Here is a 55,399-nt window from a genome sequence, read left to right as displayed (position 1 = left end):
ACCAGGACCACGACCAGCGAGCAGATGACGGCGATCGTGGTGGCCGATCTGCCGCCGTGGCCTTCGAAGGTGGCCAGCCGGGTGACGAAGGTGAGCGCGACCTGGTGGGTGGCCAGCGGGACCAGGGCCACGAACACCACCATGGTGGAGATGCCGGTCGCCGGGCGCACGGTGGGCAGCTTGAGCCCGGTCGCGAGGAGCGCCCCTCCGTCGTTCATCCCGGACACGATCGCGAACAGGCAGGCGACCCCGACCAGTAGCACGGCGTCCAAGGGCATGCGCTCCTTCCCGGGTTGCTGTCGCGTAATGCCTGGTACATACCCAAGACCGGCCCTATGAGGCGGTCCGCGCCCGGTATTGTCGACGGTGCAGCCGTCCTGCGCCCCGCCGCGAGAGTGAAGAATGAGCACCGAATACGTCCTCACCCTGTCCTGTCCAGACCGGCCCGGAGTGGTGGCCGCCGTCGCCGGCCTGCTGGCCGCGCGTGGTTGCAACATCACCGAGAGTCAGCAGTTCGGCGACCGGGAGGCGCAGCGCTTCTTCATGCGGGTGCAGTTCGCCGCGCCGCAGGCGGAGGACGAGATCCGCGCCGCCTTCGCCGCCCTGGCGCCGGAGTTCGGCATGGTGTTCCAGGTCCGTGACGTGGCGCGCAGGCCGCGTGTGCTGATCATGGTCAGCAGGTTCGGCCACTGCCTCAACGACCTGCTCTACCGGGTCCGCTCGGGCGCGCTCGACATCGAGGTCGTCGCGGTCGTGTCCAACCATCCGGACCTGCGCCCGCTGACCCAGACCCACGGCATCGACTACCACCACCTGCCGGTCACGCCCGACACCAAGGCCAGGCAGGAGGCCGAGGTGCTGGCCCTGGTCGAGCACTACCAGGTGGACCTGGTGGTGCTGGCCCGCTACATGCAGGTCCTGTCGGAGGAGCTGTGCCAGAAGCTGGCGGGCCGGGCGATCAACATCCACCACTCGTTCCTGCCGTCGTTCAAGGGCGCCAGGCCCTACCACCAGGCGCACGACCGGGGGGTCAAGCTGATCGGCGCGACGGCCCACTACGTCACGTCCGACCTGGACGAGGGCCCGATCATCGAGCAGGAGGTGGCCCGCGTCAACCACAGCCACTCACCTGAGGACCTGGTGGCCATCGGCCGCGACGTCGAGTGCGTGGCCCTGGCCAGGGCGGTCAAATGGCATGCTGAGCAGCGCGTTCTCCTCGACGGCCACAAGACCGTCGTCTTCCCCCGCTGACCAGGCGTTAACCGGGCCCCGGCCGGGGCACGCGCTGGACATGTCAGAAGATGCGAACTCCACACCACCACCGCAGAGCCAGCCGTACCCGGGAGACACCGGGCGGATGGCGCCCGAGCCGCGCGACGAGATGCGCGGCTACGAAGGCAGAGGGCTGCTGAGCGGCAAGCGCGCGCTCGTCACCGGGGGCGACTCGGGCATCGGCAGGGCCGTCTCGGTCGCCTTCGCCAAGGAGGGGGCCGACGTCGCGATCGCGTACCTCGAAGAGCACGAGGACGCCAACCACACCAGGAAGCTGGTCGAGGCCGAAGGGCGGCGCTGCGTGCTGCTCCCCGGCGACCTGAGCGACCGCGACCACTGCGCGCAGGTGGTGGAGCGGACGGTGACCGAGCTCGGTGGCCTGGAGATCGTCGTCAACAACGTCGCCTACCAGGCGCCGGTGGACTCGCTGGAGGAGCTGACCGACGAGCAGTGGGAGCACACGTTCGCGGTCAACATCCACAGCTACTACCGGGTGACCAAGGCGGCGCTGCCGCACCTGCGCGAGGGCGCCGCGATCATCAACACCTCGTCGATCAACGGGCTGCGCGGCAACAAGACCCTCATCGACTACGCCGCGACCAAGGGGGCGATCAACGCCTTCACCTACTCGATGGCACAGAACCTCGTCGAGCGGGGCATCCGGATCAACGCGGTCGCGCCCGGCCCGGTCTGGACGCCGCTGATCCCGGCCACCTTCCCGCCGGAGAAGGTCGAGCAGTTCGGCAAGCAGGTGCCGATGAAGAGGGCCGCCGACCCCGACGAGATCGCGCCGTCGTACGTCTTCTTCGCCGCCGACCGGTTGTCGTCGTACTACACCGGAGAGGTCCTAGCCCCGATCGGCGGGGAGACGCTGCCCGGCTGAGCACGGCAGATGAGAGCATTCTCATCTGAGCCTCAGCATCTTCTCCTCCACCACCGTCATGCTCGACGTCATGAGACGCCGAGCACCCCTGGCCGTGCTCCTGACCGGAGTGTCCGTCGCCGGGTTCCTGGCGATCGGGCTCGTCCAGGCCGCCGGCAGCGGCCCAGATCTGGGCGAGCCCGTCGTCGTGTCGCCGGCACCGGTGGACAGCACGCGGACGCGGCAGGACCGCACCCCCACCGGCGAGCCGCCCTCCTCCACCTCCATCCCCACCTCCATCCCCACCTCCATCCCCACCTCCATCCCCATCCCCACTTCCACCTCCACCTCCGCTCCCGCTGCCAGCGCGACCCCCGAGCCGACCTCCACCAAGCGCCCCGCCATCACGCCGAGCGAGCGCACGGCCAAGGTCGAGCCGGTCCGCCCGCCGTCGCCGAGGCCGGGCGGCGACGATGACGACGATGACGACGGCGGCGGCGACGATGACTGACCCGGTGACCGACCCCCGGACCGCCCCAGTGACCGACCCGGCGCGCCGATGCGCGTGACCGCCCGTGCCCGGATCGTGGGCTGGATGCTCGCGGTCGCGGCCCTGGCCCTGGCCGTCTCCATCTTCGCGACCTGGACCGTCCTGCTCGCCCGGCTCGACGGCCGGATGCACGACGAATTCATCAACGAGGTGGAGAAGCTGCGCTGGTACGCCGCCACCGCGTTCAACCCGTCGACCGGGCGGCCGATCGACGACGTGGACGAGCTGCTCACCGGCTACCTCGCCTATAACCCGCCTGACCGATGGGAGACCTTCTTCAGCATCGTCGACGGCAAGGCGGACAGACGCACCGCCATCCCGCCACCAGCCAGGCTCGACACCGAGGACGCGCTGGTCGCCAACATGTCCAAGGAGGTCAGGCCGCGCATTGACGCCTTCGAGAGCACCGCGGGGACCGTCTGGTACGCCACCATCCCGATCAGCGTGGCCGGCGACCCCCGGCCCGGCCACTTCGTCGTGGCCATCTTCTATGACCGGCACAGGGACGACATCGTGGATGCCGTCCGCGTGGTCGCCCTCACCTCGCTGGCGGCGCTGGCCCTGGCCGGCGCGGCCGGCTGGTTCATCGCCGGGCGGGTGCTCGCCCCGATCAGGCTGGTGCGCCAGACCGCCGCCCAGATCAGCGACTCCTCCGACCTCACCCGCCGGCTCGACGTGCCGGGCGAGGACGACGTGGCCGCGCTCGCCGCGACCTTCAACCACATGCTCGACCGGCTGGAGCAGGCTTTCGCGGTGCAGCGCCACTTCGTCGACGACGCCGGCCACGAGCTGCGCACCCCCATCACCGTCATCCGCGGCCACCTGGAGCTGATGGGCGACGACCCCGCAGACCGGGCCGAAACCCTCGCCCTGGTCACCGACGAGCTCGACCGGATGAACCGGATGGTCGACGACCTGCTCACGCTGGCCAAGGCCGAGCAGCCCGGCTTCCTCGCCATCGAGGAGGTCGAGCTGGCCGACCTCACCGTCAGCGTCGTGGCCAAGGCCCGAGCGCTCGGCGAGCGGCGCTGGCGGGTGGACGAGGTGGCCGAGGCCCGCATGCCCGCCGACCGGCAGCGGCTCACGCAGGCGCTGATGCAGCTCGCGGCCAACGCCGTGCGGCACACCGAGGAGGGCGGCCTGATCGCCGTCGGCTCCGCCGTACGAGATCGGTCGGTCGAGCTGTGGGTGCGGGACAGCGGCCCCGGGGTGGCGCCTGCGGACCGTGAGCGGATCTTCCGGCGCTTCATGCGCGGCGCCGGCCGCACCGGCGCGCACGACGGCGCCGGGCTGGGCCTGGCCATCGTCACGACCATCGCCGAAGCGCACGGCGGGACCGTCACCGTCGTGGACGCCCCCGGCGGCGGCGCCTGTTTTGTCATGACCGTTCCACTCAGGGAGGTACGGTGAACCGCATTCTGATCGCCGAGGACGAAGCGAGGATCGCGTCCTTCCTGGAGAAGGGACTGCGTGGCAACGGCTTCGTCACCGCCGTCGTCGAAGACGGCGTCGCGGCCTACGACGTGGCCGCCAGCGGCGCGTTCGACCTGCTCATCCTCGACATCGGGCTGCCGCTGAGCGACGGGTTCACCGTGCTGCGGCGGCTGCGCGAGGCCAAGGTGGGCATCCCCGTCATCATCCTGACCGCCCGCGACAGCGTCACCGACACCGTGGCCGGGCTGGAAGGCGGCGCCGACGACTACATCGCCAAGCCCTTCGCCTTCGAGGAGCTCCTGGCGAGGGTACGGCTCCGCCTGCGGGCCGACCGGCAGCCCGAGGTGACCGTGCTGCGGGTCTCCGACCTGGCCCTCGACCTGCGCACTCGGCGGGCGTACGTGGGGGAGCGGTCGGTGGACCTGTCCACCCGCGAGTTCGCGCTGGCGGAGGTCTTCTGCCGGCACCCCGACCAGGTGCTCACCCGTGAGCAGCTGCTCAGTCACGTGTGGGGGTTCGACTTCGACCCCGGCTCCAACGTGGTGGACGTGTACGTGCGCTACCTGCGCCGCAAGATCGGCGCAGACCGGATCGAGACGGTGCGCGGCACCGGATACCGGCTCCGCGCCGGGTGAAAGGCCTCTCATCTCGCGCTCACGGTGCCCCAACGGCGTCCCATGAGCCTGGAGTCATCCGCACAGGGAGTGCGGATGACTCCAGGAGGCACAGGATGCTCCAGGCACTACGGCGGCTGGCGGTCGCCATCGCGATCGCGTCCGGGCTCTGCATCGCGGCCATGGCCCTCACCGCCCCGGGCGCGTACGCGGCAGCGCTCGTCCACCTCGCCGACGATGACGACGACCGCCCCAAGGGCGGTGTGGACACCGGGTCGGGTGGGACGTCCCGGGACGATGACGACGACGATGACCGTCCGAGGGGCGGTGTGGACACCGGGGCCGGTGGGGCGTCCCAGGACGACGACGATGACGATGACCGTCCGAAGGGCGGGGTCGACACCGGGATGGGCGGCGCGGCCGGTGGGGCCGAGATGCGGCTCGGCTCGGCTGCCGAGGGCGCTCTTCCGGTGGTGCCGCTCGCGGTGGCCGGCGGCGGCGTGCTGCTCGTCGGGGCCTACGCGGCCTCGCGCAAGCTCGGCGGGCGGTGACCATGGCGGCCTCGGCTCCGGTTCTCATCACCGCGCTGGCCCTGGTCACGGCATGCGCTCCGGCGGCGGCCGGGACCGGTGGCGTCAGCGGACAGGGTGCACAGGTCATGGCGGCGACCGTGTCCGCTGACGTGGCGGACCCCGTCCGCTTACGCATCCCGTCGATCGGCGTCTCCACCAGGGTGACCGGGCTCCGGCTTGACGCCGGCGGCCGGTTGATCGCGCCCAAGAGGTTCGATCAGGTCGGCTGGCATCGGGGCGGACCCGAGCCAGGGGAGAGGGGCGTGGCCGTCATCGCCGGCCACGTCGACTCGACCACCGGCCCGGCGGTGTTCTACCGGCTGCGCCAGCTGCGCCCGGGCGCCCGCGTCCACGTCGACAGGGCGGACGGCAGCACGGTGACGTTCACGGTCCAGCGTCTGGCCCGCTACCCCAAGAACCGGGTGCCCGACAGGGAGGTCTACGGCTCCGGCGGTGGCGCGCAGCTCCGCCTGATCACCTGCGGCGGCGACTTCGACCGCAAGCGTCGCAGCTACCGCGACAACGTGGTCGTCTACGCCGGCTGACCCCACAGGACGCCTGTGCCGCCGAGGATCCCCCTCGGCGGCACAGGCGTTCCGGCGCCCGTCGGATGTGGATGAGAACGCCCTCATCATCGCCTCACCAGGGCTTCACCGCTGGTCGGCAGGCTGTTCACCAACGGCACCGATCCATGGAGGCGCACCTTGCGAGCGACCACGATTCTCGGGTTCGCGATGGACCTGGCGGCGATCATCACGCTCGCCTACGGCCTGTACTTCCGCCGCCATCACCGCCGGGACCTGTTGTTCGCGTACGTGGCCCTGAACGTGGGCATCTTCGCGGTCGTGTCCCTGCTGCTCGTCCAGCGGGTGGACCTGGCGGTCGGGTTCGGCCTGTTCGGCGTGCTGGCGATCATCCGGCTCCGATCCGACGAGATCACCCAGGAGGAGATCGCCTACTACTTCGTCGCGATCGCGCTCGGCCTGGTGAACGCCATCGCGGCCACCTGGCCGCTGACCGCGCTCTTCCTCGACGTGGTGCTGCTGGCGGTGATGTACGCGGCCGACCATCCCCGCCTGCTCGGCCGTACCCGCCACCAGGTGGTGACCCTCGACGTGGTCCACACCGACCAGGCCCTGCTCCGCGCCGACCTGGAGAGCCGGTTGGGCGGCCGGGTGCTGCAGTGCTCCGTCACCCAGGCCGACTACGTCAGGGACATCTCCGTGGTCGACGTCCGCTTCGAGCTGCCCGAGCACATGGACACGAGGGCCTGGCGATGACCGTCCGTGAGCACGATGCGACGGCGACGCGCGGACACGAGAGCCCGGCGGCGTGCCGCACAGAGTGGCCCGACGCCGGGGTCCTGCTTGCGGGGGTGGCCTCGACGCTGCCGCCGATCACCCTGGAGGAGGTCACGGCCGTCTCCGGGCTGATGACCCGCGTGGACCGCAAGTACCTGGTGACCGCCTCCACCATGGCCGGCCTCGCGGCCGAGCTCGGCGACAGGTTCGCGGTGCTGCGGATCGGCGGGCGGCGGCAGTTCCGCTACACCTCCACCTACTTCGACACCCCCGACCTGCTCACCTTCCGCCAGCACCGCCAGGACAGGCGGCGCAGATTCAAGATCCGTACGCGCACGTACCTGGACGGCGGCGGCCGCTGGCTGGAGGTCAAGCTCAGCGGCGCGGGCGGCTGCACCGACAAACACCGCATTCCGTACGACGCGTCCCCGTCCGACGCGCTCACCCGGGAGGCGCTGGACTACGTCGCCGACACCCTGGCGGGCAACCTGCGGCTGGCCCGTCCCCAGTCGCTCGGCCCGGTGCTGTCCACCGACTACAGCCGCGTCACCCTGGTGGACACATCCGGCTCGGCCCGGCTCACCTGCGACACCGGCCTGGTCTGCGGCGACGGGCGGCGCACGCTGGCGGCCCGCCGCGACCGCGTCCTGCTGGAGTCCAAGTCCGCCGACGGGCGCGCTGCGGCGGACCGGATCCTGCGCGAGATGGGCGTGCGGCCCGTCAGCGTCAGCAAGTACTGCCTTGGGGTGGCGACGCTGCACGGCGTGGCCGCCAACCGCTGGCACCCGGTCCTGCGCGGCTACTTCCCCACGAGATCGACCCGCGCACCGAGGTGACGGAGCGCGCTGCTCATGGGCGATAGGTGCCGAAGTACCAGGTGTTGCCCTCGGGGTCCTCGCAGGCGTACTCCCGCGAGCCGTAGGACTGGTCGACCAGGGCCATGGTGATCTGGGCGCCGGCCGCACGGGCCCGGTCGTGGTGGGCGTCGGCGTCGTCGACGGCGATGTAGACGCCGGGCCCGCCGGGGCGGCCGGGCCCGATCATGATCAGGTCGTCGTCGACGAACAGCTCGGCGTGCTTGATCGCGCCGTCGTCGTTCTTGGACACCTCGTGCACCCGGAACCCGAAGGCGCTGGTCAGGAAGTCGATGGCGGCCTGGCAGTCCTGATAGCGAGCCATGGCGTAAACAGTGCGTCTCATGCTGTCAGTGTGCGCCGGAGGCAGGCGCGGGTCTTGGACATATCTGACCGGGTGTCGTGTCGCCCAGCGTCCTGAACTCGCGGTTCATGTGCGCCTGGTCGTAGAAGCCGCACTCGGCGGCCACCTGGGCGATCGTCGCCCCGGCGCGCAGCCGGTGGGTCGCCCGGCCGAACCTGATCACCCGGGCCGCCGCCTTGGGCGTGAGCCCCACCTGGTCGTGGAAGCGGGCCACCAGGTGGCGATGGCTCCAGCCGAGGGAGTCGGCCAGCGACGACACGCCCAGGTCACCGCCGGCGCGCAGCAGGCGCGCCCACGCCCATCGCACCCGAGGGTCCGGCTCGGGACCGGCCAGGATGCGCTCGGTCAGCAGCCGGTCGGCCAGGGCCAGCCGGTCCGGCCACGAAGGCGTCTCGGCCAGCCTGGCCACCGCCGTGCGCGCCCAAGCCCCCAGCGTGGCCTCCACCGGCGGGGTCGCGTTCGTCAGATGCCGCATCGGCACGCCGTACAGCCGCCTGGCCCCGAACGGGGTCAGGTAGACCTCCACGCCCTCGGTCGGCTCGGCCGTGCGGGTGATGGTGAAGCGGTCGGCGAGGCCGCTGCCGAACGAGGTCAGCCGCTCGCCCCCCACCTCCAGGGCCGAGCCGAAGCCCAGGATGAGCACCGCGCCGGGCATCGCCGCCTGCACACGGGTCACCGGTGCGGCGTAACACTCGCGGTAGGCCATCAGCCGCGTCACGTAGGGCCGCAGGGCAGGGCTGGGGTCCGCCTCGACGAAGGCGAACCCCGGCTCGCTCATGCTTCCACCATAGGCCCGGCTAGAGACCCAGGTGCTTGGCCAGGAAGGTCAGCGTGTCCGCCGACAGGTCGACCGTGCGGCTGATCGAACGGGCGCCGTGGCCTACCTCTGTCTCGTTGCGCAGCAGGATCGGCCGGTCGCCCGTGGAGGCGTGCTGCAACGCCGCGCACATCTTCCACGCGTGCAGCGGGTGCACCCGCGTGTCGGACCCGAAGACGGTGAACAGCGTCGCGGGATAGCTGACCGACTCCCTGACGTGGTGGTAGGGCGAGTAGGAGTGCAGCCAGCCGAACTGCTCGGGGTCCTCGGCGGTGCCGTACTCGACGTTCCAGGTGGCGCCGAGCCCGAACTTCTCGAAACGCACCATGTCGAGCAGCGGCGCCGAGCAGACCACCGCGGAGTAGAGCTCCGGGCGCTGGGTCAGCGCCGCACCCACCAGCAGGCCGCCGTTGGAGCCGCCGGAGATGCCGAGCTGCGCGGTCGTGGTCACCCCCGTCTCGACGAGGTGAGTCGCGGCGGCGTGGAAGTCGTCGAAGACGTTCTGCTTGTTGGCGAGCATGCCGGCGCGATGCCAGTCCTCGCCCTCCTCGCCGCCGCCCCGCAGGTTGGCGATCGCGTAGACGCCGCCCGCCTCCACCCAGGCCAGGATCGACGCGGAGTAGCCGGGCGTCATGGACAGGCCGAAGCCGCCGTAGCCGTACAGGATGGTCGGCCGCGGGCCCTCGCCGTCGACCGGCGAGATGATCAGCATGCGGACGTCGGTGCCGTCCTTCGACCGGTAGACGACCTGCTCGGTGCGCACCGGCGGCACCTCCACCGCGCCGGGCGAGGCCGCCCAGAGGGTGGTCTCGCCGGTCCTGGCGTCGTAGCGCTGGATCGACGGCGGGTTGGTGTTGTCGGTGTAGCCGAACCAGGCCTCGTGGCCGCCCTCGGGCCGCTCGGAGATGCCGCCGATCGTGCCCAGGCCGGGCGTCGGCACCTCGCCCAGGCGCTCGCCGGTCTCCAGGTCGTGCACGGTGATCTCGCTGATCGCATGGCGGGTCCAGCCCACCAGCATGACCGGGCGCTCCAGGTCGTCGAGGATGGCGAAGTCCGACAGGACCGCCTCCTCGTCCTGCGGGATCAGGTCACGCCAGGAGTCGTGGCCGGGCTCCGCCGGGTCGGTGACGCAGAGCCGGGCGCGCGGCGCGTCGCGGTCGGTGTGCACGTAGAGCCTGCCGTCGCGGCCGAACACCAGGCCGGTCTGGGCGTCCACGCCTTCCTGCACGACGCTCAGCTCCGGCCGCTCGGGCGGGGAGGCGTCCAGGTCGGCGACCCACAGGTCGTTACGCGGGGCGGTGCCCTCGCTGGCGGAGATCTGCAGCCAGCGCCCGTCACGCGAGACCGAGACGCCGTAGTAGTTGGTCATCTTCATGCCGTCACCGAAGATCATCACGTCGTCCTCGGTGGAGGTGCCGACGCGGTGCAGGTAGACGCGGCGGTGGAACTGCCGCTCGTTCTCCGGCACCTCGGTGCCCGGCAGCCGGCGCACATAGTAGAAAGCCTCGCCGCCCGGCAGCCAGGCGATGGGGGAGTAGCGGCAGCGGTCGATCGGGCCCTCCAAGCGGGCGCCCGTCGCCACGTCGATGACGTAGAGGACCGACTCCTCGTCGCCGCCCACCGAGATCTGGTACGCCAGCAGGCGCCCCTCCTTGTCGGGCTGGACCGCGTCGAGCGTGGTCAGCCCGGTGGGGTCGAGCGCCATCGGGTCGACCAGCACCCGCTCGGTGCCGTCCGCGTCGACCGCGTAGAAGACGGCGTGCTCCTGCTCCGGCGTGCGCCGGCTGAAGAAGTGCCTGCCGCCGCGCCAGGCGGGGGTGCCGATCGAGCCCGACATCAGGAGCTCCGCGATCCGCGACTTGAAGCGCTGCGGTCCGCTCTCCCGCTTGAACAACTCGGCCTGCGCGAGCAGCCACTTCTCCGTCTCCGCGCCGGCCGGATCCTCCAGCCAGCGGTACGGGTCGGGAACGGGCGTGCCGTGCAGGATCTCGACGGTCTCCTCGCGCGGTGCGGCAGGGTAGGGCTCTCGCGTCATGCTTCGAACCCTACGGCAAGCGCGATGCCGCGCGGATGGCGTAAAGGCCTGGTGATGCGGGAATAAAACGTACCGTGCGTCCCTCTGGTCATTCCGGCTGGAGGTTAAGGGGTGGCGGGGACCACGCGGTAAACGCCAGACTTGCAGACAGGACGGTGCCGTGGTGACCATCCGCTGGGCCGTCCGGCGGAGGTCCACGTGACGCAAGCGTCGATGCCCCAGGAGGGGCGAATAGCCGGGACATGCCGCGGCATGTCCCCTCTGATACGCGCGCAGCGGGAAGAGGCCCGATGATGCGCCAAGTCCTGCTGCTGAATGCCACCTACGAGCCACTCACCACGCTCTCGCTGCACCGAGCCATCGTGCTGGTGCTGCGGGAGAAGGCCGACGTCGTGCACCGCGACGGCCGGGGCGCCGTGCTGCGCTCCGCCTCCTGCACGCTCGACGTCCCGTCGGTGATCCGGCTCCGCCGATACGTCCGCATCCCCTACCGTTCGCGCATCCCCCTGACCAGGGCCGCCCTCATGCGGCGCGACGACTACCGCTGCGCCTACTGCGGCCAGCGGGCCGAGACCATCGACCATGTCATCCCCCGCTCCAGGGGTGGCACCCACACGTGGGAGAACTGCGTCGCCTCGTGCACGCCGTGCAACCACCGCAAGGCTGACAAATACCTCGAGGAGCTGGGGTGGTCGCTTCGCGTCGCCCCGGCGGTGCCACGGGGCGCTCACTGGCGGCTCATCGGCGCGTCCCTCGTCGGTGACCCGCAATGGGCGCCCTACCTCGAACCGGCGGCCTGATCCTGACCTGAGGCCCGGTCCCCGCTACGGGGGCCGGGCCTTATTTCGCTTTCCCCCGAGTGTGACCGCCTGGCAGGATCTGCGGCATGTGGACCTTCACCACGGATGTCGAGGAGTTCGCCAGGGCCGCCGAGCCCTTCCTGCTGACCGATCCGGTGAGCAACACGGTGCCGCTGACCGTCCTGGCCGGCCTGCGCGCGGGCATGACCGCCCGGGACGCCTACTTCGGCTGGTGGACGGACGGCGGGCAGGTGCGCGGCGCCGCCTTCCGCACCCCTCCCCGCCCTGTAGGGCTCGCCCGCATGCCGGTCCACGCCGCCGCCGAGCTCGTCCGGGCGTTACAGGGCGACATTCCCGAGGTCGTGGGCCCGCGCGAGCTCACCGAAGAGGTGGCGCGGGCGCTCGGCCGCTCCGGCCACGTGCTGCCCGAGCGCCTCTACCGCCTCGGCACGCTGACCGTCCCCGACGTGCCCGGCCGCGGCCGGCCCGCCGTCGAGGGCGACCTGCCCCTGCTGGTCAGCTGGATGTACGCCTTCTACGACGAGGTCAGGCTGGGCGCGGGCGAGGACGTGCCAGGACGGACCGGGCAGCGGCTGTCCCACGGAGAGCTGTTCGTATGGGAGTCCGAGGGCGAGCCGGTGTCGTTCGCCGCGCTGTCGCCCGCGGCCGGCGGGGTCTGCCGCATCGGCCCGGTCTACACGCCGCCGGCGCGGCGCAGGAGAGGCTACGGCGCCGCCGTGACCGCCTACACCAGCCAGGTGGGGCTCGACCAGCGCTGCGACCAGCTCGTGCTCTTCACCGACCTGGCCAACCCGACGAGCAACGCCATCTACCGGTCGATCGGCTACGAGCCGGTGTCCGACTACGCCCAGGTGACCTTCCAGCGCTGACGGCCGTACTCTTGGCGTATGCCGCGTTACGACTACCGCTGCCGCGCCTGCGGCTCCACGTTCGAGCTGTCCCGCCCCATGTCGGCGTCGAGCGACCCGGCCCCCTGCCCGGAGGGCCACGACGACACCGTCAAGCTCCTGTCCACCGTCTCCATGACCGGCTCCGCCGCCGCGCCCCGCGCGACCGGCGGCGGTGGCGGCTGCTGCGGCGGTGGCTGCTGCGGCTAGCCGCCCTTGTACGGCCTCGTATGGCTGGGCGACCGCCCTGCCCGGCAGGCTTCCTGTACGGAGGCCGTCCATCGCGTCAGGGGCATGCCCGACGCCCATCCGGGCGCCGTTCGTCGTCATGCGTCCTGCCGGGCGAAGGCCTGAACGGCCAGCCGGGCGACGCCCTCGACCGTGGCGACGCCGGTGCTCATGGTCGGGCTGCGCTCTGACAGCACGGCCATGAGCAGCTCGTGCCCGTCGGCGGTGAGCCGTCCCACGCTGTTGACGGTCCACAGGCCGTCGTGCTCCTCGGCGGGCAGCCAGCCGTTCTTCACCGCCACCCGCTCGCCCGCCGCGCCGACGCCCCACGCCTGCGAGGGGGCGACCGTGGTCATCAGGCCGAGCGCGTAGCGGCGGTTGGCCGCCGACACCGGCCCGTCGCGGGCGGTGAGCCGCTCCAGGACCATGACCTGGTCCGACGGGCGGCTGCGCGTCGCCCCCCAGTACAGGCCGGGCCTCGGCCACGTGTGCCGCACGCCCAGCCTCCGCAGCAGCTCGGTGAGCCCGCGTCGGCCGCCGACCGTCAGGTAGAGCTCGTGGGCGCAGTCGTTGTCGCTGTAGCGCATCATCCGTGCGGCCAGCGTGCGCTCGTAGCGGTCCAGGCGGCGTCCCTCCTGCTGGGTGCGGAGCAGCAGGGCCAGCAGAATGTCCACCTTCGCCACGCTGGCCAGCATGAACGGTTTCCGCTCGTCGCCGAAGGCGTACCCGGTGCCGGTGGTCCTGTCGTACACGGCCACCGCCACCCGCCCCGGCCGCGTGGCCAGATAGCCCTCCAACGCGCGATCGAGCCGCCGCCGCTCAACGGGCAGCCCCCGCCTCTCCGCCCTCGCGGTAACCTCCACCCCGTGCAGCCCTTGCTCCCCCCACCGTGCGGCGCTCCCTGACCAAGATCCGGGCAGCCCTTGCTCCTCCCACCGTGTGGTGCTGCCTGGCCAAGATCCGGGCAGCTCGTGCCTCTCCCACCACGCGGGGTCCCCGGGGCTGGATCCAGGCACCCGCTCCTCCGGCCTTGAGGCGGCCACCGGCCGTGGGCCGGGCAGTTCCGGAGCGACCAGGTCATGCCCGGACGGCGGCCTGTCCGGCGACCCCGCCACAGGCGCACAGCCCGATGCGGCGACCAGCACGAGGCCCATGAGCCAGATCCCCCGAACACGCATGCCCGCGAGCCTGGCAGCCCCCATCCCAAAGACCGGGGGCTCGAATGGTCAAGCGCCGGCCACTTTCTCGCGCCGGTACACCCCGCCCCCGCGCGTCCACCCGCCTTCGCGAGTCGACCTGCCCCCGCGAGTCGACCTGCCCCCGCGAGTCGACCTGCCCCCGCGAGTCCACCCACTCGATCAGAACGGTGGTGTCCCGTCGAGTGGTGGAGCGGCGGTCGCGTCGCGTGATGCCTGCCTCGGCGAAGATCGCTGCGCGGGCGAGAGACCACACCGCTCGGCGGGACGTCCCCGCGGGTCTCCCGCCGGTTCCGCCCCGCGCCTGCGCGGGCCGCCCCGCGCAGGCCCGGGACCCGTGACCCCTCCCAGGAAGAGGGGCACGGGTGGCCTCGAGGTCAGGCGACGGCGCGGGTGCGCTTGCGGCGTTGGAAGGGCAGGAAGCGGTCGGCCAGGTGGGGGCGGGACGGGGTCAGGGTGGGCTCGACCGCCAGGATCCGGTCGAACCGGAAGGCCCTGATGGCGCGGCGTGTCCGGCACATGCCGACCAGGTACCAGTATTCGCGGTGAACCAGGCAGGTGACCGGCTCCACCTCGCGGCTGCTGACGTTTCCGGCGGCGTCGCGGTAGTGGAGGCGGATCATCATGCGGCTGGTGATGGCGTCGGCGATGAGCCGCGCCCGGGAGGCCACGTCGACCGGCAGCGGCTCGGTGAGCGTGTGCAGCGTGGCGGCGATGACGTCGTCGTCGAGGTCCAGATGGTCGAAGGCGTGCTGCAGGCCGCGCCTTGCGGTGACGGCCTGGGGGCCCGACCCCAGGTGTGCGAGGGACAGGGCGAGGGCGGCGATCTCGGCGGTCGTCAGCGGGCGGGTCTGGGGCTTCACGACTGTAGCCATACCCCAAGAATAGGTAAGACCACCGACATTTTTCGAATACCTGTACGGCAGGCGACAGGGTCATCGCCTGCCGGACAGGGTCGTACAGCTGGTCAGTGAGACAGCTGCGACAGGTCGCGCGACGCGCCCGTGGAGGCCGACGTCGTCATGGCCGCGTAGGCCTGCAGCGCGGCGCTCACCGGCCGGTCGCGGTCGCGCGGCCGGTAGCGGCCCAGGTCGGCCAGCAGGCGCTCGCGCCGGGCGGCCAGCTCGGCCTCCGGGACGCGCAGCTCCAGCTTGCGGCCGGGGATGTCGATCTCGATGAGGTCGCCGTCCTCGACCAGCGCGATCGCCCCGCCCTCGGCGGCCTCGGGAGAGGCGTGGCCGATCGACAGGCCGGACGTGCCGCCTGAGAAGCGGCCGTCGGTGACCAGGGCGCACGCCTTGCCGAGACCCCGGCCCTTGAGGAACGAGGTCGGGTAGAGCATCTCCTGCATGCCGGGGCCGCCCTTGGGGCCTTCGTAGCGGATGACCACCACGTCGCCCTCCTTGACCTTGCCGCCGAGGATGCCCTCGACCGCCTGCTCCTGCGACTCGAACACCACCGCGGGCCCGGTGAACTTCCAGATCGACTCGTCGACGCCGGCGGTCTTCACCACGGCGCCGTCGCGCGCGATGTTGCCGTAGAGGACGGCCAGGCCGCCGTCGGCGGAGTAGGCGTGCTTCAGGTCGCGCACGCATCCCTCGGCCCGGTCGAGATCGAGGTCGTCCCAGCGGTTGTCCTGGGAGTAGGGCTTGACCGTGCGGACGTTGCCCGGCGCCGCGTGCCACAGCTCGACCGCCTCCGGCGTCACGGTGGGCGACTGCGGGTCCCAGGCGGCGATCATGTCACCGAGGCTGCCGCCGTTCACGGTCGGCACGTCTCTGTTCAGCAGCCCGGCGCGGTCGAGCTCGCCCAGGATGGCGGGGATGCCGCCGGCCCGGTGGACGTCCTCGACGTGGTACTTGCTGGTGGCCGGGGCCACCTTGCACAGGCACGGCACCCGCAGCGAGATCTCGTTGATCTCCTTCAGCCCGAAGTCGACCTCCGCCTCGCGGGCGGCGGCCAGGATGTGCAGGATCGTGTTGGTGGAGCCGCCCATCGCCACGTCGAGCGTCATGGCGTTCTCGAACGCCTCGCTGGTGGCGATCGAGCGCGGCAGCACCGACTCGTCGTCCTCTTCGTAATAGCGGCGGGTGATCTCCACGAGCTGACGTCCGGCGTCCTCGAAGAGCTTCTTGCGCGACTTGTGCGTGGCCAGGATCGTGCCGTTGCCCGGCAGCGCCAGGCCCATGGCCTCGGCCAGGCAGTTCATGGAGTTGGCGGTGAACATGCCCGAGCACGAGCCGCAGGTGGGGCAGGCGTTCTCCTCCATCTCCAGCAGGTCGGCGTCGGACACGGACTCGTCAGCCGCGGCGACCATCGGGTCGACCAGGTCGAGCTTGCGGGTCGGGGTCTTGCCGGCCTCCATCGGGCCGCCGGAGACGAAGACCGTGGGGATGTTGAGCCTGAAGGCGGCCAGCAGCATGCCCGGCGTGATCTTGTCGCAGTTGGAGACGCAGATCATCGCGTCGGCGCAGTGGGCGTTGACCATGTACTCGACCGCGTCGGCGATCAGCTCGCGCGACGGCAGGGAGTAGAGCATGCCACCGTGGCCCATCGCGATGCCGTCGTCCACGGCGATCGTGTTGAACTCCCGGGGGATGGCCCCCGCCTCGCGGATCGCCCCCGCCACCACGTCGCCCACCTCGCGCAGATGCACGTGGCCCGGGACGAACTGGGTGAAGCTGTTGGCCACCGCGATGATGGGCTTGCCGAAGTCGCCGCCGGCTACGCCGGTCGCCCGGAGCAGGGCCCGGGCACCGACCATATTCCTGCCGTGGGTGACCGTACGTGACCTGAGGGCGGGCATGATTTCTCCCATCGCTAGCGTCTACACATGGTACGACCCTTCGCCCGGTAGCTGAGACGCTTGTCCACAGCCCGGACACCGGGGCCGGGGTCCGTCCACAGGGACGGACCCGACGCGAGCGCCGGCTTCCTCAGCCGGTCCCTCAGCCGTCGCCGTAGCGGGCGGGGAGCACCTGGGCGGCGATCTCGTAGATCCGGTCGATCTCGGCGTCGGTCAGCGCACGCTCCCGCTTGGTGATCCACCTGCGCGCGCGGGCGCCCTCGTAGACGTCCACACCGCGGATCGTCATGATCTTCCAGGGCACCGGCGGGCCGTAGATGGCCAGCGAGGGCACGACCGAGATCTCACGCCCGAAGGACTTGGTGATCAGCTCGCTGGCCTGGGAGGCCTCCCACTTGGCCTCGGTGATGCGGGGCTTCATGTCGAACGGCCCGTGGAAGAGCTTCTTGCCCATCTGCACCCGGACCGCCAGCCGCTTGTCCCACTTCTCGGAGTCGACGGCGTAGACGCCCGTCGGCCCCACCACGAGGTGGTCGATCTGGGCCTCGCTGCCGGGGATCGCCCTGGCGTGCAGCGTGCGGTAGCCGTTGCGCTCCAGTCTGCGCAGCTGCGCCTCGGTCCGGCGCTCGGCGACGGAGGCACGCCGCCAGGCGGGCACCGTGGAGCTGGAGCGGGCACGGTAGACGGTGTCCAGGATCGCGGCCACGATCGCCGCGGTCACGCCCAGACGCCAGTCGGAGACCAGGAAGCCCACGACCACGCCGACGGCCAGCGCCACCAGCGCCCGGTTGCGCAGGCGGCGGAAGCGCGGCTGTTGCAGCAGGCCACGTACGGACGCGCGCTCGATCGGCGCGTACGTCGTGGTGGGCGCCGATGGTTTGGCGGAGGCGGAGGCGGCGGCGGCCTGCTCGCCTTCGGGTCGGTCGCTCACCCAGATGGGAGAGGTGTTGTGACCGTCTTCGCGCTGAGGGTCGGAGTCCACGCAACTCACCGTAGCTCGCTGGTTCGATCGATTCCTAGTGCTGCCTTGTCCATAGTTTTATGGCCCAGCTCACTGTGTTCCACGCCCGTTTTCCGGGTACTTATTACTATCTTCTCTAGAGATGTCTAGGGTGCGGAAGCGTGCCAGAACTTCACGACCTTTCGGCTCTAGAGCAAGCGCGTGCCATCCGCGACCAGGAGATCTCGCCGGTCGAGCTCACTCAGCACTATCTGGACCGGATCGAGCGCATCGACCCGGACGTGGGCGCCTTCGTGACCGTGACCGCGGAGAGCGCGCTCCGGCAGGCCCGCCGTCTGGAGCGTGAGCTGCCGGACGGACCGCTCGCCGGAGTGCCGATCCCCGTCAAGGATCTTAACCTGGTCAGGGACGTGCCGATCATGTTCGGGTCGGCGACGTACCGCGGCTTCGTCTCGCCGGTGGACGACACGGTGGTCGAGCGGCTGCGCGCGGCAGGCACCGTCATGCACGGCAAGACGGCCACGCCGGAGTTCGGGCTCTCCTGCTACACCGAGACCACCCTGTCGTCGCCCTCCCGCTCACCCTGGGATTTCGGCACGTCCGCCGGTGGGTCCAGCGGGGGCGCCGCGGCGGCGGTCGCCGCCGGCCTCGCGCCCGCCGCGCAGGGCAGCGACGGCGCGGGCTCCATCCGCATCCCCGCCTCGGTCTGCGGTCTGTACGGCATCAAGCCCACCCGGGGGCGCATCAGCTTCGCCCCGGTCATCCCGGACCTGATGGGCATGTCCACGAACGGCCCCATCGCCCGGACGGTGGCGGACGCGGCGGCGCTGCTCGACGTGATGACGCACAACCGCCCGGGGGACCTGTACCTGGCGCCGGCCCACGACGGCACGTTCCTCCAGCACGCCCACCGCGAGCCCGGACGGCTGCGCGTCGCCCGTTACGCCGACCCCACGGTGCCGGGCGCCGAGGTCCACCCCGAGGTGCTGGCCGCCTACGACGACGCCGCCGCCACCCTGGAGGCGCTCGGCCACGAGGTCGTCGAGATCGAGCGGCCGTTCGGCCCCGACGTCGTGCCGCACTTCATCACCATGTGGCACGTCCTGGCGTGCGTGCATCCCGTGGCCGACGACCGGCGGGAGCTGCTGCGGCCGATCACCGCCTGGCTGCGCGAACGCGGCCTGGCCACTCCCGCCCCGGACTTCGTCCAGGCCCAGGCGGAGCTCCAGCTGGCCACCAGGCAGGCCCTGGCGGTGACCGACGCCTACGACGCCGTGCTCACGCCCACCGTGACGCAGCCGCCGCGCCCGGTGGGCTGGTTCGAGGACGTGCCCGATCCGGAGGAGACGTTCGAGCGGATGAAGCGCTTCGCCGCCTTTCCGGCCGTCTACAACGTGACCGGTCAGCCCGCGGTCAACCTGCCGCTGCACTGGAGCCCCGCCGGGCAGCCGATCGGCGTCATGCTCGCGGGCCGGGTCGGCGGCGAGGGCACGCTGATCTCGCTGTCGGCGCAGGTGGAGGCCGCCAGGGGCGGTTTCTGGGGAGAGCGCAGGCCGTCGGTCTGGTGACCTTGACCTCGGCTTTGGGGATCTTGGGGCAAGATCTCCCGGCAGGTGCTGGCCGGACGGATCGGCCGGGATTACGGTCGAGGTGTGGACAGCGCGCTGGAGATCCTGCTCGTTCTCGTCGGGGTGTCGCTGGGACTGTTCGTGCTGATCACCTTGCTGGTCATGCTGCCGGGCCGCGGCGCGGCGCGCAGGGCGGCGGCCGGCCCGATGTGGTTCGGCGGCCCTGCCGGCAGCGAACACGGCACGAGCGCGTCCGGCCCGGTGCTGACCGCACCGCCGCCACGCTGGGCCGGCTCACCACAGGTGGACTGGGTGACCGCCGCGGAGACGGCCGAGCCCGGCAGGCGGGTCGGCGGCGCGTCGGCGCGGTGGTGACCGGGATGCGCGCGCTCACCGGCGAGCAGGCCGACGACGTCAGGCAGGCGCTGATGAGCGCCGAGCGGCGCAGCGGACTGCGCTTCGGCCTCTTCCTCGGCGAGCCGGTCGGCGGCGGGAGGCACTTCGCGGAGAAGCTGCACGCCGCGCTCGGGGCCGAGGCGGCCGACGCCGTCGTGCTCCTCGTGGACGTCAAGGGACACGCCCTGGAGATCGTCACGGGCGAGAACGCCGGGCGCAGGCTGCCTGACGCCGCGTGCGGGCTGACGGCGATGTCGATGGCCACCTCCTTCAGCGTCGGCGACCTGGCCGGCGGGCTGGTGTACGGCATCGGCGCGCTGGCGGAGCAGGCCACCGCCCGCCGCTAGCGGCCTACTGCTCGATCAGCGACACGACGTGCCGGCTGACGCCCTCCAGCAGCGTCGAGGGGGCGAGAGGAACGCCGGCCACGGCCCCGAACAGCGACGGCAGGCCGGGCAGCGGGAAGCCGTCGTCCCGCGTCGCGGCCGCGCCCACCGGGTTCTTGTCCAGGGCCGTCCTGCTGCGCTCCCAGGCTTCGAGCACCTCCTCCGGCGAGGGCACGCCGAAGCCGTGGCCGACAGGAGCCGCGTGGCGCAGTCGTACCAGCGGGGTGTCGGCGAAGGCCAGCGCGGTGCGGGCGCGCACCTGAAGGTCGGCGCGCGGCCCCGGCTCGATCCAGTCCATGGCCGTGCAGGGGTTGCGGCAGGTGGCCACGCAGACCGCCAGAGCGCCCGCGACCTGGCTGTGCTGGCGGTCGAAGTAGGCGCGCCAGCCCTGCGGCGGCTCGCCCGCCACCCGCAGCGTCCTGTTGGCCGCCGACTGCTCGGACTTGGTGTGGTCGCACTCGCGGTCGCCGATCACCCCGAACCGGCTCTCGGGCGCGTTCAGCCCCTCCGGCCAGCGCGCGGGGTCGCCCGCGTGGCCGAGCTGCGGCTCGAAGCCGAGCAGCGGCAGATACTCGCCGGCGATGTGCACCGCGGCGATCATCGGGCTCAGCTCGCGGCGGTGCCAGCGGATCGCGATGACCTCCAGCAGCAGCTCGTAGGCCGGGCGCAGCGACTCAAGGGCGCCACGCGGCTGCTCACGCGGCGTCTGCGGCATGTGACAGGCCCGCGCCTGCCGCTTCAGGTCGGCGGGCACCGCCTTGGTGTCCACCGCGAAGTCCTCGGCGTCGAGCGAGAGCAGCCGCTGCCCGAACTCGCACGCCTCGGCGATCTGCGGACTCGGGGTCAGCGCACCGAGATCGGCGAACGCGTAGCGCCGGGCCAGGGCGACGAACAGATCTCGGGTCGTTTCCACCCGATCAGCCTCTCATGACCGCATAGGGTGGCCGGGTGTCCGTTACACGCCGTGGTGTCCTGCTCGGCGTGGCGGCCTACGTGCTGTGGGGCCTGTCCGCCCTCTACTGGCCGCTGGTGGAGCCCACCGGGCCGGTGGAGATCCTGGCCCTGCGCGTGCTCTGGTCGCCGGTGGCGATCGGGCTGCTGGTGCTCGCGCTCGGCCGCCGGCGGCAGGTGGCCGCGATCCTCCGCCGGCCGCGTGACCTGGCCCTGCTCACCCTGGCCAGCGTGCTGACCTCGATCAACTGGGCGCTGTTCATCTGGGCGACGATGAGCGGGCACGTGGTCGACGCCTCACTCGGCTACTTCATCACGCCGCTGGTCAGCATCGCCTTCGGCGTCGGCATCTTCAGGGAGCGGCTGCGCGGCGCCCAGTGGGCCGCGATCGCGCTGGCCGCCGTCGCGGTGCTCGTCCTCACGGTGGCGTACGGCGGGCCGCCGTGGATCGCCCTGGCCCTGGCCGTCACGTTCGGCGGTTACGGGCTGATCAAGAAGAGGGTGGACGTCGGGGCCGTCGAGGGGCTGATGGTGGAGACGGCGGTGCTGTTCCCGTTCGCCCTGGTCTACACCGTGGTGCTGCAGGCGGGCGGCCAGGCGACGTTCGGGCACGTGTCGGCGGTCAACACCTTGCTCGGCGTGGGCTCCGGGTTCGTGATGATGGTGCCGATGCTGCTGTTCAGCGCCGCCGCGACGAAGATCCCGCTCAGCGTGACCGGCATGCTGCAGTACATCGAGCCGATCGTGCAGTTCCTTCTCGGTCTGCTCGTCTTCCGCGAGTCCATGCCGGTGACCCGGTGGCTGGCGTTCGGACTGCTGTGGGTGGCGCTCGTGATGCTGACGGCCGACGGCCTCAGAGCACGGGATCGGGGGCGCGCGGCTCGTCGAGATCCACCGCGCTCCGCTCGATCATCTCGAACTGCCTCATCAGACGTTCGAGATCCGGAGGAGACACGGTGAAGGTGTCGTGCACGGCCTCGCCCGCCGCCGTGTAGTTGAGCTCGTGCCCGCAGCTGCCGTCCCACAGCCCGGTGATCACCCGCATGCCGACGGGCAGCCGCTCGGCCTGCACGCGGCGTACGCGTACGCCCGCCTCCAGCTGCTCGCGGGCCAGCGCGTCGAGATCGTCGGTCCACTCGTGGTAGATGAACACGCGGCGGATCACCACGCCCCGGGCCAGCGCGTCCACCTGGGCCTGCCAGTACTGCCGGCCGACGGGCTCACGCCACCACGTCAGGTCGACGGTGGGCACGCTGGTGACGCAGATCTGCTCCCGCGCCCGCTCGATCAGCCCCAGGAACACCTCGTTGTCGCCGTACGGTGAGCGGAAGTGGCCGCGTTCGAGATCGGCCAGGGTGCGCAGGCACTCCTCGAAGGCGCGCCGGCAGGCGTCCTGCGCGGGAGTCCGGTCGTACTCGCGCTCCACGTGCTTGGCGGCGCGCAGCATGGGCTCCATCAGGTCGGGCAGCCACGGGATCTTCTCGATGGTGGAGACCATCTGGCCGACCCGGGTCTCGTGGTCGATCCGGCGGCGCTCCTTCAGCAGCGTCTGGACCTGAAGTGTGATGACGCCGCCGATGAGCCCGGCCACGGTGCCGAGAGCCTGGGCGGTGTCCTCGCGCACGTAGAAGATCACTGCCAGCAGGACCGACAGGCCGGTGCCGACGATCAGCACGGGATCGACGATGATGGAAGGCTTCTTGGCGGGCCTGTTCAATCGAACTCCCAGGCGCAGTCGGGGGGTGACAGTACGCAAGAATAGTCGATCTTGCCCGGAGTTACCTGCCGGTCAGGGGCAAGGCGCCCGAATGCACTGGATCTCGCCGGGCGGCTCGACGACCGTGGGCTCCACGGTCGGCTCCGGCGGCTGGGGCGTGCTGGGCTCTTCCGACGGCTCCGGCTCGGGCTCCGTCGTGGGCTCGGAGGTGGGCGTGACGGTGGGCGTCACGGTCGGGGTGACGGTGACCGTCACGCTGGGCGTCGGCACCGTGGGCGTGCCGGTGCCCGTGCTCGGCCGGGTGGTCGGCGTGGTCTTCGTCGGCAAGGCGGGCCTGTCGCCGGTGCTGGTCACGGGGGAGCTGGTGGCGGTGCGCGACTCCTGCTGCGTCACCGGCGGGACGACGGTGCCCTGGTCGGAGGTCTCGGCCGGGCGCATCCAGACGATCCCGGCGACCGCCGCGGTGGCCGCGACGGCGGCGGCCATGGCCAGCACCGCCGACAGTGCGCGGCGGCGCGGGGCGGTGGTGGGGACGGTGGTGCCGGCGGCGGTGGAGGCGGTGTGGGCGCCTGCGCCGGCAGTGACGGAGGCGGTGGCGGGAACCGGGGAGGCCACCGGAACGGGGGCGGCGGCGGTGTCCGGGGAGTCCAGGGCCTGGCCGGCCGCCTGCGCCATCAGGGCGGCCGACGGCCAGCGCCGCTCCGGCGCCTTCTCCATCGCCCGGGCCACCACCTGGCGCGGCCCCGCCGGCACCTCGGCGGGCAGCTCGGGGACGGGCGCGTGCAGGTGCTTGAAGATGATCTGGACGGGGGTGTCGCCCTCGAACGGCAGCCGGCCGGTCATGCACTCGTAGGCGACCACGCCGAGCGCGTAGACGTCGACGGCGGGCGTCACCTCGCTGGCCGTGGCCATCTCGGGCGCGCAGTAGCCGGCCGAGCAGAGCATCGCCCCGGTGGCGGTGAGCTGACCGGCGGAGGCGGAGTGCGCGATGCCGAAGTCGGTGAGCACCACCGAGCCGCCGGGCCGCACCATGAGGTTGGCCGGCTTGACGTCGCGGTGCACGATGCCCTGCTCGTGGGCGGCGGCGAGCGCGCCGGCCACCTCGACGACCAGTCGCATGGTGTCGGCCGGGCCGAGCGCGCCGCGGCGCAGCACGCGGTCGAGCGACTCGCCCTCGACGAACTCCATCACCAGGTAGCTCACCTGGCGCTCGGCGACCTCGCTGGTGCCGTAGTCGTAGACGTCGACCACGCCGGGGTGGCGGAGCGTGGCCATGGCCCTGGCCTCGTTCTGGAAGCGCCGCAGGAAGGTGGGGTCCTCCGACAGCGCCGGCTGGAGCACCTTGACGGCCACGGTGCGCCCGAGGACGGTGTCGTCGGCCCGCCAGACCTCGCCCATGCCGCCGCCGCCGACCCGGCGGGTCAGAAGGTAGCGGCCGTTGAGCGTGATCCCGGATTCGAGCACGTCATCGAGGCTAACACCGTGGCAGGTGTGGGCGGGGTCAGAACGTGCCGCTGGTGATCCAGGCGGCTCTGGAGGAGGCGGGGCGAGGATCGCCGTGATCCTCGCCCCGCCCGCTCAGGAAGCGTCCTTGGCGCGGTTGCGCAGGGCCCGGCTGACGCCGTCGGCGCCCTCCAGGATCAGCCGGCGCAGCGCCTGGGGCCGGTCCTCGGCCGCCAGGTAGTCCTGCGCCGCCCGCACGGTCTCCTCCTCGATGAGCAGCGAGGGGAAGCACCCGACCGCGAACGTCGAGGCCTGGTCGAACGTCCACTCCTGGTAGATCCGCCCCACCTGCTCGAAGTACTTCGCGCGGTACGGCTCCAGCAGCTCGGGGTGGTGCGGGTCCTGGAAGCCGTTGATCGTGGTGCGGGCGATGTGGTTGGCGAGCTCGCCGCCCACGATCCGCTCCCATGCCGCGGCCTTGGCCTCGGCCGTCGGGACCGCCGCCCGGCACAGCGCCGCGGACCTCTCGCCGGTGGCGGTGCGGTCGCGCTCCAGCTCGGCCTCGATGTCGGCCGGGCCCAGCCTGCCGCCGACGACCAGCGCGTGCACCAGCGTCCAGCGCAGGTCGGTGTCCACCGACAGCCCGGCGGGGACCTCGCGGCCGTCCAGGATCGCCGCCAGCAGCGCCAGGTCGTCGTCGGAGGTGGCCACCGGCGCGAACGCCTGAAGGTAGGCGAGCTGGTGGTCCGAGCCGGGCGAGGCGGCGGCGAGCAGCGAGCGCAGCTCGCCGCCCAGCAGCGCCATGCCCTCGGCCCGCCACGCCGGGTCGGCGTACTGCTGTACGGCCTGTCGCGCCTGCCGCAGCACCGTCTGCAGGACGGTGAGGTCCTTGACCGTGGCGATGCCCGAGACGACCAGCTTGACGTAGTCGCGGGTGGACATCTCGCCGTCACGGGTCATGTCCCAGGCGGCGGACCAGCACAGCGCGCGGGGCAGCGACTCGGTGAAGGCGGCGATGCCGCCCTCGACCAGCGTGCGCAGCGACCGCTCGTCCAGCCGGATCTTGGCGTAGGTCAGGTCGTCGTCGTTGACCAGCACCAGGTCGGGCTGCTCCTCGCCGATCAGCTCGGCGACGGCCGTGCGGGCGCCCACCACGTCGAGCTCGACCCGCCTGGTGCGGGTCAGCGCGCCGTCGGCGAGGGAGTACAGGCCGATCGCGACGCGGTGCGAGCGCAGCGTCGGGTAGTCGGCGGGAGCCTCCTGCAGCACCTCGAACGAGGTGAACCTGCCGTCGCTCACCTCGAACGACGGGCGCAGCGTGTTGACCCAGGAGGTCTCCAGCCATTCCTTCGACCACGACGACAGGTCGCGGCCGGAAGTGCGCTCCAGCGCGCCCAGCAGGTCCTTCAGCTCGGTGTTGCCCCAGGCGTGCTCGTTGAAGTAGTCGCGCACGCCGGCCAGGAAGTTGTCCAGCCCGACGTAGGCGACGAGCTGCTTGAGCACCGAGGCGCCCTTGGCGTAGGTGATGCCGTCGAAGTTGACCTCGACCGCCTGCATGTCCGGGATGTCGGCGGCGATCGGGTGGGTGGAGGGCAGCTGGTCCTGCCGGTAGGCCCAGGCCTTCTCCACGTTGGCGAAGGTCGTCCAGGCGCCCCCGCCCCAGCGGGTGGCCTCGGCCTGGGCGAGCACCGACATGTAGGTGGCGAACGACTCGTTCAGCCACAGGTCGTCCCACCAGCGCATGGTGACGAGGTCGCCGAACCACATGTGCGCCATCTCGTGCAGGATCGTCTCCGCGCGCCGCTCGACCACGGCGTCGGTGACCCGGGAGCGGAAGACGTAGTCCTCGAGGAAGGTCACGCAGCCCGCGTTCTCCATCGCGCCGGCGTTGAACTCCGGCACGAAGAGCTGGTCGTACTTGCCGAAGGGGTAGCGGACGCCGAACACCTTGTGGAAGAAGTCGAAGCCCTGCCGGGTGACCTCGAGGATGTTGTCGGCGTCGAGGTGCTCGGCGAGCGAGTCGCGGCAGTAGATGCCCAGCGGGATGCCGTCGTGCTCGGAGGTCACCTTGTGGTACGGCCCGGCCACGAGCGCGGTGATGTAGGTGGACATGACCGGGGTGGCGGCGAAGGTCCAGCGCTTGGCGGCGGGCACGGTGCCGTGCTTGCCCGGCTGCTCGGGCAGCTCCACCACGGAGTCGGCCGTGGCGTTGGAGATGACCTCCCAGTCCTCCGGCGCGAGCGCGGTGAGCTGGAAGGTGGCCTTGAGGTCGGGCTGGTCGAAGCAGGCGTACATGCGGTGCGCGTCGGCCGTCTCGAACTGGCTGTGCAGGTAGACCTTCTGATCCACCGGGTCGACGAAGCGGTGCAGGCCCTCGCCGGAGCGCATGTAGGCGCAGTCGGCGTCGACGAGCAGCTCGTTGGAGCCGGCGAGCGAGGGGAGCGGGAAACGCCCCTTGTCCTCGTCGTAGGTGGCCGGGTCGAGCTCCTGGCCGTTGAGCACGACCTTGCGCACGCGGGCGCCGTGCAGGTCGATGAAGGTGGCGGCGCCGGGCTGGGCGCTGGAGAAGCGGACGGTGGTCACGCTCTCGAAGCGCTCCTCGCCCTCCGTGAGGTCGAGTGCCACCTCGTACGACTCGACCTTCAACAGCCGGGCACGCTCACGAGCCTCGTCCCGGGTCAGGTTGCCTGCCAAGTTGCGCTCCTTTTCACCACTTCGCTGAAGATTGTCCGTATCCTGCCATGCCAGGAATAGGCGACGGACCTCACAAGGTTATGGCCCCACATGACGCAGAAGACTCCTGTCAGCCTCTGGTTCGATCCTTTCTGCCCGTACGCCTGGGTGACGTCACGATGGCTTCTCGAAGTCGAGAAGGTCCGGCCCATCGAGATCACCTGGCGGATCATGAGCCTGGAAGTCCTCAACAAGGACAAGGACGTCTCGGACGAGTACCGCGCGCGCATCGCCAGGGCGGTCGGCCCGGGCAGGGTGGTGGCCGCGGTCGCCGCCGAGCACGGCGACGAGGCCGTCGGGCGGCTCTACACCGAGCTCGGCACCCTCATGCACAACCAGGGGCACACGAAGCGCGAAGGCAGCCTGCGCGCCACCGTCGAGGAGGCCCTGGTGGCCGCCGGCCTCGACAAGGCGACGGCGGACGCGATGGAGTCCGACGCGTTCGACGAGGCCGTCAAGCGCTCCCACGACGAGGGCATGGCCCTGGTCGGCCAGGAGGTCGGCACGCCCGTCATCCGCGTCGGCGACAACGCGTTCTTCGGGCCCGTGATCACCTCCATCCTCAGGGGCGAGGACGCGGGCAGGCTGTGGGACGGCGTCCTGCTGGTCACCGAGTTCGATGACTTCTTCGAGCTGAAGCGGACGCGCACGCGCTCGCCGCGTTTCGACTGACTTTTTCCCTCGTGGCGGTAGAAGAAGTCGTGTTCGCGGGGGACACCGCTCATCCCGTAAAGAGCGAGTCCCTCGCGAAGTGACCACCGGCACGCCAGGATGAGGGGTATGCGTCAGCTTTACATCGGCGGTGCCTGGACCGCCTCAGCCTCGGGCGAGGCGATCGAGGTCGTCAATCCGGCCACGGAGGAGATCATCGACCGGGTGCCCGCGGGCACTCCGGTGGACGTCCAGGAGGCGGTGAGCGCGGCCAGGAAAGCCTTTGCCACCTGGTCGGTCACCGCTCCCGCGGAACGCGCCAAGATGCTCGCCGCCGCGGCCGAGCTGCTGATGGGGCGTGCCGACGAGGTCGCCAGGATCATCGCCGCCGACATGGGCTCGCCGCTGGGATTCGCGCTCAAGGTGCAGACGCTGATGCCCGCCCGCGTGCTCATCTCCTACGCCGGGCTCGCCGAGAGCCACCCGCGTGAGTCACGCGTCGGCAACTCGCTCGTCGTCAAGGAGCCGGTCGGAGTCGTCGCCGCCATCACGCCCTGGAACTACCCGCTGCACCAGATCATCGCCAAGGTCGCCCCGGCGCTGGCCGCCGGCTGCACGGTCGTGCTCAAACCGAGCGAGGTGGCGCCGCTGGCCGCCTACGCGCTGGCCGAGATCTTCCACGAGGTGGGCCTGCCTCCCGGCGTCTTCAACCTGGTCAGCGGGCGCGGGCCGGTCGTCGGCGAGGCCATGGCCGCGCACCCCGAGGTGGACATGATCTCGTTCACGGGCTCCATCAGGGCCGGCCGTAGGGTCGCCGCGCTGGCCGTGGAGGACGTCAAGCGGGTCGCCCTGGAGCTCGGCGGCAAGTCCGCGAACATCATCTTGCCCGACGCCGACCTCGGCGTGGCCGTCAAGGTGGGCGTCGCCAACTGCTTCGTCAACGCCGGCCAGACCTGCTCCGCCTGGACCCGCATGCTGGTCCACCGCGACCACTACGACGACGCCGTCCGCCTGGCCGTCGAGGCCGCGCGCAAGTACACCGTGGGCGACCCGTTCGACGAGGGCACCAGGATGGGCCCGCTGGTCTCCGCGGCGCAGCGCGACCGCGTCGTCCGCTACATCAACCGGGGCCAGGAGGAAGGCGCCAGGCTGGTGGCCGGCGGCACCGACCGGCCGCTGCCGCGCGGCTTCTACGTGGAGCCGACGGTCTTCGCGGGGGTCGAGTCCGGCATGACGATCGAGCAGGAGGAGATCTTCGGCCCGGTCCTGTCGATCATCCCCTACACCTCCGAGGACCAGGCGGTACAGATCGCCAACGGCACCCCGTACGGCCTGGCGGGCGCGGTCTGGGCCGGCACCGAGGAGCGGGCCGTCGCGCTGGCGCGCAGGCTGCGCACCGGTCAGGTGGCCATCAACGGCGGCGGATTCAACCCGCTGGCCCCCTTCGGCGGCTACAAGCAGTCGGGCATCGGCCGCGAGCTCGGCGAGCACGGGCTGGAGGAGTTCCTCGAGGTCAAGGCCCTGCAGCTCTGACCTGGACGCAGGAGGCCGGATGGGGCGCACACCCAGCGCCCTGCCCGGCAGCACCGTCTACGCCTGCGAGATGATCTTCCTGGCCTGGTTCTTCGGCAGGCGGTCCACGTACAGCCTGCCGTCGAGATGATCGTTCTCGTGCTGGAAACAGCGGGCCAGCGAGCCGCGAGCCTGGACGCGGACCGGACGCTCCAGCCGGTCGAAGCCCTCGACCGTCACGCCCGCCGCGCGCCCCAGCGGGGCGAAGGCCGGCCGGCCCGTGGCGCGCTCGGGCACCGACAGGCAGCCCTCCTCGTCAACGATCTCCTCGGCGTCGTCGACGGTCAGCGTGGGGTTGATCAGATGGCCCTTGCGGCCGCTGATGTCGTAGACGAACAGGCGGCGCGACACGCCGATCTGCGGACCCGCCAGGCCCACCCCGTCCACCGCGTACATCGCCTCGAACATCTCGTCGATCAGGCGGCGCAGCTCACGGTCGAAGTCCTTGACCGGCTCGGCGGGGGTGCGCAGGACCGGGTCGCCGATCACGCGGATCTCACGCTTGGAATCACGCACGGACGCTCCCATCTCTCGTAAGGGCTGCATGGCGTTGGCATCCCTTACTCTAGCCAGGGCCGCCGGCACTGGAACCTGGCGCGCGGGGCTGTGGAAGACTGGGCGGGTGCGTGTCTACATCGGTGCCGACCATGCCGGCTATGAGCTGAAGAACCACCTGGTGTCCTGGCTGAAGGAGCACGGTCACGAGGTGACCGACTGCGGTCCCTCCGTCTATGACGCCGAGGACGACTATCCCGCCTTCTGCCTGCGCGCCGCCGAGGGCGTGGCGAGCGACCCGGGCAGCCTGGGCGTCGTCATCGGCGGGTCCGGCAACGGTGAGCAGATCTCCGCCAACAAGGTGCGCGGCATCCGCGCCGCCCTCGCGTGGAGCGAGGAGACGGCTCAGCTCGCGCGCGAGCACAACAACGCCAACGTGGTCGCCGTCGGCGCACGCATGCACACCACCGAAGAGGCCACCGGCTTCGTCGAGGTCTTCCTCGCCACCGCGTTCTCCGGCAGCGAGCGGCACAGCAGGCGCATCGCCCAGGTGCAGGCCTACGAGACCATCGGCCAGCTGCCCTCGCTGCCCTAGCTCTTGCGCTTGACGTCGCGTTTGGGTATCTCGTCACGCAGGGGCCGCCTGTCGGCGGCCTCCTGCTGCTCCTTCGACGGCCGCGAGACGTCTCGCGCGCGCATCGCGGTGATCGCGGTGATCTGCAAGCTCTGCAGTGCCATGCCCCGGACTCTACGTCAGAAGACGAGGGCGCCCCACGGCTTGGGACTCCACGACATGGCCGTGCTCAGCGCGCGGACGGCGCCCGGCGTGTGCTCGCCGAGCAGTCCGGCCCCGAAATCCTCGATCAGCGTCCCGTCGCCCAGATAGGCGGAGCCCAGCGAGGCGGCCTTCAGCGTGATGTCCGGCTCGTCGTCGACCGGCTTGCACTCCGCGCCCGTGGTGTCGGCGCTGAGCCGCCAGCGGCGGGAGTTCCAGGGGCAGGTCTCGTCCGTCACCTCCAGCACCACGTCCACGGGCGCCGCGTAGGAGCGCGCGGTCAGCGCCGTGTCCACCTCGACCAGTCGCACCCACAGGTCGTCGCACCAGCGGGCGCGCAGGTGCCGCGGGTTGGCGACCAGCGCGAACAGCGGGTCGTCCACCGGCCGGGCCGGGCTGACGATCTTGGTCACCAGGTCCCGGTCGAGCACGCCGCGCCAGAGCAGCGCGTAGGCGGCCGGATCGGCGGCGAACAACTCGTTCAGCCTGAGCTCACCGGCGGGCAGCCCGTTGGCGTCCCACTCCGACTTGACCCTGAACAGCGCGTAACCCCGTACGCCCTGGTCGTCCTCGGCGATCAACGACCGGAGCACGCCCGCGCCGTGCTGGTCGAACTCCTCGTCGGCCAGCACGTTGTCCCAGAACGCCGAGTTGCGCTCGTACAGGCCGGGACGCTGGGTGACGACGGCGGCGAACAGCCGCTCGAAGTCGGCGCGCGCCTCGGCCGGCTTGGCGACCCTGAGTCTCAGCGCCGGATCCACCGGCGCGTCCCTGACGAAGTCGGCGCCGTGCTTGTCGACGGACAACGCCAGCTGTCCGGCCGCTCTGCCGTACCCGAACCTGCCGTAGATCGGCGTCTCGGACGCGTACAGCGCCGCGACCGCCTCGCCTCGCTCGCGCACGTCGGTGAGCTGCCGCCGCATCAGCGCCGACAGCACGCCCCGGCGGCGGTGGGAGGGGAGCACGCTGACGGCCGTCACGCCCGCGACCGGGATCGGCCCGCCCGGGACCGTCATCCGGAAGCTGTAGACGGCCGTGCAGCCGACGATGGTGTCACCGTCGAACGCGGCCAGGGTGCGGTCGAACTCGATCTCCCGCTTGAAGCGCTCGGACTGAACGGGATGAGGGGTCCAGTTGAACCCTTCGGCCAGTACGTCGCCGAAGGCGGACCAGTCGGCCTCGGCGATGGGACGGATCGGGTAGGTCATCCGTCCACGGTACGCACGGACCAAGAAGGACGGCATCTGATTATCGGTGCTTAACGATCAAGGTCTTGGTCAAGTGGGCTGCCCAAAGATGGTTCAGACCGATACAGTCAGGCGCATCATGAGTTCCCGTCCGGCCCCGCTGATCCCGCCACGGCTCCGCGCGCTGCTCGTGCGGGTGCCCTTTCTGGTGCAGGCCGTACGATTCCTCCGACGCGGGCCCCTTGCCCGTGAGCGCAACCTGCTGCTCACGCTCACCGTGCTGGCGCTGGTCATCGGCCTGCTGGCCGCGCGGGTGTCGACGGAGTGGTTCTCGCCCTCGCTGCTCGTCCTGGTCACCCTGGTGGGCGGGTTGCAGCTGCGGGTGCGCAACCTGATCAAGCTGCTGGGGGCGGTCGTCGTCGCGCTCGGCTACGTCGCCTTCACCCTCGGCGCGGCCAGCATCGGGGTCGGGCTGATGGTGACGATCGGGTTCACCACGGTGCTGGCCGTGCTCATGGCGCGCACCCGCGGCAAGCTCGGCGTGCAGGGGCTGCGCGGCGACGCGATGCTGCTGGAGCTGCGCGACCGGCTGCGAAGCCAGGGCGAGCTGCCCGAGCTGCCCAAGGACTGGGGCGGCCGGGTGGTGCTCAAGCAGGCGGGCGGCTCCTCCTTCGGCGGCGACTTCCTGGTGTCCATGCGCGACGGCGACCAGGTGGACATCGCGCTGGTCGACGTCTCCGGCAAGGGCGTCGACGCCGGCACCAGGGCGCTGCTGCTGTCGGGCACCTTCGGCGGGCTGCTCGGCTCGGTCGACGACTTCCTGCCCGCCTGCAACTCCTACCTGCACCGCCAGCGCGGCGACGAAGGTTTCGTGACCGCCGTGCACGTCCGCCTCGACCTGGCCACGGGCGACTACACCATCACCTCGGCCGGCCATCCTCCGGTGGTCAAGTTCGACGCCGGCACCGGCAACTGGGAGGTCGCCTCGGCCAAGGGCGTGGTCCTCGGCGTGGTGCCCGACCTCCACTGCGAGCCCGAGAGCGGCACCCTGCACAAGGGCGACGCGCTGCTGCTCTACACCGACGGGCTGATCGAGCAGCCGGGGCGTGACATCGACGCCGGGCTCGACAAGCTGCTGGGCGAGGCCGAGCGGCTGCTGCCCTCCGGATTCCGCGACGGCGCCCGCGCCCTGGTCAACGCCATGGCCTCGGGCCACAACGACGACTGCGCACTGGTGCTCATCTGGCGTCCGTAGGCACGGATCGTCCGCAAGCCGTCCAGGTACGGAGAGTTCGACTACCCTGGGGCTGTCAAGACCTTCCGGCTGCCTGGAGCGCACGTAGATGAACTGGCTCTTCCTCGCGGGGATCGTCGTCTTCCTCATCGGTCTGATGGCGTCCATCGCGTTGCACGAGATCGGGCATCTCGTGCCTGCCAAGATCTTCGGCGTCCGGGTGACGCAGTACATGGTCGGCTTCGGCTCGACCGCCTGGTCCCGGCGCAAGGGCGAGACGGAGTACGGCATCAAGTGGCTGCCGCTGGGCGGCTACATCCGCATGATCGGCATGCTGCCGCCCCGGCCGGGTGACGACCCCACCAAGCTCAGGGGCAGCTCGACCGGCCCCTTCCAGAGCCTCATCGACACCGCCCGCGAGGCGGCGCAGGAAGAGGTGCGGCCGGGCGACGAGGACCGGGTCTTCTACCGCAAGAAGTGGTGGCAGAAGGTCATCATCATGTCCGGCGGCCCGGCGATGAACTTCGTGCTGGCGTTCATCCTCTACACGATCCTGCTCGTCGGCATCGGACTGCCGACGTACGCGCCGATCGTGTCGCCCGACACCAACACCTGCGTGATCCCGATCAGCGAGCAGCGCACCGAGTGCCGGTCCACCGACCAGCCGACCCCCGCCTCCAAGGCCGGCCTCAAGGCTGGGGACGAGCTCGTCTCCCTCGACGGCAAGAAGATCGAGACGTGGGAGGACGCCACCCAGCTGATCCGCTCCCACGGCGCGGGCGACATCGCGCTCGGCATCGTCCGCGACGGCAAGCCGATGACGCTGACCGTCTCGCTCATCGCCCAGGACCGGCCCAAGCCCGACGACCCCGACACCATCGAGCGCAACGTCGGCTTCCTCGGCGTGCTGCCCACCCAGGTCATGCAGACGCAGAGCGTCGGCGCGGTCTTCGGGCACATGGCGGAGCTGACCGGCCGGGTGGCGCAGTCGCTGGTCAACCTGCCGGAGAAGATGGTCGGCGTCTGGCACGCCGCCTTCTCCGGCGAGGAGCGTGACCCCGAGGGTCCGGTGGGCGTCGTCGGCGCCGGGCGCATGGGCGGGGAGATCCTCGCCTCCGACCTGACCGGTCTGCAGAAGTTCGCCATATTCGTCAACCTGCTGGCCGGGTTCAACCTGGCGATCGGCATGTTCAACCTGATCCCGCTGCTGCCGCTCGACGGCGGCCACATCGCCGGCGGGCTGTGGGAGGGCGTCAAGCGCGGCTACGCCCGGGTCATGCGCCGCCCCGAGCCCAACTACGTCGACATCGCCAAGGTCCTGCCGCTCACGTACGCGCTGGCGCTCGTCATGATCATCATGGCCGGGTTGCTCGTCTACGCCGACCTGATCAATCCGCTCCGGCTCACGGGCTGACGTCCCCGTCGCCGGTCATCCCGTCGATCCGCTCGCGCAGCAGGTCGGCGTGGCCGTTGTGGCGCGCGTACTCCTCGATCATGTGCATCATGATCCACCGCAGTGAGACGGCCTGGTCGTCCCGTCCCCGCTTGGCGAGCGCGTCCAGGGACACGCACCGTGCCGCCTTGCGGGCCAGCGCCACCTCCTCGCGCCACTGCGCGGACGTCTCCGCCCAGGTGGCCGTCCCCGCCTCGGTGAACTCGGCCAGCTCGGGGTACAGGTGCGGAATGTCCTCACCCGCCAGGCGGCGCCGGAACCAGGAGCGCTCCACCTTGGCCAGGTGCCGCACCAGCGCCATCAGCGACAGCGTCGACGGCGGCGCCGACGCCAGGCGCAGCTGCTCGTCGCTGAGGCCCCGGCACTTGAGCAGCAACGTCTCGCGATGCCAGTCGAGCCACTCGTCCAGCATCTCGCGCTCGCCGGCGATGTAGGCCGGATAGGGATACTCCCGCATACTCTCCGATTATGGACCCTCTTGCAGCATTGAGAGAGATCTGCCGCGCCCTGCCCGAAACGACCGAGCGACTCAGCCACGGTGAGCCCACCTGGTTCATCCGGGGCAAGAAGACGTTCGTCATGTACGCCGACCACCACCATGACGACCGGCTGGCCTTCTGGTGTGCCGCTCCCGCGGGTGTCCAGGAGGAGCTGGTGGCCGCGGATCCGGGGCGGTTCTTCCGCCCGCCGTACGTGGGCCACCGGGGCTGGCTCGGCGTCTACCTGGACGTCGAGGACGTCGACTGGGAGGAGATCGCGGAGATCGTGGTGGACGCCTATCGCCAGATAGCGCCCAAGTCCCTTGTCGAGCTGATTCAGGTCAGCCCTCACTGAAATCCGTACCCGGCGATCGACGGCGCGCGCTCGGCCGGCTCCTGGCTCAGCTGTACGCGGGTCATCGCAGGGTCGATCGATGATCGTTCCGTCCCTGGTCGAGTCCCGAGATCGCCTGACGGCCACGGCGGTGCTTCGCGCGGCACCGGTGAGTCCTCAGCCCCCGCGTGAACGGTGCCAAGGTGGGACCGAAGGCCGCGCCGAGGACGAGCCATCCGAGGACGACGATGAGCCAGAGCACGGCGCGTCTGCTCGGCGGGGGGCCGCCGCGTAGCAGGGAGACGCCCAGGGGGACGAACGCGGCGCAGAGTCTGCCTGCGGCCATGACGGACTGCGGGATCTGGGTGCCTTTGAGCGTCCCGAGCGCGAGGGCCGACATCAGGCCGAGCGCGACCGAGCGGCCCAGCCCCAGGGCGCCGGAGCGGTAGGCGCCGATGTCCAGCACGACCCAGCCGAGGAAGGCCGCCCTGGACAGCATCCTGAACGGATGCCAGCGCACGTTCCGCCATGCTGAGTAGTTGTCGCCGATGCCGTTGATCATCGATGACAACCCGAGGCTGTCGGTCAGGTGGAAGGCCAGGTGATCGGTGCCGAACTGGAAGGTTCGCGGTTTAGTGGCGGAGAGTCAGGGGCCGAAGCTCCAGACGTTGCCGATCGGACGCCCGCCGCGTCGCAAGACGCTAGGACCTGCGTCATCGCCTCCAAGAACTCGGCGTGAGGGGCTTCGTCGGCCAGTATCGAGAGGGCGTCATCGAGATCGCCGGTCTTGATGATCTCTTCGCGCATGAGGGGTGTCTTCTCGAGTGGTGTGGGCTTGAATCCTGGAGGAACAACGGCACGGGTCTCTACGAGCTGGCATAGTTCAGATCCGTTCCGCCGGTGTCTCAAAGATCACTCACGCCGCCAGCACCTCCGACACCTGGCCATGCCAGGGGTCAGCCGAGGTAACAGGAATTCCGGCCATGAGCGAATCGCGAACTCTCTGACCTGCGAAAATATCGAGGGACCGAGCTCCGTCGTGGGACTCGCGCGCCAGCCGTACTTCCGAGTCACCCGTTCCCGCCGGCGGCCGCGAGTGACCGGAGCTTTCCACCGTTGGCGTCGAGCCAGCGGGTCGTGTCCTCCAGCTTGCGGATTCGGTCGGCGACCTCGCCGAGCTGTGCCTTCCCGTTCAGCCAGAGGCCCGCCCGCCACAGAACGCTGCCGACCGCCCGGGCGAGGAGCAGCCGGGGCAGCGCGTCGGCCTCGGCGGCGTCCAGCCGGCGGATTGAGGCGTACCCCCGGAGGAAGGCCGCCGTGCGGGGCTGCCAGTCGCGCGTCTCCAGGGCCCCGCTGTAGAACAGCGCGGCCATAACCTCCTGGACCAGGAAGCCGACCCCGGCGAACTCGAAGTCAAGCAGCCCGCTCACCTCCGCAGTGTCCTCGTCGACCAGCACGTTCCAGGCTGCCAGGTCACCGTGGATGACCTGGGTCGGCAGCCCGCCGCCGGCCGCGGACCACTCCTGCCCGACACGGCGTGCCACGGCGTCGAGGCGGGCGGCCCGCTCCGCGCTGATCCCGGCGGCGCGCAGCTGACGGCAAAGGACGCCGACGTGTGGCACGGCGGGGTGCGCCAGGAGAGGGTCACCTCGCCAGTCCCCCAGCCCGTCTTCTGGCGGCACGCCCAGCATCGCCTCGCCGAGCAGCCCGGCCGCCCGGCCGAAGCGCTTGAGTGCCGTCTGGCCCGTGAGGTCGGGCCGCACGCCGGGGATCCACCGGCAGACGGTGGCGGGCCCGGCCGCGGTCTCGATCACCATGTCCCCGCTGGGCGCGGCGACCGGCTCAGGCACCTGGAAGGGAAGTCCGGCCTGCCGTAGCCGCTGCAGGATCCGGTGCTCGGCGCCGACCTGCGCGGCGGACAGGGTCTGGCTGACCCGGAGCACGAATCGGAGGCCTCCCTGGCGGAGCAGGAACGTCTGGTTGTTGGTCCCCTGCTCGGCTCTGCTGATCGTCGTGTCCAGGGGAAAACCCCACGCTGCTAGCAGCCCGGCCATGAACTCCAGGTCGGCGGGCGCGGTCATGCGCCCCATTCTGGCGGCATGCCCAGGCCGGCGCGCAACCGGTTATAGGCCCTCTCATATCAAGAGTCAGCAAGGGGTTCCAATTCTGGCCGACCAGCCGGGGCCGCGCTTTTCTGACTCGGGTAGAGCTGAGGTACGACCAGAAGCGGCCATCAGTCGATCGTGAGCCGAGGACTGGCAATGCAGGCGTTCAGGTCGATCTGTCGACAGGTGGCCAGGGTGCGCCCTCGGCGGCGCAGGTGAGTGAGGAAGAGACTGCTGGCGGCGAGTTCGGCGCGTGCCCGGTAGGCCGCTCCAGGCTGGAGTGCGGAGCCGTTGAGGTGTCTGCGGAGGCGTCGCAGCAGGTGGGTGCGCGCGAACAGAGCAATGATGGGGCCGTGCTGGTCCAGGGTGGCGTGGGTGAGCGGGGCACGTCCGGCGGCGATCTCGGCCAGGACGTCGTGGGCTCGGCTACGGCCTAAGTGGGAGAGGGCGGCCTGGGCGTTGTTCGTCGCGAGAATGGCCTCTCGCAGCGGAAGTAGTGCCGCTGCGATGCTTCCGTCAGTTCCGGTGAGCAAGGCGTCCACGCGATCGGCGAGCATGCAACTGAAGCACGCGGGGGCCTGGTGCCGGTGCGGCCGCCCGCAACCACGACGGGTGGCGCTAGCTCGCCGCAGTTGGAGCAGGTTACCTTGGCCTGGGTTCGCGGGTAGCAGGTGACGCAGAGTGCGGGCTCACCGTGATCCGGCCTTGCCGGAGTTGATGATGCGGAGCCGGCACGGCGTGCCCGTGAATGCCGCGAACCGCCGGACCAGATCCACCCGGGTCTTGATCGTCGAGGCGGCCGGCAGCCGCTCCCACCCCGTCAGCATCGCGGCGAACACCGCATCCTGCGGGTGCAACGGCACCACGCCGTCCGCGAGCACCAGATGTGCGGCACCCTCCACCGAGACCCGTTGCACCCGAACACCACCTCGCGCCAGATGCGATCCCGTCCGGCGAACCCGGAAAGTGGCAGGCAGTTGGCCACGCACCAACGCACAGGACGACCTCGGCGGACGCCACCCTCACAGACCGACGACCCGCTGAAACGCCTTCTTCAAGAGTGCGAATAGCTCATCAGATGCTACTCGTCCCCTTATCAGTGCATGGAGACGTGCACGTGGTCGTAGTGGTTCTCGGTGACGCTGCCGCGGTCGGACATCGTGCTCCAGCCGGAGCCGTGGTTGATCCGCTGCTTCCAGATGACGTACTTGACGCCGAGCTTGTCGCGGTTGTCGACGGTCCACTCCGCGATGCTGTCGCCGAGCGCGTTGTGGACGGCGCTGGGGAGGCTGCCGCCGGTGCTCATCATGAAGTCGCACGCCCGGCCCAGCGGGTGCTCGCCGCCGCCACCCGAGCGGAAGCAGCCGACCGCGAACGGCAGCTTGAAGTTCTTCTGCAACTGCTCGCGCATCAGCCGGGTGCGGGCGGTGATGTTGTCGGGGCCCGACGGCAGCTGGGGCGCCCAGCTGCCGTCGGAGCGGCGGCCGGTGCTGAACGGGACGAGGTCCTTGAGCTTCTTCTGAATGTCGCCGATGACGTCCTCGGCCTCGTCGCGCTGCTCGGCCACCTCGGCGGTGTCGGCGCTGATGTCGCGGGCCAGCGCCGCAGCCTCGTCCGCGGCGTTCTTCTTCTCGTCGCGCGCGTCGAACACGTCCTGAACCAGGGCCGTCTGATCGGCGGTGACCTGCTCCAGCAGGGCCGCGGCGGCGCCGTCGGGCGGCACCACCAACGCCGGAAGCGGCATGCCGCCGTTCTGATAACGCAGATTGGCGAGCTCGGCGACGCGCCCACGAGCGGCGGTGAGCGCCTCCTCGGCGGCGGCGAGCCGTTTCTCGGCCGCCTCGGCGGCCTGCTTGGCCTTGGCCAGCTCGACCCGCTTGAGGTTGTAACGCTCGATGAGCTTGTCGACCTTCTGGTTCAGCCCTTTGAGCTCGTTACGGAGCTTGGCCTCGGTCGGTTTGGGCTCAGCGGTGGTGGTGGTGACGGTGGTCGCGGACGACACCGTCGCTGGAATGAAGATCACCGCCGCCACGCTGATGACGCCAATGGCAAGGTGCGCGGGGGACGCTGCCGCCACGAACGGGTTCCTCTCCCTCAGCCGACCGGGTTAGCTGACGGGTTCGGGTCAGAGAGCTCCCTACCACCGAAGTGGATTCACCCCAGATGCGGTGGGTCCCCGGCTCCAGGCGACTCGCCCGGATTAGGCGTGGCACAGCGTTACGGCCGTGCCTCAAGGGATATTAGTGGTAGATCCCGGGTAACGCGACTCCAATCGGAAATCAATCAGTGATCTACCTGTGATCGAAGCATGTTCGCGGCCTCTTCCGGGGGCACGTCGTTGACGAAGGCGCCCATGGCCGACTCCGATCCTGCCAGGAACTTCAGCTTGCCGGGCGCCCGCCGGATGCTGAACAGCTCCAGGTGCAGATAGCCCAGCTCACGGTCCTGCCGCACCGGCGCCTGGTGCCAGGCGGAGATGTACGGCATCGCGACGTCGAACAGGCCGTCCAGGGCCCTCAGGACCGAGGTGTAGAGCGGCGCGAAGGCGGACCGCTCGGCCTCCGACAGCGCGGCCAGGTCCGGCACCTGCCGGTGCGGGTAGAGGTGCACCTCGAACGGCCAGCGGGCGGCGGCGGGCACGAAGGCCGTCCACAGCTCGTTCGCCGCCACCACCCGAGGCCCGGCCCGCTCGGCGTCGAGCACGTCGGCGTACAGGTTGCGGCCCTGATGCCGCTCGGCGTACCGGCGGGCGGCGGCGAGCTGCAGCTTGGTCCTGGGAGTCACGTACGGGTAGGCGTAGATCTGGCCGTGCGGGTGGAAGAGCGTGATGCCGATCTCCTCGCCGCGGTTCTCGAAGCAGAAGACCTGCTCCACGCCCTCGATCGCGGACAGCTCCGCCGTGCGGTCCGCCCAGGCCTCCATGACCAGCTCGACCTGCTCGTCGGAGAGCCGGGAGAAGGAGGAGGAGTGCTCGGCGGTGAAGCACACCACCTCACACCGTCCCAACCCCGGCCGGACTTCACTCAGCCCGCCCGCTTCCTCATAAGAGCCGATATTTCCGGAAAAGGACGGGAAGCGGTTCTCGAACACCACCACGTCGTAGTCGTGCGCCGGGATCTCCGACGACCGGGTGTCGGACGACGGGCAGAGCGGGCATTCGTCGGCCGGAGGCAGGAACGTACGCGTCTGCCGGTGCCCCGCCATCGCGATCCACTCTTCGGTCAGCGGGTCGTAGCGCAGCTCGGAGGCCACCGGCCGCGGCCCGAGGGGCCGCCGGTCGATCGCGCTCCGGTCGGCGTCGTCGCGCCGGTCGAAGTAGATCAGCTCCCGGCCGTCGGCCAGATGGGTGATGGTGCGCTTCACTGCGAGCCCTCCGCGATGATCAGTTCGCCGGCCCGTTCGGCCAGCTCCATACGTGCGTCCTCGGGCAGCCCCGCGTCGCTGATGACCACGTCGGCCTCGGTCAGCTCGGCGATGGTGCTGATGCCGATCGTGTTCCACTTGGTGTGGTCGGCCGGTACGACCAGCCGGTGCGCGGCGGTCACCAGCTCCCGGTCCGTCTCGGACTCGAGCAGGTTGGGCGTGGTGAACCCGGCCCGCGCGCTCATTCCGTGCACGCCCAGGAAGAGGGTGTCCACGTGCAGCCGGCGGATCGCCGCCACGGCCACCGGGCCGACCAGCGCGTCGGAGGGCGTGCGGACGCCGCCGGTGAGCACCACGGTCCGGTCGGCGCGGGGGTTGCGATGGAAGACGTCGGCGACCGGGACCGAGTTGGTGATCACCGTGAGCTCGGGCACTCCGATCAGGTGGTGGGCCAGCGCCCACGTCGTGGTGCCCGCCGAGAGCGCGACCGCGGTGCCCGGCCGCACGAGCCGGGCCGCGCGGCGGGCGATCAGCTCCTTCTCCTGCTGCTGGCGGGCGGACTTGGCGGTGAAGCCGGGCTCCTCGGTGGAGCCGGGGCCGAGCGCCGTCGCACCGCCGTGCACCTTCTCCAGCAGCCCGCGCTCGGCGAGCACCTCGAGGTCGCGGCGGATGGTCATGTCGGAGACGCCGAGCTCGCGTACGAGATCGGCCACCCGGACGCCGCCGGCACCGCGGACGCGTTCGAGAATCGCCTGCTGCCGCTGCTGTGCGAGCACGCCCCCGCTCCTTCCAACAGATTCCACCAAATTATGACACGCATATGTTGGGGAATGTTAGGTCATCGGATGGGCTTGTGCTTGACCGGCCCAGGAGAGACGTTGGAGGACGGCAAGCCGCACCCCGAATCCGGGAGGGATGAGCCCATGGCCAGGCGCGCCCGTAAGGGCAAGGCACGCAGGAAGAAGAAGGCCAACCACGGCAAGCGCCCCACCGCGCGCTGACGGTTCACCCGCCCGCGGTGAGCTCCCTCACCACGGGCGGAGCCTACCCCGGCAGCTCGCTGAGGGCCTCGTCGATGCGCTCCTGCGACAGTGTCAGATCCTCCATCCGGCCGGACAGGTAGCGGTCGTAGGCGCCCAGGTCGAAGTGGCCGTGGCCACACAGCGCGGTGAGGATCACCTTGTCCTCGCCGCTCTCCTTGCAGCGCAACGCCTCGGCGATGGTCTCGGCCAGCGCGTGCGTGGGCTCCGGCGCGGGGACGATGCCCTCGGTGCGGGCGAACCGCACGCCCGCCTCGAAACACTCCGACTGCGACTTGGTGACCGCCTCGAACAGGCCCAGTTCGTACAGGTGCGACAGCAGCGGCGACATGCCGTGATAGCGCAGCCCGCCCGCGTGGATGGGGTCGGGCACGAAGTCGTGGCCCAGCGTGTGCATCTTCAGCAGTGGCGTGAGCCCCGCCGTGTCGCCGAAGTCGTAGGCGTAACGGCCCCGCGTGAACGAGGGGCAGGCGGCGGGCTCGACGGCGCGCAGCGTCGGATCGATCTTCCCGGCCAGTTTCTCGCGCAGGAACGGGAAGACCAGCCCGGCGAAGTTCGAGCCGCCGCCGGTGCAGCCTATGATCACGTCGGGCATCTCGTCGAGCTGGGCCAGCGCCTCCTCGCCGATCACCGTCTGGTGCATGAGCACATGGTTCAGCACCGAGCCGAGCGCGTAACGGGTGTCGGCCTCGGCGGCGGCCACCTCGACCGCCTCACTGATCGCGATGCCCAGGCTGCCCGGCGAGTCGGGCTCCCCGGCCAGCACCTTGCTCCCCGCCATCGTCACCGGGGACGGGCTGGCGTGTACCGTCGCGCCGTACACCTGCATGAGCGAGCGCCGGTACGGCTTGTGCTCGTAGGAGGCCCGCACCATCCAGACCTGGCATTCCAGGCCGAACTGGGCACAGGCGAAGGCCAGCGCGCTGCCCCACTGTCCCGCGCCGGTCTCAGTGGTCAGGCCGCGCACGCCCTCGCGGGCGTTGTAGTAGGCCTGCGGCACGGCAGTGTTGGGCTTGTGCGAGCCCGCCGGGGAGCCGCCCTCGTACTTGTAGTAGATGCGGGCCGGCGTGCCGAGCGCCTTCTCCAGCCTGCGCGCCCGCAGCAGCGGAGTGGGCCGCCAGAGCCGGTAGACGTCGAGCACCTCCTGCGGAATGGCGACGAACCGCTCCTGGCTCACTTCCTGCCGGATGAGCTCCATGGGGAACAGCGGAGCCAGATCCTCCGGCCCCACAGGCTGCCTGGTGGCCGGGTGCAGCGGAGGCGGAGGCGGCGTGGGCAGGTCGGGAACGATGTTGTACCAGTGGCTGGGGATCATCGTCCCAGTCTGCGCCGGTCAGCGACCGGGTTCCAGGCTCGTGGCCGGGTGTCGCGGTGTCACCGTGCGACCTTGACCGCCAGCCGATGCGGATGATCCGCCCGCACCACCACATCCGCGACATCCGCCGGCCGCACCTCCCGCTCATACCGCTCGTACGCGGGCAACCGCCACCGCTCGTCCTCCGCCGTCCGCCGCGCCAGCGCCCCCTCCGACAACCACAGATGTACGCTCACCTCGATCGGCAACCCCCTGCCCAGCAGCAGCGTCCCGTCGAGCAGCAACACCCCACCGGCGGGCAACGTCTCGTACGGCACCCGGAAGGCCCGATCCACCCGGCTGTCCCACAGCGCGGGCAGCACCTTGCCCGACCGCCCCGGATCGAGCGGCTCCAGCACCTCCCGCGCCAGCGCCGCCGTGTCGAGCCAGTCGTCGTAGAACACGTCCGGATCGATCCGCCCGTACTCCAGCCGCAGCGAGGCGGGCCGCAGGAAGTCGGCCGCGGACACCCGCAACACCGTCCGCCCCCGCACCCGCAGCGGCGCGACCAGCCGATCGGCCAGCTTCCCGGGCTCCGCCGCGGCCGCCCCGTCCACGGCCACCCGCACCCAGGCGTCCCGAGGCCGACCCGAGATCGACTCGGCCAGCTCATCGACCAGCGATTCCATGGAGATCGGTCGTGCCCGCACCCCTGTGAGCCTACGAGCCGCGAATCCGGCACGGACGCGCGGATGCGAAAGGCCAGGCTCCCCATGGGGATGACCTGGCCTTTCGTGCCGAGAGCGGACGACGGGAATCGAACCCGCGTAGCTAGTTTGGAAGACTAGGGCTCTACCATTGAGCTACGTCCGCGCGAACCGGTCGAACTCTGGACTAGACTTCATCCGGTCGTCAGGGCGTAAGCGTACCGGAGTCCCGGAGCGTGTGCGTAACCGACGTAACGGGGCGTGGCGCAGCTTGGCAGCGCGCTTGCTTTGGGAGCAAGAAGTCGCAGGTTCAAATCCTGTCGCCCCGACCAGCTCAACGGCCCCTTCCGAATCGGAAGGGGCCGTCTGCGTGACCACGCCTCCGCCGGCGCCCGAAGACGCCGGTCCATCGTCACGGCGTCCGACCGGGCTACGGGCGGATCCGCTTCCGGTGGGCAACGCTGAACATGGGCTCACGCTGAGCCTGGCTCCCGCGTTCTGGCTTGCCTGAAGCGTGAGAGCAGGGCTTCTCTCCAGTCGATGTCTACTCGCTGGCCGGCTGGTCTGCGAAACATCGGCAGTTCGGTGGCGTCGCTCTGGTCCGATGCAATGTCACCCTCGGGCGCGAAAGATTTGAACGCCTCGACCGCATTCCGGCGGATCATATGCTGGTACAAGTGTTTGTCGTCCCGGAAGTCCCACTCCGCGACTTCGTGCACACAGGGATTCCTATGGGGCCTTTCGGGCACAAATAGGCAAATGTGTGATATTCCGCCGGTTTCTTCCCGGCGGCCTGTCCCACCTGCTCCTCGGCGATGCGTCCAGCTCTTGATGTCCCTCGGTAGTGAACGGCAGGATCACACCGTGACTGACTACGAGCGGGTTGCCGACGTCATAGGGGACACCACGTGGATCACCTGGTGTACGAGCGCCACCCTGGACGACGTCCTCGCTCTTTACGGCGGAGGCCGGAATCTGGTGACAGCCGCCACGTTCGGCGAGGCCGACGACACCGCGCACTTTCATCTCAACGAGGGAATACCGTTACTCCTCGCCGGTGCGCTCGGCCATGGCGTCGTCCTCTTGGAACCAGGGCTGCCCTGCGTGGAGACCAACGAGCGAATCCGCCTGTCTCAGGCAGGTGTGTGCCTGGACGTCGGCTGGAGTGACCACGGCCCAGCGATGATCACCTACAGAGGCTGGCGTGTCGCGGAAGCGCAGCCCGCCGGGGCGATCAGGGGCTTCCGACTCCGGCGGAAGACATCCGGCCGGACAGGGCGGGAAGGCGGTCGCTCGACGGCTCCGCGATCGGCCAGGCCCTGAAGTCCACCGCGTCGTAGGCCTCCAGGGGGTGCGAGGAGAGTCGCCCGCAGGTGGGACATTGAGGGAGTCAGCAGATCTGCCGACACGGGAGCGCCGTCGAGCTCAACGGATGCCATCGGTTGAGCGCAGGCATGCCGCGAGCAGGCACGGTACGTCCCACCGGGGGCAGGGGTTGAAAAGCCACCTCAGCGTGAGCCGGTCTTCTTGCCGCACACCTTGGGAAGGCCGCATACCTTTTTCGCCATTTTTCTGGCCTGACCGGTGATTTCTTTCTTCGCTCCTCGGCCCCTGGCGTTGGCGGTGTAGAGGAACAGAGCGGCGCCTCGACGGCCGACGACCGCCAGGTCGTCGGACTGGGCCAGGCGCCTGCCGTGCGCGTCGTAGTCGTAACCCGCCACCGACCGGGCCTCGTCTCCGACGCGCGACGGCTTGCCCACGTAGCCGAACCGGTCGCGCTCCGCCACCGCCGGCTTCGAGCACCTCGCCAGGTCCGCCCGGAGCTTACGGAAGGCAGCCTGGGCGGATCTCGCATCCCTGTACAGGACGAGCTGTTCGCTGACGCCCGAGGGTGCGCTGGTGAGGTAGGTGATGGTGCGCATCGCCACCCGGCCGTCGCGGGGTTTCCCTTTCGAGCGGCAGGGATTGAATTCGAGCCGGCGCGACAGGTTGTCGCTGATCTCCCACCACTCCTCGTCCATGACGACCGAGCCCTCAGCGGCCGCGCGCTCGGTCAGCAGGAAATGCTCAGGAATCTTGGTGGCGGTGGCGGTGGTGGCGTGGGCGGCGCTCGTTCCTGCCAGAACCGAGCCGATCACCAACGCCACGGTCATCGTCTGCTTGATCACGAATCACGAGATGCGCGACCTTTACGGATAGTTCGCATATCGGCCCGCCGTGATGCGATACAGCGACTTCTTGGGGGAGTGATGGGTTTTTGAGGGCTTACGCCCTGCCTACTCTGAGAGGAGATGGCCCGAGGAGGACCCATGACCAAGTTCATCGACGTCCATCACGGCATGGTCGGCATCACCGCGGACCAGCTCCGGGAGGCGCACGAAGCCGACCTCGCGATCCAGGGCGAGGAGGGCGTGACCTTCGAGCGCGCCTGGGCCGACCCCGAACAGGGCTTCGTCTGCTGCCTGTCGGAGGGGCCCAGCGCCGAGGCGATCCAGCGCATCCACGAGCGGGCCGGCCACCCGGCCGACGAGGTCCACCCTGTGCCGTTGATCGTCTGACCGGCAACCAGGGCGAACGAGAGCAGTCACCGAATCGCCGCCACCTTCCGCGTCGAGCGACGGCGTCCGGCGTCGCCAGGCGGCCTTCTCTGAATTACTGGCGTGGAGCGCGTCGGCCGGAAACGAGGAAGGATGCACCCATGATGCGTGTTTCCTCGACGGTCGCCGTCGCTGCGGCAGTGTCGCTGTTCGCCGCCTTCATGGTCTCTTCGACGACCCTCGTGGCGATCTTCTGCGTGTTCAGCCTGTTGTGTCTGGTCGCGTGGTTCTTCCTGGAACGCCGCGGCGACTGACCGGCCGGGCCGAACAGGGCGGTGGTGGTTTTACGGTTCGGTCCGAAACAGCGCCCACACGGCCTTGCCGCCATGCGTCAGCGGGTCCCAGCCCCAGCACTGGCTGTACGTCTCGACGATGTAGAGGCCGCGCCCGTTCTCGGAGATGAAGTCCGGCTCCTTGGGGCGGGGCACGTCGTCGCTGGGGTCGGCCACGGCCAGCAGCACGTGCGGCACCACCCGCATCAGCAGCAGGGTGATCTCGCGCCGGCCCCGGGCGTACATCGCGTACCTGACGGCGTTCGTCACGAGCTCCGACACAACGAGCGCCGCGTCGTCGCCGAGCTCCGGCAGGCCCCAGCCGCGGAGGGTGGAGCGCGTCACGTCCCTGGCGGTCTTGACCGAATCGGCCTGAAAGGGCAGGGGGCACGAGGTGGTGTACGGCTTCCCCGAGGTCAGCAGGTGGTCGAAGCCGAACTCCCGGGTGATCTGCAGGCAGTCGGCAGTGGCCAAAGGGTCCTCCACCATCCCGCCCGTACCTCCCAGTTTCCGTCTGAGTTCGTGCATGTTTCGCCCAAAATGCACTAGCCCATCATGGGACACCATCAGGTGTCGCTGCAAGACCCAAATGCACGTGCATGTGCCATGTGCAGCCGCATGAGCGGTAACTGGTTACGTATCCGAATCGGACACCAGGTTGAGACCTTGTCATACCCAGCGATGTGGTGTCACTGTGTGTGCGGACCTTGATAGGAGGCAACGTGACGCAGAACCAGCCGGGCTCCGGGCCGACGGCGTTGCGCATCCTCCTCGGCTCCCAGCTTCGCCGGTTGCGCGAAAGCAGGGGAGTCACCCGCGAGGAGGCGGGTCACCTCATCAGAGGCTCCGAATCCAAGATCAGCCGCATGGAGCTCGGCCGGGTCGGATTCAAGGAGCGCGACGTGGCCGACCTGCTCACGCTCTACGGAGTCGTCGACGACCAAGCCCGCGCCGCCGTGCTCGACCTGGTCGTCACGGCCAACGAGCCCGGCTGGTGGCACCGCTTCAACGACATCCTGCCCACCTGGTTCCAGGCGTACGTCGGCCTCGAGGAGGCGGCGGCCCGGATCAGGACGTACGAGGTCCAGTTCGTGCCGGGGCTCCTGCAGACCAAGGAGTACGCGCGCGCCGTCGTCACGGCGGGATCCGCCGGGATCGGCCCCGAGGAGATCTCCCGGCGGGTCGACCTGCGCCTGGAACGCCAGCGCGTGTTCGACAAACCCGACGGCCCAGTCTTCTGGGCGGTCATCGACGAGGCGGCGCTGCGCCGCCCCATCGGCGGCGCCGAGGTCATGCGGGCCCAGCTCGAACACCTCGCCGAGTTGATGCGCCAGCCGAACATCACGATCCAGATCATGCCGTTCAGCTTCGGCGGCCACAGTGCCGAGGGCGGCGCGTTCAGCATCCTGCGCTTCCCCGATCACGACCTGCCCGACGTGATCTACGTCGAGCAGCTCGCCAGCGCCCTCTACCTGGACAAGCGCGAGGACGTGGACCGTTACACCGAGGTGATGGAGCGGCTGTGCGCTGTCAGCACCACCCCGGATGAGACCGTCGAGCTGCTGCGCGCCATCGCGGAAGAGTTCTGAGAGCTGCCGCGCCTGCCCTAGACTGACAGACGGCGCTTGGATCCCGCCGTGGCGGAGCATGCCCAGCGCAGATCACGTGGGCGCGGCGCCCGAGCCGTAATCGAATGGACGTGCCCGCGATCACTCGAAGCTTGATCAAGGAGACCACCCCGTGAAGACCGCTGTCGAGGAGCTCAGCCCGACCCGGGTCAAGCTCACTGTCGAGGTGCCGTTCGACGAGCTGCGCCCGAGCATGGATGCGGCATACAAGAAGGTCGCGCAGCAGGTGCGCGTCCCCGGGTTCCGTCCTGGCAAGGTCCCGGCCCGCATCATCGAGCAGCGCTTCGGCCGGGCGGTGGTGCTGGAGGAGACCCTCAACGACGCGGTGCCCAAGCTCTATGGGCAGGCCGTCGACGAGGTGGACGTGTTCCCGGTCAGCCAGCCTGACATCGAGGTCACGAAGATCGAGGACGGCGAGCAGATCGAGTTCACCGCCGAGGTCGACATCCGGCCCAACTTCGACGTGCCCGACTACCAGGGCATCGAGGTCAGCGTCGGGTCCGCGGAGGTCTCCGACGCCGACATCGACACCCAGCTCGACGCGCTGCGCCAGCGGTTCGCCACGCTGACCGGCGTCGAGCGCCCGGCCACCTCCGGCGACTTCGTCGTGATGGACCTGCGGGCCGAGATCGACGGCAAGAACATCGAGGAGCAGCAGGCCAGCGAGGTCTCCTACGAGGTCGGCGCCGGCTCGGTGCTGCAGGGCCTCGACGACGCGCTCGAGGGCATGTCCGCGGGCGAGGAGAAGAGCTTCAAGACCGAGCTCGTCGGCGGCGAGAACGCCGGCGAGGAGGCTGACGTGATCATCAACGTCAAGTCGGTCAAGGAGAAGGTGCTGCCCGAGCTCGACGACGAGTTCGCCCAGCTCGCCAGCGAGTTCGACACGCTGGAGGAGCTCAAGGACAGCATCCGCGAGGGCTCCCGCCGCAACAAGCTCATCGAGCAGGTCGTCGAGGCCCGCGAGAAGGCGCTCGACACGCTGCTGGACCAGATCGAGATCCCGATCCCGGACAGCGCGCTCAAGGCCGAGATCGACGCCCGCACGCACAACCTCGAGCACCAGATCGCCGAGAGCGGCCTGAGCCGCGAGGCGTTCTTCCGTCTGAACCAGACGACGGAGGAGGAGCGCCTGAGCGAGTTCGAGACCAGCTCCGCCAAGGCGATCAAGGTCGGCTTCGTGCTCGACAAGATCGTCAAGGCCGAGGAGCTGGGCGTCTCCGAGCAGGAGCTCACCAACTTCGTCGTCCGCCGCGCCATGGACATGGGCGTCCAGCCCAACCAGCTGGCCCAGCACCTGGCCGACAACGACCAGCTCACGCTGGCCATGGTCGAGATCGTCCGCGACAAGGCCAAGTCCGTGATCGGCGACGCCGCCAAGATCGTCGACGGCGAGGGCAACGAGGTCGACCTCAAGGCCATCTACACCGAGATCAGCGGTGAAGAGGTCGTCGAGGAGGACGCTGAGGAGTCCGCCGAGGAGCCCGCAGAGCAGAAGAACGAGGCGTAGCCTCCGCCCGAGCACCGAGCCCCCAGTCGCTCTGGCCTGGGGGCTTCGTGCTTACCTGGAGGTAGCGTCCGTTGACCCGAACCTGCGCCGTCAGCGAACAGCCCGTAGACCGGGCATGAGCTGTGGGCGGCGCGCGTTAGGGTCACAAGCAAAGCCAATCGATTACGACGCATCGGAAGGTGAAGCTGTGACCAGCCCGCCGACCTCCTTTCAGCCTGAGTCGCGCGGCCGTGAGAACGGCACGTCGTTCCGGCTTGAGGACCAGCTTTACCAGCGCCTGCTGCGCGAGCGCATCATCGTGCTCGGCCAGGAGGTCAATGACGAGATCGCCAACCGGATCTGTGCCGAGCTGCTGCTGCTGGCCGCGGACGACCCGGAGCGAGACATCACTCTCTACATCAATTCGCCTGGCGGCTCCGTGACTGCCGGCATGGCGATTTACGACATGATGGAGTATGTGCCCAACGACGTCTCCACGGTCGTGATGGGCTTGGCGGCCTCGATGGGGCAGTTCCTGCTCTCGGCAGGTGCGCGTGGTAAGCGCTTCGGCCTTCCGCACGCCCGCGTCATGATGCACCAGCCCTCGGGCGGCATCGGTGGCACCGCGGCGGACATCGCCATCCAGGCCGAGCAGATGCTCTACGTGAAGAAGACACTGGCCGAGCGGATCGCGGTCCACACCGGTCAGCCGCTGGAGCAGATCGAGGCAGACTCCGACCGCGACCGCTGGTTCACGGCCGACGAGGCCAAGGACTACGGCTTCATCGACCACGTCGTGCGAAGCGCGCGGCAGGTGCCCTCGCAGGGCCCCGTCTCTTAGGGGAGCTAAAGTGAACATTCAAAGCCGCTACGTTCTCCCCTCCTTCGTCGAGCGCACGTCCTACGGCGTGAAGGAGATGAACCCGTACAACAAGCTCTTCGAGGATCGCATCATCTTCCTCGGAGTGCAGATCGACGACGCGTCGGCCAACGACGTCATGGCGCAGTTGCTGACGCTCGAATCGCTCGACCCCGACCGTGACATCAGCATCTACATCAACTCGCCCGGCGGGTCTTTCACCGCCATGACGGCGATCTACGACACGATGCAGTTCGTCAGGCCGGAGATTCAGACCGTCTGCCTCGGCCAGGCGGCCTCCGCCGCGGCCGTGCTGCTGGCCGGCGGCACCCCGGGCAAGCGTTTCGCGCTGCCCAATGCCAGGGTGCTGATCCACCAGCCGTCCACCGAGGGCGGCGGCCAGGGAAGCGACATCGAGATCCAGGCTCGCGAGATCCTGCGCATGCGAAACCTCCTCGAGGACATCGTGGCGAAGCACTCCGGGAAGTCCTCCGCCGAAGTCCGCAAGGACATCGAACGCGACAAAATTCTCAACGCGGACGAGGCAAAGGCGTATGGTCTGATCGACGACATTATCCCGTCCAGGAAGAAGCGAGCTCAGGCCGTCGCTTCCTAGACGAGACGTGAGGCACCGGAGCGCTGCCCAATAAGGCACGTTCCGGTGCGACTCGCCGCTAGGGGGCTCACTGTGGGCCCAGAAGACGGTAACGTCGAAACCTGAGCGGTTCGGACCGGGTCCGGAGGATACGGATCGCGGGAGCAGGACGGTCCCACGCAAAGGAGTATCTGGGGTGGCACGCATCGGCGACGGGGGAGACCTGCTGAAGTGCTCTTTCTGCGGGAAGAGTCAGAAGCAAGTCAAAAAGCTCATTGCCGGTCCAGGCGTCTACATCTGCGATGAGTGCATAGATCTCTGCAACGAGATCATCGAGGAGGAGCTCTCCGAGTCCTCCGAGCTCAAGTGGGACAACCTGCCCAAGCCGAGGGAGATCTACGAGTTCCTCGACGCCTACGTCATCGGTCAGGACTCGGCGAAGAAGGCTCTCTCGGTGGCGGTCTACAACCACTACAAGCGGGTGCAGTCCGGTGACCGGGGCAGAGACGACGGCCTAGAGCTGGCCAAGAGCAACATCCTGCTGCTCGGCCCCACGGGCTCGGGCAAGACACTGCTGGCCCAGACACTGGCGAAGATGCTCAATGTGCCCTTCGCCATCGCCGACGCCACCGCCCTCACCGAGGCGGGCTATGTCGGCGAGGATGTCGAGAACATTCTGCTCAAGCTCATCCAGGCCGCTGACTACGACGTCAAGAAGGCCGAGACCGGCATCATCTACATCGACGAGGTGGACAAGATCGCTCGCAAGAGCGAAAACCCGTCCATCACGCGCGACGTCTCCGGCGAGGGTGTGCAGCAGGCGCTGCTGAAGATACTCGAGGGCACCACGGCCTCGGTTCCTCCGCAGGGCGGCCGCAAGCACCCGCACCAGGAGTTCATCCAGATCGACACCACCAACGTGCTGTTCATCTGCGGTGGCGCCTTCGCGGGGCTCGAAAAGATCATCGAGTCGCGCATCGGCAAGAAGGGCATCGGCTTCAATGCCATCATCCGCTCGAAGGAAGAGGTCGACACGGCCGACATCTTCGGCGACGTGATGCCCGAGGACCTGCTCAAGTTCGGCATGATCCCCGAGTTCGTGGGCCGCCTGCCGGTCATCACCTCGGTGCACAACCTCGACCGTGAGGCGCTCATCCAGATCCTCACCGAGCCCCGCAACGCGCTGGTGAAGCAGTACCACAAGCTGCTGGAGCTCGACGGCGTGGAGCTGGAGTTCACCGACGGCGCACTGGAGGCCATCGCCGACCAGGCCATCCTGCGCGGCACCGGCGCCCGCGGGTTGCGCGCCATCCTGGAGGAAGTGCTCCAGTCGGTCATGTACGAAGTACCGTCCCGGCAGGATGTGGCCCGAGTGGTCATCACCCGCGAGTCGGTGATCGAGCATGCCATCCCGACTCTCGTACCTCGTGACCAGCTCGCCGCCAAGCAGCAGCGCACCCCACGAGAGAAGTCGGCCTGAGCTTTCCCGACCAGCGCAAGCGCCCCGTGGATGCACTCCATGGGGCGTTTCCCTTTCCCGTCTCCCTAGAATTGGTCACTGTGACAACGCCAGAGCTGCCGACCCAGTACACCCCGGCCGACGTCGAGACCCGTAGCTACGAGCGATGGGTGTCCGAAGGCTACTTCCGCGCCGACCCGGGCAGCTCGCGCGTGCCGTACAGCATCGTCCTCCCGCCGCCGAACGTCACCGGTGTCCTGCACATCGGGCACGCGCTCGACCACTCCGTCCAGGACGCGCTGACCCGCCGGGCCCGCATGCTGGGGCACGAGACGTTGTGGCTGCCCGGCATGGACCACGCCGGCATCGCCACCCAGAACGTCGTCGAGCGCGAGCTGGCCAAGTCCGGCAAGTCCCGCCACGACCTGGGCCGCGAGGCGTTCATCGACCGGGTCTGGGAGTGGAAGGAGGAGTCCGGCGGCAAGATCCTCGGGCAGATGCGCAAGCTCGGCGACGGCGTCGACTGGGATCGTGAGCGCTTCACCATGGACGAGGGGCTCTCCCGAGCCGTCCAGACGATGTTCAAGAAGCTCTTCGACGAAGGGCTGATCTACCGCGCCGAGCGCATCATCAACTGGTGCCCGCGCTGCCTGACCGCCCTGTCGGACATCGAGGTGGAGCACAGCGAGGACGATGGCGAGCTGGTCTCCATCCGCTACTCCGACGACATCGTCGTGGCCACCACGCGGGCCGAGACCATGCTTGGCGACACCGCCGTGGCCGTCCACCCCTCCGACGAGCGCTACGCGCACCTGATCGGCACGCTGGTCGAGGTGCCGCTCACCGGTCGCATGATCCCCGTGGTGGCCGACGAGCACGTCGATCCGTCCTTCGGCACCGGCGCGGTGAAGGTGACACCCGCGCACGACCCCAACGACTTCGAGATCGGCCGCCGCCACTCACTGCCCTCCCTGACGGTCATGGACGAGCGCGGCGTCGTCACCGCCCACGGCCCCTTCCAGGGGCTCGACCGGTTCGAGGCGCGCCCCGCGGTGGTCGCCGCGCTGCGCGCCGAGGGGCGCATCGTCGAGGAGAAGCGCCCGTACGTCCACTCGGTCGGCCACTGCTCACGCTGCAAGACCGTCGTGGAGCCGAGGCTGTCGTTGCAGTGGTTCGTCAACGTGGCGCCGTTGGCCAAGGAGGCCGGCGACGCGGTGCGTGACGGCCGCACCCGCATCCACCCGCCGGAGCTGGCCAAGCGCTACTTCGACTGGGTCGACGACATGCACGACTGGTGCATCTCCCGGCAGCTGTGGTGGGGACACCGCATCCCCGTCTGGTACGGCCCGTCCGGCGAGGTCGTCTGCGTGGGACCGGACGAGACGCCCCCCGAGGGCTACGTCCAGGACCCGGACGTGCTCGACACCTGGTTCTCCTCCGGGCTCTGGCCGTTCTCCACCCTCGGCTGGCCCGAGGCGACGCCGGAGCTGGCGCGCTTCTACCCGACCTCCGTGCTGGTGACCGGCTACGACATCCTGTTCTTCTGGGTGGCCCGGATGATGATGTTCGGGCTGTACGCCATGGACGGCGAGCCGCCGTTCCGCGTCGTGGCCCTGCACGGCATGGTGCGTGACCAGTACGGCAAGAAGATGTCGAAGTCGTTCGGCAACGTCGTCGACCCGCTCGACTGGATCGAGCGCTTCGGCGCCGACGCCACCCGTTTCACCCTGCTGCGTGGCGCCAACCCCGGCGCGGACGTGGCGGTGAGCGAGGAGTGGGCGGCCGGCTCGCGTAACTTCTGCAACAAGATCTGGAACGCCACCCGCTTCGCGCTGATGAACGGCGCGGCCGTCGGATCGCTCGACGGGCTGGAGCTGACGGCGGCAGACAGGTGGATCCTGTCCAGACTGCAGACGGTGACCAAGGCGGCGGACGCGGCCTTCGAGGACTTCGAGTTCGCCAAGGCCTCCGACCTGCTCTACCACTTCGCCTGGGACGAGGTCTGCGACTGGTATCTGGAGCTGGCCAAGATCCAGCTCGGAGACGGGATCGAGCACACCCGGCTGGTGCTGGGGCATGTGCTCGACGCGCTGCTGCGGCTCATGCATCCGCTCGTGCCGTTCGTCACCGAGGAGCTGTGGCGGGCGGTCACCGGCCGCGAGTCCATCGTCGTGGCCGCCTGGCCAGAGGTCGATCCCCGCTACACCGATCCTGAAGCGGAGGCGGAGATCGTCGCCCTCCAGGAGTTGGTGACGGAGGTGCGCAGGTTCAGGTCCGACCAGGGACTGAAGCCTGGGCAGAAGGTCGCCGCACGGCTGGCGCTGACCGGCACGGCCCTGGCGGGGCAGGAGGGGGCGATCCGCTCGCTGCTGCGGCTCACCCAGCCGTCAGAGGCGTTCTCGGCCACCGCTCGCTTCGCGGTGGGCGGCGTCGGGGTGGAGATCGACACGGCCGGCGCCATCGATGTGGCGGCCGAGCGCAAGCGACTGGAGAAGGATCTGGCGGTCGCGCGCAAGGAGGCGGCTCAGGTGGCGGCCAAGCTCGGCAACGAGCAGTTCATGGCCAAGGCACCCGAGGACGTGGTGGCCAAGGTCAGAGGGCGGGCCGACCAGGCCGCGGCCGACATCGAGCGGCTTGAGAGCCAGCTCGCCGCGCTGGGTTTGAGCTAGACCCAGACGGGGAAAGCTGTTTCGTTACCAGGGAACGGACTTTCCCCGTCTCCGGGGCTGCTACAGTTTTCAACGCGGGGCCGATCAGCCCCGACACTCCTCAGATGGATCCCGATCTTCGGGCCTGTCCGCGTGATTGGACAAGGGCTGAAAGTTCGGGTAAGTTGTGAGGGTTGCCTCGAGAGGGGCGTCCGAAAGATCCCGAATCGGGCGGTTTGACAAGAATCGTCCGGATCTGATAGTCTTCGGTAGACGAAACGAGCGCCTCCGCTGCTCGGTCTGAGTGATCGGATCGTGTGGGGATGTACGCGTCCGTTTCTTGAGAACTCAACAGTGTGTTAAAAGCCAGTGCATGATGCACAACCCCGTCATTTATG

Annotated in this window: 58 protein-coding genes, 2 tRNA genes and 1 riboswitch (1 of these 61 cut by a window edge); of the genes, 32 read left to right on the top strand and 28 right to left on the bottom strand. The window is 69.8% G+C overall.

What is annotated here, in order from left to right; all coding sequences use genetic code 11:
- Positions 1 to 263: the 5' portion of an anion permease gene (locus ACTMTF_RS38215; protein ID WP_441115089.1), read on the bottom strand. 661 nt of this gene lie to the left of the window's left edge; the window shows 263 of its 924 coding nt (coding positions 1-263); the start codon lies at positions 261 to 263; its stop codon lies beyond the left edge, outside the window.
- 139 nt (positions 264 to 402) lie between these two features.
- Here ACTMTF_RS38215 and purU point away from each other — a divergent pair, with 139 nt between their 5' ends.
- The 9 genes from purU (at position 403) to ACTMTF_RS38170 (ending at position 7,441) form a co-directional block, all read left to right on the top strand.
- Entirely contained in the window at positions 403 to 1,251 is an 849-nt protein-coding gene (purU, locus tag ACTMTF_RS38210) for a formyltetrahydrofolate deformylase (RefSeq protein WP_441115019.1), read from the top strand.
- Between the two features lie 40 nt (positions 1,252 to 1,291).
- The gene (locus tag ACTMTF_RS38205; RefSeq protein ID WP_441115018.1) at positions 1,292 to 2,155 is read left to right on the top strand and encodes an SDR family oxidoreductase; all 864 of its coding nucleotides are present in this window, start codon (positions 1,292 to 1,294) and stop codon (positions 2,153 to 2,155) included.
- 70 nt (positions 2,156 to 2,225) lie between these two features.
- The gene (locus tag ACTMTF_RS38200) at positions 2,226 to 2,645 is read left to right on the top strand and encodes a hypothetical protein (RefSeq protein ID WP_441115017.1); all 420 of its coding nucleotides are present in this window, start codon (positions 2,226 to 2,228) and stop codon (positions 2,643 to 2,645) included.
- 48 nt (positions 2,646 to 2,693) lie between these two features.
- On the top strand, positions 2,694 to 4,094 hold the full coding sequence (locus tag ACTMTF_RS38195) for a sensor histidine kinase (RefSeq protein WP_441115016.1): 1,401 nt from the start codon (positions 2,694 to 2,696) through the stop codon (positions 4,092 to 4,094).
- Positions 4,091 to 4,753: a response regulator transcription factor gene (locus ACTMTF_RS38190; protein WP_397016509.1), complete on the top strand. Its 663-nt coding sequence runs from the start codon at positions 4,091 to 4,093 to the stop codon at positions 4,751 to 4,753. The genes ACTMTF_RS38195 and ACTMTF_RS38190 overlap by 4 nt, the downstream gene beginning before the upstream one ends.
- A gap of 95 nt (positions 4,754 to 4,848) precedes the next feature.
- Complete coding sequence (locus ACTMTF_RS38185) at positions 4,849 to 5,283, top strand: hypothetical protein (RefSeq protein ID WP_441115015.1); 435 nt, start codon at positions 4,849 to 4,851, stop codon at positions 5,281 to 5,283.
- 2 nt (positions 5,284 to 5,285) lie between these two features.
- Positions 5,286 to 5,849: a class F sortase gene (locus tag ACTMTF_RS38180; RefSeq protein ID WP_441115088.1), complete on the top strand. Its 564-nt coding sequence runs from the start codon at positions 5,286 to 5,288 to the stop codon at positions 5,847 to 5,849.
- A 189-nt stretch (positions 5,850 to 6,038) separates the two neighbouring features.
- On the top strand, positions 6,039 to 6,584 hold the full coding sequence (locus tag ACTMTF_RS38175) for a DUF4956 domain-containing protein (protein ID WP_441115087.1): 546 nt from the start codon (positions 6,039 to 6,041) through the stop codon (positions 6,582 to 6,584).
- Positions 6,581 to 7,441: a polyphosphate polymerase domain-containing protein gene (locus ACTMTF_RS38170; RefSeq protein ID WP_441115014.1), complete on the top strand. Its 861-nt coding sequence runs from the start codon at positions 6,581 to 6,583 to the stop codon at positions 7,439 to 7,441. The genes ACTMTF_RS38175 and ACTMTF_RS38170 overlap by 4 nt, the downstream gene beginning before the upstream one ends.
- A 13-nt stretch (positions 7,442 to 7,454) precedes the next feature.
- Here the strand turns inward: ACTMTF_RS38170 and ACTMTF_RS38165 are convergent, their stop codons facing one another.
- From ACTMTF_RS38165 to ACTMTF_RS38155, 3 genes are read right to left on the bottom strand one after another with little or no spacing between them, the layout of a single operon-like run.
- Entirely contained in the window at positions 7,455 to 7,805 is a 351-nt protein-coding gene (locus ACTMTF_RS38165; protein ID WP_441115013.1) for a VOC family protein, read from the bottom strand.
- A gap of 4 nt (positions 7,806 to 7,809) precedes the next feature.
- Complete coding sequence (locus ACTMTF_RS38160) at positions 7,810 to 8,601, bottom strand: helix-turn-helix domain-containing protein (protein WP_441115012.1); 792 nt, start codon at positions 8,599 to 8,601, stop codon at positions 7,810 to 7,812.
- A 19-nt stretch (positions 8,602 to 8,620) separates the two neighbouring features.
- On the bottom strand, positions 8,621 to 10,675 hold the full coding sequence (locus tag ACTMTF_RS38155) for a prolyl oligopeptidase family serine peptidase (protein WP_441115011.1): 2,055 nt from the start codon (positions 10,673 to 10,675) through the stop codon (positions 8,621 to 8,623).
- Positions 10,676 to 10,968: 293 nt separating this feature from the next.
- Here ACTMTF_RS38155 and ACTMTF_RS38150 point away from each other — a divergent pair, with 293 nt between their 5' ends.
- The 3 genes from ACTMTF_RS38150 (at position 10,969) to ACTMTF_RS38140 (ending at position 12,593) form a co-directional block, all read left to right on the top strand.
- Positions 10,969 to 11,475: an HNH endonuclease gene (locus tag ACTMTF_RS38150; protein ID WP_189137328.1), complete on the top strand. Its 507-nt coding sequence runs from the start codon at positions 10,969 to 10,971 to the stop codon at positions 11,473 to 11,475.
- An 86-nt stretch (positions 11,476 to 11,561) separates the two neighbouring features.
- Entirely contained in the window at positions 11,562 to 12,365 is an 804-nt protein-coding gene (locus ACTMTF_RS38145) for a GNAT family N-acetyltransferase (protein ID WP_441115010.1), read from the top strand.
- 18 nt (positions 12,366 to 12,383) lie between these two features.
- On the top strand, positions 12,384 to 12,593 hold the full coding sequence (locus tag ACTMTF_RS38140) for a zinc ribbon domain-containing protein (protein WP_397016519.1): 210 nt from the start codon (positions 12,384 to 12,386) through the stop codon (positions 12,591 to 12,593).
- 116 nt (positions 12,594 to 12,709) lie between these two features.
- On the opposite strand, the gene ACTMTF_RS38135 is transcribed toward ACTMTF_RS38140, so the two are convergent.
- The 4 genes from ACTMTF_RS38135 to ACTMTF_RS38120 form a co-directional block, all read right to left on the bottom strand.
- The gene (locus ACTMTF_RS38135) at positions 12,710 to 13,474 is read right to left on the bottom strand and encodes a serine hydrolase (RefSeq protein WP_441115009.1); all 765 of its coding nucleotides are present in this window, start codon (positions 13,472 to 13,474) and stop codon (positions 12,710 to 12,712) included.
- A gap of 710 nt (positions 13,475 to 14,184) precedes the next feature.
- Positions 14,185 to 14,682 (bottom strand): helix-turn-helix transcriptional regulator, encoded by a 498-nt coding sequence (locus ACTMTF_RS38130; protein ID WP_397016523.1) that lies wholly within the window; start codon positions 14,680 to 14,682, stop codon positions 14,185 to 14,187.
- 92 nt (positions 14,683 to 14,774) lie between these two features.
- Positions 14,775 to 16,613 (bottom strand): dihydroxy-acid dehydratase, encoded by a 1,839-nt coding sequence (gene ilvD / locus ACTMTF_RS38125; protein WP_441115008.1) that lies wholly within the window; start codon positions 16,611 to 16,613, stop codon positions 14,775 to 14,777.
- Between the two features lie 142 nt (positions 16,614 to 16,755).
- Positions 16,756 to 17,595, bottom strand: coding sequence for a nuclease-related domain-containing protein (locus ACTMTF_RS38120; protein WP_441115007.1), 840 nt, complete (start codon positions 17,593 to 17,595; stop codon positions 16,756 to 16,758).
- Positions 17,596 to 17,735: 140 nt separating this feature from the next.
- Between ACTMTF_RS38120 and ACTMTF_RS38115 the strand changes: the two genes are divergently transcribed.
- The 3 genes from ACTMTF_RS38115 (at position 17,736) to ACTMTF_RS38105 (ending at position 19,885) form a co-directional block, all read left to right on the top strand.
- Positions 17,736 to 19,142: an amidase gene (locus ACTMTF_RS38115; protein ID WP_441115006.1), complete on the top strand. Its 1,407-nt coding sequence runs from the start codon at positions 17,736 to 17,738 to the stop codon at positions 19,140 to 19,142.
- Between the two features lie 84 nt (positions 19,143 to 19,226).
- Positions 19,227 to 19,517: a hypothetical protein gene (locus tag ACTMTF_RS38110; protein WP_441115005.1), complete on the top strand. Its 291-nt coding sequence runs from the start codon at positions 19,227 to 19,229 to the stop codon at positions 19,515 to 19,517.
- A gap of 5 nt (positions 19,518 to 19,522) precedes the next feature.
- On the top strand, positions 19,523 to 19,885 hold the full coding sequence (locus ACTMTF_RS38105; RefSeq protein WP_441115004.1) for a TPM domain-containing protein: 363 nt from the start codon (positions 19,523 to 19,525) through the stop codon (positions 19,883 to 19,885).
- 4 nt (positions 19,886 to 19,889) lie between these two features.
- Here the strand turns inward: ACTMTF_RS38105 and ACTMTF_RS38100 are convergent, their stop codons facing one another.
- Complete coding sequence (locus tag ACTMTF_RS38100; protein ID WP_441115003.1) at positions 19,890 to 20,837, bottom strand: hypothetical protein; 948 nt, start codon at positions 20,835 to 20,837, stop codon at positions 19,890 to 19,892.
- 35 nt (positions 20,838 to 20,872) lie between these two features.
- Here ACTMTF_RS38100 and rarD point away from each other — a divergent pair, with 35 nt between their 5' ends.
- Positions 20,873 to 21,835 carry an EamA family transporter RarD gene (gene rarD, locus ACTMTF_RS38095; RefSeq protein WP_441115002.1) on the top strand — a complete coding sequence of 321 codons (963 nt, stop codon included), beginning with the start codon at positions 20,873 to 20,875 and terminating at the stop codon, positions 21,833 to 21,835.
- Here rarD and ACTMTF_RS38090 read toward each other — a convergent pair.
- The 3 genes from ACTMTF_RS38090 to pepN all read right to left on the bottom strand — a co-directional run bounded on the left by ACTMTF_RS38090 (position 21,729) and on the right by pepN (position 26,729).
- Positions 21,729 to 22,592, bottom strand: coding sequence for a hypothetical protein (locus ACTMTF_RS38090; RefSeq protein WP_441115001.1), 864 nt, complete (start codon positions 22,590 to 22,592; stop codon positions 21,729 to 21,731). The two genes, rarD and ACTMTF_RS38090, sit on opposite strands and share 107 nt — an antisense overlap.
- Before the next feature lie 72 nt (positions 22,593 to 22,664).
- On the bottom strand, positions 22,665 to 24,056 hold the full coding sequence (locus tag ACTMTF_RS38085; protein WP_441115000.1) for a protein kinase domain-containing protein: 1,392 nt from the start codon (positions 24,054 to 24,056) through the stop codon (positions 22,665 to 22,667).
- Positions 24,057 to 24,170: 114 nt separating this feature from the next.
- Positions 24,171 to 26,729 carry an aminopeptidase N gene (pepN, locus tag ACTMTF_RS38080; RefSeq protein WP_441114999.1) on the bottom strand — a complete coding sequence of 853 codons (2,559 nt, stop codon included), beginning with the start codon at positions 26,727 to 26,729 and terminating at the stop codon, positions 24,171 to 24,173.
- A gap of 90 nt (positions 26,730 to 26,819) precedes the next feature.
- On the opposite strand from pepN, the gene ACTMTF_RS38075 reads away from it, so the two are divergent.
- Positions 26,820 to 27,440: a mycothiol-dependent nitroreductase Rv2466c family protein gene (locus ACTMTF_RS38075; protein ID WP_441114998.1), complete on the top strand. Its 621-nt coding sequence runs from the start codon at positions 26,820 to 26,822 to the stop codon at positions 27,438 to 27,440.
- Between the two features lie 108 nt (positions 27,441 to 27,548).
- Complete coding sequence (locus ACTMTF_RS38070) at positions 27,549 to 28,952, top strand: aldehyde dehydrogenase family protein (protein WP_441114997.1); 1,404 nt, start codon at positions 27,549 to 27,551, stop codon at positions 28,950 to 28,952.
- Positions 28,953 to 29,009: 57 nt separating this feature from the next.
- On the opposite strand, the gene def is transcribed toward ACTMTF_RS38070, so the two are convergent.
- A complete protein-coding gene (gene def, locus ACTMTF_RS38065) occupies positions 29,010 to 29,507 on the bottom strand; it encodes a peptide deformylase (protein ID WP_397016549.1) in 498 nt (165 codons plus the stop codon).
- A 106-nt stretch (positions 29,508 to 29,613) separates the two neighbouring features.
- Between def and ACTMTF_RS38060 the strand changes: the two genes are divergently transcribed.
- Entirely contained in the window at positions 29,614 to 30,081 is a 468-nt protein-coding gene (locus ACTMTF_RS38060; protein WP_397016551.1) for a ribose-5-phosphate isomerase, read from the top strand.
- On the opposite strand, the gene ACTMTF_RS38055 is transcribed toward ACTMTF_RS38060, so the two are convergent.
- A complete protein-coding gene (locus ACTMTF_RS38055; protein WP_441114996.1) occupies positions 30,078 to 30,224 on the bottom strand; it encodes a hypothetical protein in 147 nt (48 codons plus the stop codon). The two genes, ACTMTF_RS38060 and ACTMTF_RS38055, sit on opposite strands and share 4 nt — an antisense overlap.
- A 15-nt stretch (positions 30,225 to 30,239) precedes the next feature.
- The gene (locus tag ACTMTF_RS38050; RefSeq protein ID WP_441114995.1) at positions 30,240 to 31,469 is read right to left on the bottom strand and encodes a GNAT family N-acetyltransferase; all 1,230 of its coding nucleotides are present in this window, start codon (positions 31,467 to 31,469) and stop codon (positions 30,240 to 30,242) included.
- Between the two features lie 118 nt (positions 31,470 to 31,587).
- Here ACTMTF_RS38050 and ACTMTF_RS38045 point away from each other — a divergent pair, with 118 nt between their 5' ends.
- Both ACTMTF_RS38045 and ACTMTF_RS38040 read left to right on the top strand, forming a co-directional pair.
- Positions 31,588 to 32,703 (top strand): PP2C family protein-serine/threonine phosphatase, encoded by a 1,116-nt coding sequence (locus ACTMTF_RS38045; RefSeq protein ID WP_441114994.1) that lies wholly within the window; start codon positions 31,588 to 31,590, stop codon positions 32,701 to 32,703.
- Between the two features lie 88 nt (positions 32,704 to 32,791).
- Positions 32,792 to 34,096, top strand: coding sequence for a M50 family metallopeptidase (locus ACTMTF_RS38040; protein WP_397016559.1), 1,305 nt, complete (start codon positions 32,792 to 32,794; stop codon positions 34,094 to 34,096).
- Here the strand turns inward: ACTMTF_RS38040 and ACTMTF_RS38035 are convergent.
- Positions 34,086 to 34,592 (bottom strand): DinB family protein, encoded by a 507-nt coding sequence (locus tag ACTMTF_RS38035; protein ID WP_397016561.1) that lies wholly within the window; start codon positions 34,590 to 34,592, stop codon positions 34,086 to 34,088. The genes ACTMTF_RS38040 and ACTMTF_RS38035 overlap by 11 nt on opposite strands.
- An 11-nt stretch (positions 34,593 to 34,603) precedes the next feature.
- Between ACTMTF_RS38035 and ACTMTF_RS38030 the strand changes: the two genes are divergently transcribed.
- Complete coding sequence (locus ACTMTF_RS38030) at positions 34,604 to 34,969, top strand: MmcQ/YjbR family DNA-binding protein (protein ID WP_441114993.1); 366 nt, start codon at positions 34,604 to 34,606, stop codon at positions 34,967 to 34,969.
- A 61-nt stretch (positions 34,970 to 35,030) separates the two neighbouring features.
- On the opposite strand, the gene ACTMTF_RS38025 is transcribed toward ACTMTF_RS38030, so the two are convergent.
- The 7 genes from ACTMTF_RS38025 to ACTMTF_RS37995 all read right to left on the bottom strand — a co-directional run bounded on the left by ACTMTF_RS38025 (position 35,031) and on the right by ACTMTF_RS37995 (position 41,192).
- On the bottom strand, positions 35,031 to 35,510 hold the full coding sequence (locus ACTMTF_RS38025) for a hypothetical protein (RefSeq protein WP_441114992.1): 480 nt from the start codon (positions 35,508 to 35,510) through the stop codon (positions 35,031 to 35,033).
- Between the two features lie 508 nt (positions 35,511 to 36,018).
- Positions 36,019 to 37,029 carry a phosphotransferase enzyme family protein gene (locus ACTMTF_RS38020; protein ID WP_441114991.1) on the bottom strand — a complete coding sequence of 337 codons (1,011 nt, stop codon included), beginning with the start codon at positions 37,027 to 37,029 and terminating at the stop codon, positions 36,019 to 36,021.
- Between the two features lie 152 nt (positions 37,030 to 37,181).
- Entirely contained in the window at positions 37,182 to 37,610 is a 429-nt protein-coding gene (locus ACTMTF_RS38015; RefSeq protein ID WP_441114990.1) for a hypothetical protein, read from the bottom strand.
- 132 nt (positions 37,611 to 37,742) lie between these two features.
- A complete protein-coding gene (locus ACTMTF_RS38010) occupies positions 37,743 to 37,970 on the bottom strand; it encodes a hypothetical protein (protein WP_441114989.1) in 228 nt (75 codons plus the stop codon).
- 179 nt (positions 37,971 to 38,149) lie between these two features.
- Entirely contained in the window at positions 38,150 to 39,076 is a 927-nt protein-coding gene (locus ACTMTF_RS38005; RefSeq protein WP_441114988.1) for a coiled-coil domain-containing protein, read from the bottom strand.
- A gap of 59 nt (positions 39,077 to 39,135) precedes the next feature.
- Positions 39,136 to 39,270: riboswitch (cyclic di-AMP (ydaO/yuaA leader) on the bottom strand.
- A 66-nt stretch (positions 39,271 to 39,336) separates the two neighbouring features.
- Positions 39,337 to 40,416, bottom strand: a complete 1,080-nt coding sequence (gene galT / locus ACTMTF_RS38000) for a galactose-1-phosphate uridylyltransferase (RefSeq protein ID WP_441114987.1) — start codon at positions 40,414 to 40,416, stop codon at positions 39,337 to 39,339.
- Positions 40,413 to 41,192, bottom strand: coding sequence for a DeoR/GlpR family DNA-binding transcription regulator (locus ACTMTF_RS37995; RefSeq protein WP_397016575.1), 780 nt, complete (start codon positions 41,190 to 41,192; stop codon positions 40,413 to 40,415). The genes galT and ACTMTF_RS37995 overlap by 4 nt, the downstream gene beginning before the upstream one ends.
- A 102-nt stretch (positions 41,193 to 41,294) precedes the next feature.
- Between ACTMTF_RS37995 and ACTMTF_RS37990 the strand changes: the two genes are divergently transcribed.
- Complete coding sequence (locus ACTMTF_RS37990) at positions 41,295 to 41,417, top strand: 50S ribosomal protein bL37 (RefSeq protein ID WP_397016577.1); 123 nt, start codon at positions 41,295 to 41,297, stop codon at positions 41,415 to 41,417.
- Positions 41,418 to 41,460: 43 nt separating this feature from the next.
- On the opposite strand, the gene ACTMTF_RS37985 is transcribed toward ACTMTF_RS37990, so the two are convergent.
- The 3 genes from ACTMTF_RS37985 to ACTMTF_RS37975 all read right to left on the bottom strand — a co-directional run bounded on the left by ACTMTF_RS37985 (position 41,461) and on the right by ACTMTF_RS37975 (position 43,623).
- Positions 41,461 to 42,771, bottom strand: a complete 1,311-nt coding sequence (locus ACTMTF_RS37985) for a TrpB-like pyridoxal phosphate-dependent enzyme (RefSeq protein WP_397016579.1) — start codon at positions 42,769 to 42,771, stop codon at positions 41,461 to 41,463.
- Positions 42,772 to 42,830: 59 nt separating this feature from the next.
- Positions 42,831 to 43,460, bottom strand: a complete 630-nt coding sequence (locus tag ACTMTF_RS37980; RefSeq protein WP_441114986.1) for a uridine kinase — start codon at positions 43,458 to 43,460, stop codon at positions 42,831 to 42,833.
- A 92-nt stretch (positions 43,461 to 43,552) separates the two neighbouring features.
- Positions 43,553 to 43,623, bottom strand: a tRNA-Gly gene (locus ACTMTF_RS37975).
- A gap of 89 nt (positions 43,624 to 43,712) precedes the next feature.
- Here ACTMTF_RS37975 and ACTMTF_RS37970 point away from each other — a divergent pair.
- A tRNA-Pro gene (locus ACTMTF_RS37970) sits at positions 43,713 to 43,789 on the top strand.
- 1,176 nt (positions 43,790 to 44,965) lie between these two features.
- Here ACTMTF_RS37970 and ACTMTF_RS37965 read toward each other — a convergent pair.
- Entirely contained in the window at positions 44,966 to 45,598 is a 633-nt protein-coding gene (locus ACTMTF_RS37965) for a hypothetical protein (protein WP_441114985.1), read from the bottom strand.
- 168 nt (positions 45,599 to 45,766) lie between these two features.
- Here ACTMTF_RS37965 and ACTMTF_RS37960 point away from each other — a divergent pair, with 168 nt between their 5' ends.
- Together ACTMTF_RS37960 and ACTMTF_RS37955 are read left to right on the top strand one after the other, a co-directional pair.
- Positions 45,767 to 46,015 (top strand): SCO4226 family nickel-binding protein, encoded by a 249-nt coding sequence (locus ACTMTF_RS37960; RefSeq protein WP_441114984.1) that lies wholly within the window; start codon positions 45,767 to 45,769, stop codon positions 46,013 to 46,015.
- Between the two features lie 140 nt (positions 46,016 to 46,155).
- Positions 46,156 to 46,308 (top strand): hypothetical protein, encoded by a 153-nt coding sequence (locus ACTMTF_RS37955; protein WP_441114983.1) that lies wholly within the window; start codon positions 46,156 to 46,158, stop codon positions 46,306 to 46,308.
- Positions 46,309 to 46,338: 30 nt separating this feature from the next.
- Here ACTMTF_RS37955 and ACTMTF_RS37950 read toward each other — a convergent pair whose 3' ends face one another.
- Positions 46,339 to 46,800, bottom strand: coding sequence for an ATP-binding protein (locus tag ACTMTF_RS37950; RefSeq protein ID WP_397016618.1), 462 nt, complete (start codon positions 46,798 to 46,800; stop codon positions 46,339 to 46,341).
- A 248-nt stretch (positions 46,801 to 47,048) separates the two neighbouring features.
- Here ACTMTF_RS37950 and ACTMTF_RS37945 point away from each other — a divergent pair, with 248 nt between their 5' ends.
- From ACTMTF_RS37945 to ACTMTF_RS37920, 6 genes are all read left to right on the top strand, one after another.
- Positions 47,049 to 47,915, top strand: a complete 867-nt coding sequence (locus tag ACTMTF_RS37945; RefSeq protein WP_397016620.1) for a helix-turn-helix domain-containing protein — start codon at positions 47,049 to 47,051, stop codon at positions 47,913 to 47,915.
- Between the two features lie 151 nt (positions 47,916 to 48,066).
- Complete coding sequence (gene tig, locus ACTMTF_RS37940) at positions 48,067 to 49,461, top strand: trigger factor (protein WP_441114982.1); 1,395 nt, start codon at positions 48,067 to 48,069, stop codon at positions 49,459 to 49,461.
- Between the two features lie 187 nt (positions 49,462 to 49,648).
- The gene (locus ACTMTF_RS37935) at positions 49,649 to 50,281 is read left to right on the top strand and encodes a ClpP family protease (protein ID WP_189137237.1); all 633 of its coding nucleotides are present in this window, start codon (positions 49,649 to 49,651) and stop codon (positions 50,279 to 50,281) included.
- A 10-nt stretch (positions 50,282 to 50,291) separates the two neighbouring features.
- Positions 50,292 to 50,915, top strand: coding sequence for an ATP-dependent Clp protease proteolytic subunit (locus tag ACTMTF_RS37930; protein ID WP_441114981.1), 624 nt, complete (start codon positions 50,292 to 50,294; stop codon positions 50,913 to 50,915).
- 175 nt (positions 50,916 to 51,090) lie between these two features.
- Complete coding sequence (clpX, locus tag ACTMTF_RS37925; protein WP_189137239.1) at positions 51,091 to 52,374, top strand: ATP-dependent Clp protease ATP-binding subunit ClpX; 1,284 nt, start codon at positions 51,091 to 51,093, stop codon at positions 52,372 to 52,374.
- An 80-nt stretch (positions 52,375 to 52,454) separates the two neighbouring features.
- Complete coding sequence (locus ACTMTF_RS37920; protein WP_441114980.1) at positions 52,455 to 55,022, top strand: valine--tRNA ligase; 2,568 nt, start codon at positions 52,455 to 52,457, stop codon at positions 55,020 to 55,022.
- Positions 55,023 to 55,399 lie beyond the last annotated feature (377 nt).

This window comes from Nonomuraea sp. ZG12 (assembly GCF_052068115.1).
GTDB lineage: Bacteria > Actinomycetota > Actinomycetes > Streptosporangiales > Streptosporangiaceae > Nonomuraea.
Note: the sequence above shows the minus strand (reverse complement) of the source record. Positions and strands in the feature narration are given on the sequence as shown.

Bases quoted from the DNA above. Each gene is read 5' to 3' on its own strand.
- ACTMTF_RS38205 (WP_441115018.1), top strand. From the start codon at position 1,292: ATGTCAGAAGATGCGAACTCCACACCACCACCGCAGAGCCAGCCGTAC.
- ACTMTF_RS38160 (WP_441115012.1), bottom strand. From the start codon at position 8,601: ATGAGCGAGCCGGGGTTCGCCTTCGTCGAGGCGGACCCCAGCCCTGCC.
- ACTMTF_RS38075 (WP_441114998.1), top strand. From the start codon at position 26,820: ATGACGCAGAAGACTCCTGTCAGCCTCTGGTTCGATCCTTTCTGCCCG.
- ACTMTF_RS38045 (WP_441114994.1), top strand. From the start codon at position 31,588: ATGAGTTCCCGTCCGGCCCCGCTGATCCCGCCACGGCTCCGCGCGCTG.
- ACTMTF_RS38020 (WP_441114991.1), bottom strand. From the start codon at position 37,029: ATGACCGCGCCCGCCGACCTGGAGTTCATGGCCGGGCTGCTAGCAGCG.
- ACTMTF_RS38180 (WP_441115088.1), top strand. From the start codon at position 5,286: ATGGCGGCCTCGGCTCCGGTTCTCATCACCGCGCTGGCCCTGGTCACG.
- ACTMTF_RS38150 (WP_189137328.1), top strand. From the start codon at position 10,969: ATGCGCCAAGTCCTGCTGCTGAATGCCACCTACGAGCCACTCACCACG.
- ACTMTF_RS38155 (WP_441115011.1), bottom strand. From the start codon at position 10,675: ATGACGCGAGAGCCCTACCCTGCCGCACCGCGCGAGGAGACCGTCGAG.
- ACTMTF_RS38070 (WP_441114997.1), top strand. From the start codon at position 27,549: ATGCGTCAGCTTTACATCGGCGGTGCCTGGACCGCCTCAGCCTCGGGC.
- ACTMTF_RS37960 (WP_441114984.1), top strand. From the start codon at position 45,767: ATGACCAAGTTCATCGACGTCCATCACGGCATGGTCGGCATCACCGCG.
- ACTMTF_RS38030 (WP_441114993.1), top strand. From the start codon at position 34,604: ATGGACCCTCTTGCAGCATTGAGAGAGATCTGCCGCGCCCTGCCCGAA.
- ACTMTF_RS38040 (WP_397016559.1), top strand. From the start codon at position 32,792: ATGAACTGGCTCTTCCTCGCGGGGATCGTCGTCTTCCTCATCGGTCTG.
- ilvD (WP_441115008.1), bottom strand. From the start codon at position 16,613: ATGCCCGCCCTCAGGTCACGTACGGTCACCCACGGCAGGAATATGGTC.
- ACTMTF_RS38025 (WP_441114992.1), bottom strand. From the start codon at position 35,510: ATGATCAACGGCATCGGCGACAACTACTCAGCATGGCGGAACGTGCGC.
- ACTMTF_RS37985 (WP_397016579.1), bottom strand. From the start codon at position 42,771: ATGATCCCCAGCCACTGGTACAACATCGTTCCCGACCTGCCCACGCCG.
- ACTMTF_RS38145 (WP_441115010.1), top strand. From the start codon at position 11,562: ATGTGGACCTTCACCACGGATGTCGAGGAGTTCGCCAGGGCCGCCGAG.
- ACTMTF_RS38140 (WP_397016519.1), top strand. From the start codon at position 12,384: ATGCCGCGTTACGACTACCGCTGCCGCGCCTGCGGCTCCACGTTCGAG.
- ACTMTF_RS38050 (WP_441114995.1), bottom strand. From the start codon at position 31,469: ATGACCTACCCGATCCGTCCCATCGCCGAGGCCGACTGGTCCGCCTTC.
- ACTMTF_RS38175 (WP_441115087.1), top strand. From the start codon at position 6,039: ATGGACCTGGCGGCGATCATCACGCTCGCCTACGGCCTGTACTTCCGC.
- ACTMTF_RS38200 (WP_441115017.1), top strand. From the start codon at position 2,226: ATGAGACGCCGAGCACCCCTGGCCGTGCTCCTGACCGGAGTGTCCGTC.
- ACTMTF_RS38165 (WP_441115013.1), bottom strand. From the start codon at position 7,805: ATGAGACGCACTGTTTACGCCATGGCTCGCTATCAGGACTGCCAGGCC.
- ACTMTF_RS38130 (WP_397016523.1), bottom strand. From the start codon at position 14,682: ATGGCTACAGTCGTGAAGCCCCAGACCCGCCCGCTGACGACCGCCGAG.
- ACTMTF_RS38055 (WP_441114996.1), bottom strand. From the start codon at position 30,224: ATGGCACTGCAGAGCTTGCAGATCACCGCGATCACCGCGATGCGCGCG.
- ACTMTF_RS38105 (WP_441115004.1), top strand. From the start codon at position 19,523: ATGCGCGCGCTCACCGGCGAGCAGGCCGACGACGTCAGGCAGGCGCTG.
- ACTMTF_RS38170 (WP_441115014.1), top strand. From the start codon at position 6,581: ATGACCGTCCGTGAGCACGATGCGACGGCGACGCGCGGACACGAGAGC.
- ACTMTF_RS38195 (WP_441115016.1), top strand. From the start codon at position 2,694: ATGCGCGTGACCGCCCGTGCCCGGATCGTGGGCTGGATGCTCGCGGTC.
- purU (WP_441115019.1), top strand. From the start codon at position 403: ATGAGCACCGAATACGTCCTCACCCTGTCCTGTCCAGACCGGCCCGGA.
- ACTMTF_RS37955 (WP_441114983.1), top strand. From the start codon at position 46,156: ATGATGCGTGTTTCCTCGACGGTCGCCGTCGCTGCGGCAGTGTCGCTG.
- ACTMTF_RS38015 (WP_441114990.1), bottom strand. From the start codon at position 37,610: ATGCTCGCCGATCGCGTGGACGCCTTGCTCACCGGAACTGACGGAAGC.
- ACTMTF_RS38035 (WP_397016561.1), bottom strand. From the start codon at position 34,592: ATGCGGGAGTATCCCTATCCGGCCTACATCGCCGGCGAGCGCGAGATG.
- ACTMTF_RS38185 (WP_441115015.1), top strand. From the start codon at position 4,849: ATGCTCCAGGCACTACGGCGGCTGGCGGTCGCCATCGCGATCGCGTCC.